Here is a 57,671-nt window from a genome sequence, read left to right as displayed (position 1 = left end):
CTAATAATAAGTTATGTTTTAATTTAACCATAGATATTAACCTCGTCTCCAAGTGTGGAATTTTTCTAACCAGCTTAAAACGGTTTCTGGAGCATGATTACGCTTCCATTCACCTGCCGCATATTTATTACCTTCGGCCCACGTTGGATAACTGTGAATAGTGCCTAAAATTTTGTTTAGCCCTAAGCCATGCTTCATCGCTAATACAAACTCAGCGATTAAATCACCTGCATGTTCAGAAACAATGGTGACGCCAAGTATTTTATCTTTACCTTTTGGCGTTATCACCTTGATAAAACCGTTTGCTGCACTGTCAGTAATGGCTCGGTCTAACTCTTCAAAATCAAAACGAGTAATTTCATAGTCAATGCCTTGTTCAATCGCCTCTTGTTCATTAATGCCGACACGTGCCACTTCTGGATCAATAAAAGTTGCCCATGGAATAACGCGGTAATCGACTTTAAACTTCTTAAACGAACCAAATAAGGCATTAACAGCAGCATACCACCCTTGATGAGCGGCAACGTGAGTGAATTGGTATGGACCGACAATATCACCCGCGGCAAAAATATTCGGGTATAAGGTTTCAAGGTATTCATTGGTTTGAATGGTTCGGTTAGTTTCGATACCTAACTCTTCAAGACCATAGCCTTTCAAGCGAGCAGAGCGGCCAACAGCACACAACAACTGGTCGTATTCAATGGCAATTTCTTCTTCTTGATCACTACTTTGTTCGTGTTTAAGATTTTTAGCAATGATGAATTTTTTACCATCACGTTGTTCACAACGCAAAGCTTGGTGTGACGTTAAAATATTAACACCACTTTTTTGTAAAGACTGACTGGCAAATTCAGAGACTTCCAAGTCTTCTCTGATCATAATACGTTCAGCCATTTCAATTTGTATGACTTGTGAACCTAAACGCGCGAAACTCTGTGCAAGCTCAGACCCAATAGGTCCACCACCTAATACCACTAATTTTTTCGGCGCGCTATCGAGCTTGGCAAATTCTGTCCATAAAGTGTCACTAGTAACATAACCACTATCTTCAATACCTGGTAACGGCGGTACAAATGGACGAGCACCGGTTGCAATAACAATGCTACGTGCCGTTAGTGTTTGCATGGTGCCATCGTTGAGTTTAATTTCTACAGTCCACGGATTTATTAACTTTCCGTAACCTTTTATTACTTCAACACCTAAGTCGGTGTAACGTTCAACACTGTCGTGTGGAGCAATATCGGCAATAACTTGATGAACACGTGCCATGACTTTCTTAAAAGAAAACTGTGGTGTAGCGTTCTCTAAACCATAGTTTTCACCATGTTTAATTTGATCGACTATTTTTGCACTTTTTATGATCGCTTTACTGGGTACACATCCGTAATTTAAACAGTCGCCGCCCATTTCACCGGCTTCAATTAAAGTGACTTTCGCTTTTACCGCTGCAGCAATATAACTCGTCACCAAACCACCAGCACCAGCGCCGATAACCAATAAGTTACGGTCAAAGCTTTTTGGCTTATGCCATTTTTTATAAACTTTAAGTTGCTTTATCTTGTTAACAACAGCCTTACCAATTAAGGGTAAAAGACCTAATAATACAAAAGAAAAAATCAGCTTCGGAGATAATATACCTGACAAGCTTTCTATATCAGCCAACTGTGTGCCGGCGTTAACATAAACTACAGTGCCAGCAAGCATACCTATTTGGCTTACCCAATAAAATGTCCAAGCTTTTATGCCGGTAACACCCATTAATAAGTTAACTAAAAAGAACGGAAAAACAGGCACTAAGCGCAAAGTAAATAGATAAAACGCACCTTCTCTTTGTACACCTTCATCAATAGCTTTTAAGCGTTCAGGAAATTTCTTTTTAATGCTTTCTCGTAATAAATAGCGTGATACTAAAAAGGCTAATAGTGCGCCAATACTTGAAGCGAATGAAACAATGACAAAGCCTTCAATCAAGCCAAATAAAGCACCTGCAGCCAAGGTTAAGATGGCCGCGCCAGGTAACGAAAGGGCAGCAACTAAAACGTAAAGGGCAAAAAACCCACCAATAACCAATATTGACGATTGTTCGCGCCACTCGCCAAATTGATCCATTGAGCCTTTTAGGCCTTCTAGCGTAAGCAATTGGTTTAAATCGTAATGAAAAAACAATGCCACCAGCGAGACGGCGATAACTACTAATAATATCTTTTTCAACATGAAATCTGTCCTTAAAAACTGTGCGTTAACGTAAGCTTGGCATTGATAGGTAGCTCAGGAAAAACTAATGTTGAGCCAAAATATCCTCCTTCAAACACGGGGCGCCAATTTTTTTGATTAGTGACATTATTAATATCGAAACGCACTTTAGTGTTTTCAGCAATGGTATAACTGGTGTTAAGACCCAAGGTGTATTGATCGCGTATGTTTACCGTGGCCAAAAAGTCTAGTGGGTAACTGGAGGTATATAAAGCAGCAAATCCTGCTTGCCAATATTCGTTGAGATAAATGCCGCCATTAACACTTAATGACTGCTCTGGAATACCCTGAACACGTCGAGTAGATGGAGAAAATGCAGTAAAATTTGGCGCGCCTACACTGGTACCTTGAATAATGTCAGGGCGAGAGTTATCAAAGGCATCGGCTATTTGTGATGAGCTTTGAAAACTGGCTGATTTGTCATAACGAGCGTCTAGATAACTATAGCTGATGTTAAACCAGTAAGGTGCGGCGTCATAAAAAACTTGCAATTCAACACCTTTGGTTTTTATACCAGAATTACTGCCATCGCGATTACGTAAACTTCGGCGTTGATTGAATATCGAGCCATCAAGATACCAAGCGCTATTATCAGGGATGTATTTAATGCCGACTTCATTTAAGGTGTTTTCAGTGGCAAAGTTCTGTTCACTGATCAAATTGTCACCGCCTAATGAATTACCACCGGCCATACTATTTGAAGTTGCTTCGTTGTAGCTAGTTGCAGCATAAATAGTTAAGTCAGTGTCAAGTTTATAGTTAATACTGGCTTGTCCTGAATGTAATATTTCATTAATGCTATCTCGCGCTGCTATTTGCCCTGCAGGCGCAATTGGATCTCGTGCTTCTACGTCATAAAAATCTATACGGTAACCAAAGTTTGTTCGTAAACGATCGCTCCATTCGCTGTCTTGTTGAATCGCAAAGCCGGTTTGCCAGCTGGTAGAGTCGGTGGTATCAGATAATGAAAAATCGCCTACATTATCATTGTTGATATCATATTGGCCGCCGGGTGAAACAAATACACCAGGGCTAAGTTCTACAAGTCTAGCCTGTTGTGCAGCGGTAAGTGGGATGCGTCGACTTCCAATTGGCCCTGTTAAATCAATAGGGTCGTCAGCTTCGGTGGTAAATTGGCTATATCCGCGTACTTTATTATATCGAACATCAAAGGCGAAAATGGTTTGTTGTTGGCTATTCCAATCATGACTTATTTCTAGGCGGTTTTGCGCAGTGTCAGCAGCATCTATAATTTCAACAAAACTGTTTTGAGCAATTTCATCACGAGTTAAATGTTGATAGTAAGTGCTGTTTTTTAATCGTGTTTGTCCACTTAATTCGCGCGTGTATATGCTGTGAAGTAAAAATGTTTCGGCTTCGTTTGCATTATCAGGGTCTGTTAATACTGTACTGCGGCTGATTTGCACCTGTCCAGTAGGTGATATGATGGCACCAGCACCGGGTATAAGGCTACCATTAGGCTGTACGCCTTGGCCCGTTATATATAAACTATGATCGATTAGTGCTTGCGTAGGTCGGTTGATACCGGCATTGTCAGTAAATTCAACTTGGTAAAATTCAAAGTTTATATCCCAAGTGCTTTTCTCATCTGGTAGGAGCCTAAATGCGGCATAAAGGCTGTCACTTTCAAAACTTGAGTGATCGTAAAAGCTGCCATTATCAATATGCTCAGCGCTGATTCTAAAGCCACTTTCACCGTTGACAATTGGGGCCGATATATCCAGTTCTGCACTGTATTGGTCCCAACGACCGGCAGTAAACTTTACTTTAGCTGCACTTTCTTGCGTTGAAGCACGCTTAGATTGTAAATTAACAAAACCGCCATTACGTTGGCTACTGCCAAACAATACTGGCGGAGCACCTTTTATTACGTCAAGCTGATCTACAGCGTTAAAAGAAAGCGGCACACCAAAGCCGTTATTACCGGCTTGTCGGCGCATACCGTCTTGAAAAAGTTCGCCTAATTGACCCCGTAAAGTAGGTAAGCTCGGTGCACCAAAGCCTGTTGCAGAATAACTGCTAGGTGTTACAGCTAGAATATCTTGCAAGTCAGTTATATTTAGTTGCTCCATCATAGCGCTAGTAATGGGCGTCATTGAACGTGCAATGTCAGCTAAGCCTAGATCATCGCCAAATGGGCCACTTATTTTGGTGTTTTTAGGAGAAAATCCATGATTTATTATACGTTGTCCAGATACTTCAATAACTTCAAAATCTGTTTTATTTGCTTCTTGAGCACTCGCTATTTGAGCTTGAAACATAAAGTGAATGCTAAGGGCGATTAAACTGTATTTCATGTGTGAATACCTAATTTTTTAGTTATACAAGTTGTTAGAAACTAACTTATCAAAAATGCTATGCGAGACTAGACCTATGTCAAATGAAATAAATTTCAGATTTTTGTATTATTTTGTATTTTAAATCATTTTTAACTACTTTGATTAAACTTTAAGGTTGATAAAACAAAGATAAAATAAATCTAATGAGGGCTTCAATTAAGCTATTGTAATTGAGAACAACGTAGGCTTGGCTCCTTTAACCTATAAAAATTAGCAGTAATTTTAAGTAATGTTTTAGGTGAAAATTTTATAACACCTTTTTGCCCCATTAAAAACTAAGGTTGAAAATGTAGGATCTTTATTAAGTAAAATGGTGATAAAACATTGAAATTATTACTTAGGCTAATTAAATACTTTTATTAGCTAAAGCATTAAGTGTAGTTTATTGGACTAATTTGTTGGTATTTCAAGCGTATTAGAATTTTGTAACATGTATTAATATAGAGAGTTTAACCGAATAAAAGCTTAACTATAGGTTAATAATTATTGTTTTGAGCAGACTTTAGAAACGGTGAACCTGGCAAAATAGGAGATACCTCGTTAACAACTGGTTTAGCGGAAGGTTTGTTTTGGAGTTCGTGCTTTATCTCTTGTTGCTTACGTAACGGATAAGAGGATGCTTGAGCATTCGTATTAATGTTTTTGTTAATAAAGTCTAGAGTAGACTTATTCATTTTTCTCATTATATTCCCTTGATGTTAGAAAGTACTAACAAGCTAAATGATCTTTTAATGCCGTGCTTAGGTGGATGTCTGCATTTGGCCGTAAATTATAGAACGACGTTATAAAATAACGTCGTTCTCAGTCATAAACTAATAGTAACTACTTAGTTACTATTTTTTTCGCACTTGTGGCTATTTTTGCTACAACACGACGATTTAATTGATTAGCCGCACGGGTATTATCTGTTGATAATAACTGAGACTCACCATAGCCTTTTGAAGTCAGTCGACCGGCTTCAATGTTGAACTTATTAATCAGAATGCTTTTCACCGCGTCTGCACGTTTTTGCGAAAGCATTAAGTTATAGTTATCATCACCTGGAGCTGAACTATGGCCTTCAATCTCAACTGAAGTAAGAGTATATTCTTTCATAAAATCAGCTAAGCGTCTGATATCATCAACTAATGCGGGTTGAATAATAGAGCTGTTATTTGCAAAGGCAATATTGAGTTTAATTTCAACGGCATGCTCTGAATATAATGTACAACCTTTAGAGTCTACTTTAACTGTTGCTGGGGTATTCGCACAGCGGTCAATGCTATCAGCAACACCATCGTTGTCACTGTCTGATACTTTAGCTACAGTTTCTGCCGCAACAGTTTGAACTACAGCTTTAGGTTTCATTATTACAGGGGCTTGCTCAACATCACCAAAAGCATATTTAAGACCTAATTTTACACTTTGGTCGATAAAACCGTAGTCAACGTCTTTGTAAATAGCGGCTTCAGTATAAAAAGATAAACGGTCGCTAACTTGAAAGTTATAACCTGCACCAATATTTACTGCGTTGTAGCTTTTTACGTTATTAAAACGTTTTACACCAGCAAATAGATATAAATCGCTATCTTCTAATTTGTATACAGCGTCAATACCAGCGCGGCTACCGTAATCTTTATCGCTACCGTTACCCACGTCATAACGAGTTTTTGCAAGCTCGATGCGCACATCCCAGTAGTCATTAATAATTTTTTGTAAATCGATACCGATAGACTTGCCAGCTTCCATTTGGGCCCAATCAGTTTTTGTTTCTTTGCTGGCGCTCGACTTAATATAGTCGCCAAACACACCAAGTTCCCATGTTTTATCGATAGTTTCAGCAGCTAGTGGTGAACTGATAAGTGCTGCTAATAGAGAAATTTTAAATGCTTTCATTGGTAATTCCTTGTTTAGGTCTAAATAATTTTTATTCATTTCTGACTTGTATAACGAGTGGAGCTGGAGAAAGTCACAAATTAATTTTTTTAATTTAAGCTTTTAATTATGTTTTTAACGATTATGTTAAATAAAGCGACACTGAATACGTTGGTAGTTACGATAAAGATCAAATAAAAATAGATATATCTCAATTAATTACTGACAAATATTCTCAGAACTAGCGTAGAATTCGCCACAATGCCGATACAGCTGAGTTTTTATCACTAAAAAAATAAAATTATTGTGACTTTCTACATAAAAAACCGTTGTTATTAAGAGCAGGAAAGTTATAGCTAGGGGAAAAAGATGAACAACATAGAACAAGGACTGGCAGAGGGGCTTGGGCTTGAGCGTGAAGATGAAGTTGCTTTTGTTACGTCAGATGAAGAATTATTTAAACGCGCTGTTAGTACGGTCAATGTGCAGCAGGGCAGTAAAGATTTAATCACGCTAGGTATGGCCTCTATTTGGGTAGTATTTGCTAGCATATTTATGAATTTATTAAAGCCAACAATTAAAAATATGGCTAAGCAAAGTAGGAACAAATAATGGAAACCGAAAATATTACTGATAAAACATATAACGGGCTTATCACTGTTTGGCATAAAGTGGTTACCTTTATGCCTGATTTAATTGTTGCGTTGTTGTTTCTACTTGCTGGTTGGGTTATTTCAAATCTAATTAAGCGCCTACTTAATAAATCATTAATAAAAATAGGCTTTAATACCTTTCTAGATAAACTGGGTTTAGAAACTTTGCTGAAAAAAATGGACTTGAAAATTCAAGGTAGCCAAGTAGTCGCTAACATTATTTCGGTGTTTATCTTTTTAATATTTTTATTAGCAGCTTTAGATATTGTTGGCCTTGACATGTTGTCAGGCTTGATTGACACACTTGTACTTTTCTTTCCTAAGTTACTTGCTGCTTTAGCGGTATTAATTTGTGGTTTTTTTGTCGCACAAATTGTATATAACGCTGTAAAAATTGCATCAAAAAATACTGGGGTCGATTATGGCCGTTCTGTGGCAGAGGTTTGTCGTGGCATTATTATCATTATTACGGTGTCACTTTCTATCACTCAGCTTGATATTGACGTATGGCTGCTCAATAGTATTATTTCGGTGATTATTGCCAGTGTTGGACTTGCAGCAGCTATTTCTTTAGGTATAGGCACCAAATCGATGGCACAAGAAATTGTGGCGGGCGTTTATCTCAGAGAAATGTATCAAACCGGTGACAACATTGAAGTTCAAGAAGTTAAAGGTGCTCTTGTATCTATCGGTAGTGTTGCCAGTAAAGTAATAGGTGAAAATGAAGCGATAATTACTGTACCTAATACTTTTTTGTTAGCGAATAAAGTCACTAAGCAGTAGGCTACTTTTCATTTGAATTCGTTTAACGAACGCCAGCTCGTTGCTTTAGTGCAAGAGGGGTTACCTTATGATACGCGCTTTTTTCAGCAGCTGATCACCCCATACTTGCCTAAATTAAAAGGCTATTGTGTAAAAGTGCTTGGTAATCAGTCTGACGCTGAAGAGGCTGTGCAAGAAACTATCATTAAAGCCCTGACAAATTTGAAAGGGTTTAAGTGGCTAGTTTCATTTAAGTCTTGGTTGTTTAAAATAGCGCATCATGAGTGTATTAATAAAATTAGGGAGCGTCGTTGGGATATAATTCAATACGATGATGACTACCTTGATACCCTTGAAGCTAAATTACCCGATGAAGATGATATAGCTATTTTGATTTCAACAATGCTTGAGAGCTTATCTTTTGATGATCGTAATATTATGTTGTTACGCTATCGTACAGGATTAGAGTTTCAGGAAATTGCAGACATTTGTGAAATGAAACTTTCAGCGATAAAAATGAGACACAAAAGGGTTATTAAATTTTTGACCCGTCAGATGGACTCTGACAAAAGTAAGGTTAAACCCCATTAACTAAGGTTATTAGATTATAAGCCAAATAAAAAGGGGCTAATTTGCCCCCCTTATGTTGTTATTGTTTTTTTACCCATTGCCCTGCAGCATTTTGAATAAAGTGACCTGGTTGAGTTTTACTTAAAGCTTTTTCACCGGCTAATGCGGTAACTTGGGCCAAAGTGATTTTATTTTTACGCGCTAAGTTAAGATAAATGCTTTTACGCTTTTCGTTAACACTCGCCACTAAACTTTGCGCTTCAGCACTATCTACCACAACACCTAGATAACCATTTTGCATTTCGCCAATTAGGCCATGTTGTTTCGCATCGTCAAGTGAAATAGCCCATGCGGAAAATGCTATAGTGGTAGCAAATAGCGCAAAAGTTAATGTTTGAGCTATGTTTCTGGCTCCGCGTTTGATGATGTTACTTGTAAGTTTATTCATAATTACTCCCTAAAATACGTCGCTATCGTCACTAAAAATGTCATCAAGTTGTCTGTCGACTTTTACTTTGATTTCATGATCAATTTTTAAATTTAAATTAATCGTGATGGGCTCTTTGGCGCTAACTTCTACCCTATGTGTACAGCCACTTATTATAAAAATAGCTAACACTGTGGTTAGTATTTTATTCATACTTACTCCTTAATGTTTTTGTAAACCTTTGATAATACGTTCTTCAAATTGCTCGGTAATTGACATTGATTCAAGCAAGCCTAATAAGTCATAGCTTAAGTTTAAGTTAAGATTTACATCATTGTCGATGTCTGGGTTTCGACCTTTGATTACCGTCTGCAATAACATATAGCCGTCGTCTGCCATTGAAACATCAGAGGACAGTTGATGATAGTGTAAGTTCTGTAGTGCATCAAACGCTAACTGTAGTTGTGTGTTACTGGCTTTAAGCTTCTCTACAGCAGGATTATTTATCACTTGAATTAAGCCATTACTAACATTATGTAATTCGCCTTTTTCAATGGTGTATTTTTCACCATCATAACGAATAGGTAACTTCCCCGATATATTGCCGGTAACCACAATACCTTGCTTTTTGTCTAACGCCAACACTTGCTCTAAGTCTATACGAGTAAGCTGAACGTCAACTGAATGTTCTTGATCTAGTGGCCATTGAATTTTTGGAATGGCAAAACTACCACCTAAAATATCACCTTTGAGTTTTGTTGCTGAAAATTTAAAGTCTTTTTGATAACGCCAACTGGTGTTAATTGACAGTTTAGATATTGGCGTTGGGGTATCTATTAATGCCACTGTAAGGTTCTCTGATGAGTTTTCAGTTGAGCTTTCTGTTGCATAATCCAGCGTACTAAACTCACCATTTAAAAATTGAAAGTTTTGCTGCCAATTTAGCTCTTGTATCCATATACCTTCTATTTCACCACTCAGTGATGTTATAGCGACAGATAAGGCTATGGGTGTGTTATGAATGTTTTTTAAATCAGTTACTTGACCTTTTACATTGTAACTTAAGGCACCTTCAACTAAGTCAACTTTCTTGGGTAATTTAATATTTAACGAGAGTAGTTCAGCTAGCTGTAAATTCTTTGCCGTTAATACGAAATTGGGTTTGTCTATCGCCCCAGATACGGCTAAACCTCCTAACGGTACATTGTCGGCAGTGGCAGCAGCAAGTATTTTAATGTCATTTAAATTACCGGTAACTCCAGTATTTATAGCCAACATTTTTATTTCAATACTATTGGCGGCACGTAAATTTTTAGCTTGAGTATTCAGGCTTAAATTTAAGTTAATGCTTTGCTTTTCTTTGACTTGAACGTTGTTTTTAACTTGCATATGACTTTGTATTTCTACATCGCCTTGTACTTGAGTTGATAATTTTTTGATCGAAAATAGCTTTTTATCGGCTTTATTTTGTTTTGTAGGCATTGCAATGTTGTTGCTGACCAAAGAAGAGTCTTCATCAAAGCTTATGGATGTTTTTGCGTGGTTTTGGCTAATAGAACCTTGCAGTTTTAAGACTAAAGGTGAGTGAGTATAATTATTGATTGCTGAAAGTAACAATGAACTATCAAGCTTAAAGTTCAATTGAGCGATTAACTGGCTTTCGTTTTGCGTATTTTCTTTTGCCATGCTTTCTTTGGGTAGGGTAATACTAACATTTTTCTTTTTTAGGTTATCACGCTCAGTGATATTACTTTGAACGAGCGTAGGTGAATTATTTAGGTTATGAGTAATATCGCGGTTCAGATAATAATTTAGGTCTAACTCGATATTATCTAAGTTCAGCTGATGCACTAGCAGATCGTTTTTTGCCTCTAAGGTCAGGCCTGATAAAGTCATTTGCTGATTGCTCAGGTTATAAGTTAATTTGCCTTTTGGGCTGAATGTTAATTGGTCAACTGGGTTGTCTGTTAGTAGCTTAATAATTTCAGCAGAAACGAGTTGCTTGGTTAAATAATCAAGCAAATGTTGATGGCTAAATTGTAACTGTAAGGTGTTGTCTTTTTGAAACTCAAACTTCGCATTATGCTTGCTCTCTTGGTTATCTGCTGCGTGGTTATTTACCGCTAGGTTAACTTGGCTGTGCATATTAATCGCGCCGGTTAGCGCAAAAGGACCACTGCCTTCAATACCTTCACCAGCGATTGATAAACCTTTCAATTGGCTAGCTATGGTTAATTGGCCTGCTTGATAATTTACTACGCTTTGAAGCTCGCCGCTGGCTGCAACGATTTCTAAAGTGTCTATTACTGCTGGCGACAAAGGGAGTTTATGAGTTAATAAAAAGCGCTTTAACGGATTTAAATGGCTAGAAAGCTCAGCCGTTAACTGTTGTTCTTTTGGATTTTTAATAGAAAAGTTAACGGCCAACAAACGAGTATCCTGAAAATCTTTTAATGAAAGCTCTACTGTATTTTGTACTACTGAAAATCTTCCTGAATAGCTAGCTGTTTTTGTTGCATTGTTAGTACCTTCTTTAAAGCTACTTTCAACTGAGAAAGGTGAATAGTGCAGCTCTGTAACATTAATGTTAAAAGGTAGGTTAGCCTCTGAAAGTTGTGTTAAATAGATATTAAGTTGTTGTGCTAGCGTTGTATCGTTACTTTCTTGTGGACGATTTTTGAATGCAGTGAATAAATTTGCTGTGCCTTTAATTGTCGCGGAGGCAATATCGATACGTTTAATTTTTTGCTCAGCAGTTAAATCAAACTTTATAGTCATATCTTCAAGGATAATTTCTGCTTTCGAGGTTTGCAGACATAAACGACTTACTTCAAGTTTTAAATCTGTAGAGAGTTTAAAGTCTAAACAGTTAATTTTTACTTGATACAGTGCCAGTTGCTCTTCACTGAAATCTTTTAAAAGTGCAACGCGGGCAAGATAGACTAAAACGATAGTGCCCAACATTGCGCTTAGTAGTATGGCAACAGCAAGTGAGCTTTTTTTTGCGAATGTCATTGGCTTGTTTTCATTCCTTCATCCATGGTCAATGTCGTTTTAATCCGTTTGAGATAAGCTACTTTATTGATGTTAAGTCATAGTATCAATCAAAATCATTGATTTAAATACACAGCTAGAAATAGCTCACGACAAAATTATTATTTTCTCCTGCATGAGCATATTTTAATTAATCAGTATAAACGTTATGATATCGGCATTTTACTGTAACGACTATAAAGAGAGATGCATGTCTGCTGTCCCATTAGAACGAATTACCATAGAACCAAACTTACCTGCAACAACCTGTGTTATTTGGTTACATGGCTTAGGCGACTCAGGTGCGGGATTTTCGCCCATAGTACCGGAGCTAGGTTTACCTAAAAACCATGCGGTACGTTTTGTGTTTCCTCATGCGCCAGAGCAGCCTGTGACCATTAACCAAGGTTATGTTATGCGTTCATGGTATGACATTAAAAGTATGGTTCTGCATAATCGTGCAGATATAGACGGTGTGCTTGAGTCTGAAGTGAAAGTGCGCGCATTAATTGCCGAGCAAGTTGCCGGTGGCATTCCTGCAAGCAATATTATTTTAGCCGGTTTTAGCCAAGGCGGTGTGATGAGTATGTTTACCGGTTTGCGTTACCCTGAAAAGCTTGCGGGTATTATGGCGTTGTCATGTTATTTACCTAACGCTGATGCATTGCCTGAGCAACTAAGTGCAGCCAATAGTAATACTGAAATTTTGCAACAACACGGCGATAACGATGATGTAGTGCCATTAAGTGCGGGCAAAATGGCCAATACCTTACTTAAAGCGAAAAACTACCCGGTTAAGTGGCAAACTTATCCAATGGCGCACAGTGTTCACCCAACACAAATTCGTGATATTGCCAGCTGGTTAACGGCACGTTTAAATCTAGCGTAATCATAAAGGACGATATAATGCCCGAAGTTAATGTTAAACTCGTTTTTGAAAAAGAAAACAAAAACAGTATCCGATTCAAAGAAATACCAGAGCCTGGTAAGGCTGAAGTTGTGGGTAGCGTATATTTACAGAAGTGGCTTGCGGGTGACGCTAAGTCGATTGAAATTTCAGTGAAAGTGCCAGATTAGTCGCTCTTAGTAAACCACTACAAGCTTATCTATTCTTAGTTAACTAAATTGTTATCTGAAATAGTTGGTGCCTAACTATCGAATATAATAATGCGCGAATTCACCTATACCGCGCATTTTTCTTTTCTACCACAATTATCCATACCAATGGGTAAGGCTTAATCTATCTTGCTAAATTCCAATAAACGATTATTTGCCGGCATGGCGTGATCGTATTCTAGCGACAAACCTGCACTCTCAGCTAATGCTATTATGGCTTCAATATCGCGAATCGCACTTTGGCTATCACGTTCTTTTAGCCAGATATCAAAGTCGGCATTACTTTCACTGGTGTACTTGCCTTGATAATTAAATGGCCCATAAATACACAGTTTTCCTTGCTGATTTAAATGTTGTGATACGCCACTAAAGAAAGCTTGTACTAATGGCCAACTTACAATGTGTAAAGTATTAGCGGTGTAGATGGCGTCAACTTTTTTAATAGGCCATGGGTGGTTTAGATCAAGTTCAACAGGGTGAAGCAAGTTACCTGCAGGGTACTCTTTTAACCATTGGCTGATGCCTTGATGATTTAACATCATGTCACTGGTTTGCCAACTCAACCACGTCATGTTTGGTGCAAAATAGACCGCATGTTGACCCGTGCCTGAGCCGACTTCTAAAACAGTTTTACTTTGGCTAAAGGTATTGACTAACCGTAATAAAATCGCGGTTTTATTATTTTCGCACGCTTGGGAAAAGGGCTTATTCATGATTTATTACTCAAGTGTTTACACCAATGATGGCTCAAATTTTTATTCATATTGTTACTAATGTGGTTAACGACTTTCATCGTTTGAATTAAAAGGCAATAGTTGCTGGCATTGCGATTGATAAGTGCGCATTTGTTGCTGTTCTTGCAAACAAAAAGCTTTAATAGCCGGTTTGAATCCCGCATGTTTAATCCAATGGTATGAGGTGGTCAGTTTAGGTTCAAAGCCACGTTGTATTTTATGTTCACCTTGCGTTCCTGGGTGAAATAAACTCAACTTATTATCAATACAAAACTCTATGCCTTGGTAGTAACACAACTCGAAATGCAAATTATTGTACGACTTTGTGCAACCCCAGTAGCGACCATACAAATTTTTGTCGTCAAAAAAGAACCAAGCACAGGCGATGTCTTCACCATTGCAGCTAGCGATGATCAGTAAAATATGTTCAGGTAACTTTTGTATTATTGATTGAAAAAATTCAAAAGATAAATGTGGCGTATGTCCGCGTTTTAAATATGTTAGCTGATAAGTTAAATAGAAAAATGCTAATTCTTCTTTGCTAATATCTTTGCCAGTAATACGCCGAACTTCGATGTTTTGTTGTGTTATTGAAAGGCGCTCTTTGCGAGTGTTTTTTCTTTTTCTGGCGGTAAAACGGGAGAGAAAATCTTCAAAATCTCGGTAGTTATAATTAAGCCAATGAAATTGAACAGTGTTGCGTTGGTAAACATCGTCTGTTTCTTGCTGTGCTGGCGAGCAATATAATAAATGCCAACTATTTAACTGTTGATGTTGGCAATGGTGAGTTAACACCTCAAAAACGTCGGTAAGTGCAACATTGTTGGCGAGAAGTTTATTGCTAGTTACTGGCGTTAATGGCGTGGTAGCAACTAGTTTCGGGTAGTACGGAATATTATGTTGCTGATAAGCATCTGCCCAAGCCCAATCAAAAACATACTCTCCCCATGAATGAGATTTAACGTACATAGGCAATATCGCGTTAACTTCATTGTTATCATTGTTACGTAATTGTAAATGATGAGGTTGCCAACCTTGCTCATTAGAAACCGAGCCACTGCTTTCCAAACACTGGAAAAATTGATAATTTGAAAACACTGAAGGATCACGGTTTAGCCGTTGCCAGTCTTGTTCAGTAATATCAGAAATATTATTTACAATCTCAATTTTCAATGACTGTTCTGTTACTTATGTTACGAATATCTGCAGCTTAACAGATGGTTAATTTAATAGGTATACCTGCTCCACTTCAATATGCTGCTTAGTTTAGGGTTGATTTTGAAACTTGAAGTTACTATTAACAACTTATTAGATGATAATATTCATCTATTGCTTAAGCATCAAAGACAAGGATAAAAGCATGTGTGGCAGGCTTAATATTATTGACCATCCGTTATGTGAAATTGTAAGCAAAACGACAGGTATTAACTTTAACAGCGAAAGTAATGACAATTTGTGCCCAAGTGAATATGTATCCACAATTGTTCAGTCGCAGGAACAACTTAGCCAAGTTAACATGCAATGGGGTATTCAACCATCATGGTCTAAACGCTTATTGATCAATGCTCAAAGTGAAACAGTAGCAACTAAACCAACATTTGCCCAAGCCTTTGCAACACATCGCTGTTTAATACCTTGTAGCGGTTGGTATGAATGGAGAAAAGAAGGTAGTAAAAAGCAAAAATATTACTTTAGTCATGTGCAGCAGCAACCATTATATATGGCAGGTGTTAGTTATTATGGCGCTAAAACACAGCCACAAGTGGTGACATTAACCACCAATCCAAACTCCATGTGCGAACAATATCATCATCGTATGCCGGTGTTAATTTTACCTGAAGACATCAATGCTTGGTTGCAGCCTTGCAGCATGAGTTCGCATTTATCGCCATTAATGTCAGCTATTCCTAATGAATATCTCTGTGTCGCAACAAGCTAACAACTAGAGATACAATTCACGTATAATATAAAAAACGTTATTAAGGTATTAGAAAAAATGAGCACAGAAACAACATTAGAGTCATTTTTAAAGCAAGTTAAAGACACCCAAACCCTTTGGGCGTTACAAGACAAAAACAGCGAAGATTGGGTGGTACTTGATTCAGTAAACTTCGAAAATACGGAAGTAATGCCACTTTGGTCAACTGAAAAACTTGCTAATAGCCATTGTGTTCAAGAGTGGGCTGATTATATACCCGCTGCGATTACGGTTGCTGATTGGATGGAGTTTTGGGTTGAAGACTTACTAGAAGACGGTGTTATTATCGGCCTTAACTGGCAGGAAGATGAAGCATGTTTTGAATTAGAATTACCTGAATTTACTCAAGCATTAGCGGAAGTGGAAACCTTATAATAAGTAAAGTTAGCTATAGGGTGATAAACTTTATTTATAGTTAAATTACTTATTAAACTGCTTTAATGTGCGTTTTATTAACAAATTTTGAAATTGCTCAGTAACTTATCGGGTCAAATAAAATAGTTCCCCATAAACAACTAAAGCAAACAGGAATAAACATGGTAAAAGCACTATTAAACAAAGGTTACTGCATATTAAATTCCACGAAAAAGTTGGATTTTCTTGCTCCGCTATTATTACGTTTGTATTTAGTGCCTATTTTTTGGATGGCGGGCACGACTAAAATAGACGGTTTTGACAATATTGTGCAATGGTTTGGTAATGACGATTGGGGCTTAGGTTTGCCGTTTCCATATATTCTCGCTATTTTAGCCGTTGGTGCGGAAGTTATTGGAGCCATTGCATTATTACTGGGCTTAGGCGTACGTTTAATGGCTATTCCTTTGATGATTACCATGTTCATCGCTATGACATCAGTGCACGGACAATATGGTTGGCAAGCGATTGCAGATGCCAATGCGCCATTTGCTAATGAGCGAGTAGAGGCAACTGTTGAGAAAAAAGAAATGATTATTTCTATTTTACAAGAGCATGGTAATTACGAGTGGCTTACGAGTAGTGGCAATATTACTATTTTAAATAACGGTATTGAATTCGCAGCGACATATTTTATTATGTTACTGGCATTGTTTTTTATCGGTGGCGGGCGCTATGTCAGTTTGGACTACTGGTTTAAACGCAATTTTATATCAACGACTTAGCACACGAAAACAGCACACTAATAAAATAGATATAGCATTTACATTGGAGCATATTTAATTAATATTCAGTGTTAAGTCACTATTAGCACTTATTGGTAACCCTGCCAATAAGTGCATCACTATACTGCGATAATGTTCCATATTCTCCGCCCTTAAATCAAGTTTTCTGAAATTTTTCAACAAAGTAAATATTGCTACTAACCTTAAATAAGCTTACTTTTACTTATAACTACATTTTATATAGATTTGTTGATAGAAACTTAATTAAGCGCAGTAAACTTTTATGGAAATAAGTTAATTCAATGTTCAAGTACCTACCTAAGCGTATTCTTGTAACCGCAATTATCAGCGTTTTATCAGGTTGCGCAACATTTCAACTCACCGATCTTTTTCAGGGCTACAACAGCCAAATGAAACCGGTGAAAGCTGCACAGCGACAAGGCGACTTTCTTAAAGCGCAAAACCTACTGGGTGAACGTGAGCAAAGCAATAATACTTATGTATTAAGTTTGCTTGAAAGAGGGCGCTTACAGTTTTTAGCCGCTAATTGGCCCGCAAGCCAAAAAACCTTTGCCCAAGCTTATGTTCAAGTTGAAAATCAACGTAACAAGGCAAAAATTCAAATTAGTAAAGGCTTTGAAAATTTAGGTGCTGTGGTCAGCAATGATAATGCTACGTCTTATGAAGTACCTTATTATGAACAAGGTATGTTGCACAGTTACCAAGCGTTAAACTACTTATTTCAACATGATTTATCTGGCGCGTTAGTTGAGATTCGTCGCGCGAATTTGGTACAAGAGAACGCGCTTAAAGCTTATAAAGATGAACTTTATAAGGCACAAAATGAGTTACATAACTCAGGTATGAGTACCGATAGTTTACAAGGTGGCTATCCGAGTATGGTTAGTGCCATTGGCAAGGTGAAAAATGGCTTTCAAAATGCTTTTACCTTTTATCTTTCTGGCATTTTGTATGAAGCCAGTGGTGAATTAAATGATGCCTATATCGATTATAAACGTGCAATAGAAATCTACCCAGAAAATAACTATTTACAGCAAGATGTTTTGCGCTTAGCAACCAAGTTAGCTATGCAAGACGATTTAGCCAGCTTCCAACAACGTTTTGGAAAGTATCAAGCGCGAGATTCAAAAGGTCAAGGACAAGTAGTTGTGCTTGTTGAGCGTGATATTATTAATAGTAAGCAAGATGTTGGCTTAAACCTGCCGGTAGGTCGAAGTAATTATGGATTAAAGTTTTTCAGTTTTTCTTTACCCGTTTATGAAGGGGCTTTAACACAACACAGCAAAATTAGCTTTAAAAGTACTGAACAAAGCTATCAGTCAAATGAAATTGTACGTATTCAATCGCTAGCGGCGAAAGATTTAAAAGATCAACTACCGTCACTATTAACTCGACAAGTGGTGCGGGTTGTTGCCAAAGAACAAGTACGACAAAAACTTAGCCGAGAAGCGGGTGATGTGGGGAATATTTTAGCCAGTATTTATAATATTGCTTCTGAAAAAGCAGATACTCGAAGTTGGTCTACGTTACCTGATCAAGTTGATATAGTGCGCATGGATTTACCGGCGGGTAAGCAAGTATTGCAAGTGCAGGTCAATGGACAACAAAAACATATTGAAGTAGATGTACAGCCAAATAGAATTACCTTAATCAATTATTCCGCTATTGGTAGCTATACTAGTTATCAAGTGATTAATTTATAAAAAGTTCTAAATGAATAATGAATCAGGAGGAAATATGTTAACTAGCAAAAATACGCTCTGCACTCGTCAAAAAATTACTGGTAGCTTAGCGGTGATATTAGTCAGTGCTATTGTTATCGCAGGATGTGCAAATAAAAAGCCTCCTGTAACCGCTGGCACAGGTACCAGTGCCATGACGCAAGGCGATGACTTTAGTAAACACCTTGAAGTACATAACACTGATTTAGCGAAGCGATTATTTATCAGCGACGTTAAATCACGTAAAAGTAATGACTTACTGGAAATAAATCTAACATTGACCAGCCGTTATGAAAAATCGCAAAAATTACAGTATCATTTCAACTGGTTTGACGAAGCGGGCTTTGTTATTGAAGCAGGTAAAACACCTTGGGTTCCTTTAGAATTGCATGGTAAACAATCAACAACTTTACGAGGGTTAGCGCCGAATATTAATGTCAGCACTTTTAGTGTTTATGTTCGCGAAATCCCTGAGAAAGCATACAAATATTAATCGTTAAGGAAAAGCATTATGAATAAATTAGCACTGGTAACAACACTTGGCTTAACTCTAGTATTCGCAGCGGGTTGTGCTAATAAATCAGTAGTTCGCTATGGTGATGCCACCGCAGTAGAAACTACTGATATTAACTTTGGTTCAACTGATTTACAAAAAGTTGCAGCCCAAATGACCGATTCTTTACTGTTATCGCCCGTTGTTGGCACATTAACGCAAAACACTCGCCCGGTAATGTTTGTAGAACGCCTAAAAAACAAAACCAGTGAGCATATCGATACTGAGTCAATCACCGACTCTATTTCTACCAAGCTTTTGCGCTCTGGCAAGTTTCGCTTTGTTGATATGGGCCGAGTAGAAGCAGCACGTGAACAACTTAAATTTCAACATGACGGGGGCATGGTTGACCCAAATAAAGCCACACAGTTTGGCCGCCAAATCGGCGCGCAATATATGTTATATGGCAACTTATCGAGTATCGTAAAAAGTAACCAAGATAAGTCAGACGTTTACTACAAATTTACACTGCGTTTAATGGACCTTGAAAGTGGTTTAGTCGAATGGGCAGACGAAACCGAAATTCGTAAAACCAAAGCGAAAGAATCGGTGGGTTGGTAAGTTTAAAGCTAGATATATAATGGATATTACCATTAAAAATTAGATAGCTACTTAAATAAAAATTGATTCCTAAGTAGCTAACTAAAGATGTTGTTTATCAAGAATAAGTGGGCGAAATGAAGATAATCACTATATCGTTAATTTGTTGGTTGGCACTAATCCCATTTGCTAATGCGGATTATGAGCGTAATAAAGCTGTGCCAGTTGAAAAAGTGTTATTTGGTCAAGTAACGTCAGTTCGTAACATTACTGAGCAGGAGCTTATCCAAGATAAAAACTCCGGTTGGAAAACTTTTGGTGGCGCATTAATAGGTGGTGCAATTGGCAATCAATTTGGTAGCGGTGGTGGCCGAGGTGTAGCAACAATATTAGGTGCTATTATTGGTGGTTCAATAGCTCATGACAAAACTCCAAAATACCATGAGAAAACCCTGCTTTTAGTTGAGCTAATGATCAAAGTGCATAACGGTGATGAATATATGGTGATACAAGACTTAGATCACCGTATGTTATTTCAGCGAAAAGATGATGTTCGCATGATTTATCTCGCTAATGGCACTGTGCGTATTGATAAACAAATGTAACTTTAAGTGGTTATCAGCTAATAATGTCTTTAAAGCAAAAGCAATAAGCTTTAGTTTCATTCAGCAGGCGTTGGCACATCATTTTTACTGACTTGTTGTCCATCAATGATTTCTTCTGACCATTCTTCTTCTTCCGGTTCAGCTTTTATACCTTGCTGTTTACTGCCCTGTGGTGAAGTAAATGATAATCTAGTTAGCAATGGAAAATGGTCCGAATCAATCGAGGGTAAGCGTTGAATATCGTGCAGAGTAAAGTGCGAGCTGTGAAATAAATGATCTAATGGCCAGCGGGCAATCGGGAAATCTACGTGAAAGGTGTTAAACGAGCCACGACCTACGCGTGGATCTAATAAACCACTAATTTTACGAAATAATCGAGTAGTTGCAGACCAAGCAACGTCATTAAGGTCGCCGGCTACTATCACCGGTTGGTTACTCTTGGCAACACTTTTCGCAACCATCACTAATTCTGCATCTCGTTCAGCCGATTCCGCATTTTCTGTTGGGCTAGGCGGCGCAGGATGAAGAAAATGGGCGCGCACTTTATCGCCTGTTCGTAGCGTTAAACACACGTGTATCGATGGAATATCTTGCTCAACTAAGTAGCATATTTCTTGTTCTTCTAGTGGCAGTCGTGAATAAACGTGCATACCATATAGGTTGTCGAGCGGGCATTTAACGTTGTAAGGCATATCTGTTTCAATGACTTTGAGCTTGTCTTCCCACCATTGGTCAGATTCTAACGTAACGAGCACATCAGGTTGATGTAGATTAACTAAGTCGATTAACGCATCGGCGTTACGATTAGGGGTTAATACGTTCGATGTCAGTATGCTCAGTTGTTTATCCGCACTGTTATCACTAGAAGTTTGAACCTCTTTGCGCCATAAACAGGTAAAAGGTAATATCCACCACAATTGCCAGAACAAACAAACAGCAGTTGCAAAAATTAAGGCTTGAGAGGTTACTGTATTTCGATCTAGCAACAGCAGTTGGGCAATCAGTAAAGCAGCGGCAAATATCATAAACTGCAAACGCGGGAAGTCCATACCTCTGATAATCCAATGCGGATTTCTCCATAAGGGTAGCAAGGTAAATATGAGAATAAGCAGAGTGCAAAGAGCGAGTATTTGTAACATATTGGATTTATTCTTAAATAGTTAGGTTTATATTATACCAATCAGATTAAATAATTTCTCCCTTGGCGATAATATAAAAATTACTCCCCAAAGGTTTCTAATCCCAATTAAATTTCCATCTTGAAGTGGTTTAAATACCATAGATAACAACTAAAATCGCCTCACTATTTTTCGTGTAAGGAGTAACAAACAATTGCCGGTTAATTAGTACCAAGTTCATATTTGATCAATTTTTATTAACGAAAGTGCAATTAATAAAAACTAAAATGCCTTTTAAGTCGTATAATCTAAAACAACTTACCAAATAGTCATTATTTATGTTTTCAATATTTAAGTCAGATCCATTAAAAAAATTAAACAAACGCTATGAAGCTAAACTTGAGCAAGCTATGCATGCCCAAAGAAACGGCGATATTAAAGGTTATGCCATGATCACTGCTGAAGCTGAGGAAATAGCGTCTCAAATTAAAGCGTTAGAAACTTCAAATAATAGTTGAGTTTATTACACTTTTTGTTTGGTTGTTAATTGACCTGAACAGTTGGTTTATATGCCAGAAATAATGGAAAATTAACTATGTTGCCTCTCAATAGTGCTTATTTATTATATTCACATTATTAACTTTAATAAAAATAAGCTATTTAAATTCAATGTATATACAGCACTTATAATATTTTTCTGAATTAAACCTTAGTAATTTCATCGAGCTAGTTTAATTGCAATATATTACTTTATGAATGAATTTATCAGTTCAAATATAATAGAGGTAAACGGCTGATTTATCTTAATAGCTAAGGTAACGATTTTGCAGGCTTTTCTAATGCTTGTATTTTTTGTCTAATGCTCAATGCTTCTTCAGTGAATATTGAGAAAGCGCTTATATCGCCTTTTTTTTGTGCACAAATAGCTTTTGTAAGTTTCTCTTCATAACTTTTGTTTAATTTTTTAGTTGCGTGATTGCTAAATAATGAAAACATATAAATATCCAGTCAGTTACTTATAAATTTATATACGTATACAAATGGCTTTTGGTTTTCTATTCTTAAAATTAAATCATACTCGCCCCTCTGTTGAGGTGGTCATTAAACTCGTTTCTCAAATACCTATGGGTAAGCTTGGACTACCAGGTGAAGTTGTGGGATTGATGGAATTATTGGTGTTTGATATAGGCAGTTATATCACGGGTAAGTGCATCGAAATTGACGATGTTTTAACGCGTTAAGGTATGCTTTCTATAGTTCTAAAGCAAACTGGAGTTTGGATTCAGCCATTTAAACTTTTTAATTAATTGATTTTTATGTAGTAAGCTAATGTGCGGCAGGTGTATCAAAAGCCGCACATCTATTTTATGCTATTAATCTTACTTCGTTGTTTTATTCTGCTGATCTTTTTTCGCTATGTCATATTTAGCAAACCAGCCCATAATATTATCAGTTTTAGCGATTAAACGGCTAGGGCGTGCCGCAATATAATGGGGTGCACTGGGCACTCGAATTAGTGCGGTATCTACACCTAACATTTTAAGTGCAGTATAGAACTGCTCAGCTTCCCATGCAGGTGTTCGATAATCTTCTTCTCCTACCATCATTAAAGTTGGGGTTTTAACTTTATCAACGTAGCGAATAGGGGAAAACTTTAGAAATGCTTCAGGGTTAGACCAAGGGTCTTCACGTATCCAATGACGTCTAACATAAGGGGCAATATCACCGGCCAATGCCATTGTCATCCAGTTAATCACCGGCTTTATCGAAGCTGCTGCAGCAAACCTTTGGGTTTTGGTGACAATCCAGGCGGTTAAAATACCGCCGCCAGAGCCGCCAGTGACAAATAGTCGTTTATCGTTGACATATTTACGCGCCACTATTTCATCCACCACACTCATTAAATCGTGATAGTCATTACCTGGATAAGCGCGGTCAATTTCTAGTGCAAAGTCTTCACCATAACCTGTTGAACCACGAGGATTGGCCCAAACAGTTACATAGCCTTCAGCAGCGTAACGTTGCATCTCGCTAGCAAAGTAAGGGCCGTACATGGTGTATGGTCCGCCATGTATCTCTAATATCATTGGAAAGCTACCATCGGCTTTAAAGTCGGGTGGAAAAGCGACCCAAGCTTCAATTTCTTTGCCATCATGACTAGATTTTACTTTGATCTCTTCAACTTTTGCCATCTCAAGATAAGGCAGTAAATCATCGTTCAGTTTGGTTAAAATTTGTTGCTTTTTGCCTTTATAATCGCTCAAGCCAATTTCGGCTGGACGATCAGAAAATCCTGCCATATAGGCAATTTTAGGTTTACTTTGTTGACTGATAGAGAAACTACCATTGGCATAAGGACGCCCAATGGAACCACCACCTATTCCAGTAAATACTTTTGACACCTTACTTTTTAAGTCAGTACGATACAGGCTAATAACCCCGTGATCTTCAGACGAAAATAACAGAGATTTACTCGTCGACTCCCACTTTATTTGACCGATACTTCCTGAGAAATCAGCGGCTATTTCTCGTGCTTTAGTTCCATCTGCGTTCATGATGTACAAATTACTTTGCTGATAGGACAGCACTTTATCATCATAACCAATATAGGCGATATATTTGCCATTGGGCGAAACCTCAGCGCCAGCATCTGGACCATCTCTATTGGTTAATGCCGTTATCGACAAATCAAGCAATTCGATGGCGTATATCTCGCTTTCAATGATATCCATGTCTCGGTCTTTTGCCGTGTTACCTGTGACTAGAAGCGTATCTTTATCTAACCAAGCTGATGCATTCATATCTGCATCGCCATGGGTTAACTGGCGGGGAGAGCCACCTTCAATTGGTAGCGTAAATACTTGCGTGGTACCTTCAGCTAAATAACCTCTTCCATCAAATCGAAATGTGAGATCGTCATATAACTTCATGGCATCATTCCATTGTGCTCCCTCGGGCTTATCAACAGCTGTGGTAAAGCTCGGACTTTTACCTTTGACAAACATATTAAAAGCAATATGTTTACCATCAGGAGACCAAGTAGCACGTGACGGAGCGCTAATAAATTGGGCTAATGAAATACTTCGGTCTGATTGAGTATAAAACAGCCTTAATTCAGGCTTACCGTCAGTTGCGCTAACAAAAACTAAACTTTTTCCGTCTGGTGACCATCGAGGAGAATGAGAAGGCGCTTCGCTATCAATTAAGGGGAGGTGTGTACCATCAGAAATATCGATCAGCCATATGTGGCCTTGGTCTTTATCGCTCATTCTGTCCATTGAGTGACGTACATAAGCAATGTGCTTACCGTCGGGCGAGATCTGAGGGTCGGTTGCATATTCCATATCAAATACCCGCATTGCACTAAAGCGGTTCGATGGAGTGTTGTTTTCAGTGGCTAAACTGTTGGTTAGAGTAAACAGTGAAGATAAAACTATAAATACTAAATAACTGTAGCGCATTTTTGATCCCCGTTATAAGTTTTTTAGCGAGTGGATTTACATTGTAATGATATATACAGACTTGGTAATAATAGCTTAGAAACAAGCATTTAATCAAACATGACCAGGTATATACTATGGAGAGATGTTAAGTGTTTTGTGTTTGTGACTTATAGCCAAAAAACGGTTACTAAATACAGAGCATTTTAGACCCTTTGACATTAAGCGTATTAATATAGCCCTACCTATCGATGTTAATGTATCTGTTAAAAAAACTATGAGATAATTTCGTGATATTTAATACATTAGTTTTAAAGGAAGCACTAGTGTTAGCTAACTCAATTGTCGTACTTGATTTTGAAACCACGGGCTTATCACCTGATCAGGGTGATCGCGCGATTGAAATTGGTGCGGTTAAACTCGAAAATGGCATTGTTACTGACAGATTTCAAGCTTTGATGAATCCAGGTCGTCGCATCAATAGTTTTATTGAAAACTATACCGGTATTAGCAACAACATGTTGGCTTCAGCTCTTCCTTGTGCAGACGTAATGACCGACTTTGCTGACTTTATAGGCGAGAGTAATTTATTAGCGCACAATGCCTCTTTTGATTCTCGTTTTCTCGCCGCTGAATTTTCACGCTTAGGGCGTCATGTTTTAGGCGAATTTACTTGTTCATTATTAGTATCGCGACGGATTTATCAAGATGCGCCAAACCATAAGTTAGGCACATTAATTAATTATAAAAATATTGCCGCCGATGGCAGTTTTCATCGAGCGTTATTCGATGCAGAAATGACCGCTGAATTGTGGATAATAATGTTAAATGATATGAGCGAACGTTACGGATTAGATAATATCCCCTTTAGTTTAATCAAGCGCTTAGCGAGAACTCCAAAAGCACAAATAAGCAAACTTCTTACAAATTATTCGGCTAAAATAAGCTAATGTTTTTTAATGTTTATATATAAAATAAATGACTAATTTGTATAGCGGCTATTTAGCTATGCTGAAAGCTACAAGGTGTTTTTAATGACGGGCTATTACTTTTATAATGATGAATATTAAAAAATATCAACAAAAGTCTCAGCGAATAGCTCCTACAACAATTGAGTTGGCTAAGTTTCGTTATAGTACCGAAGGGCGAGTGTTGCAGCTTGACCATGTCATTATTGAACAACCTCTGCAAATACGTTTGTTGTGGCAAGCACCAAACAGCGCTGTAAATCAAAGCCAAGTGTTCTCAATTACTATGCGCACACCGGGCGACGATAAAGCGCTAATTATTGGTTTAATGTTGTCAGAAGGGGTTATTGAAGATTACCATCAGCTTGAAAGTATACTGCCAGAAATTGACGAACATGAGGCACAAGCTTCAAATGCTAAGGTTATCGAAAATCAGTGGGAAGTTAAGCTTAAAGCAGGACTTATACCTGACATTAAATCACTTGAGCGCTTTCAAGTAACTTACAGCAGTTGTGGTTTGTGTGGCACTACCTCGTTAAAGTCATTGGAAATGAAGAACCCTCCGAGTTTAAATAAAAACAAACATTGGTTAACTTTTAAAGTTATTTGTGCGATGCCAGAAATAATGCGAGCGGCACAAGCTCAGTTTGTACAAACAGGAGGATCACACGCTGCAGCTTTATTCGATGAAGTAGGGCAGTTAATTGATATTAAAGAAGATATTGGTCGCCATAATGCGCTTGATAAATTGTTTGGCGCCAGTTTAGTCGAGCGAAGTATTAGTCAATCACAATTCAGTGTATTAGTCAGTGGTCGTATTAGTTTTGAAATTGTGCAAAAAACCGTAATGGCTGGCGTTGCTGTTTTGATAGCGGTTGGAGCTCCGTCTGAGTTGGCGATATTAGCCGCTAAAAGATTTGACTTAACCTTAATTGGTTTTACCAAAAAAAGTGGTTTTAATTTATATCATGGTGATTGGCGCTTGTTGACTTTTAAAGATACAGCTAAAAAAGTTAGCCACCAAATGACAGATTAACTTTTTACACCAACTGCAATTTACGTAAGACTTCAATGTCGCTCTCGTAATCAGGAATTGATTTTTCACAAGCCTGACAAAATTTGGTGAGTTAATAATAATATTCCCGTTGCTTGATTACAAGCAACGGGAATATTCCATACAGCGGCTAAGCGCAGTAAAGCTTTTACGTCAGGGTCAAGGGGTTGAGCTTCTAGTGGCTCACATAAAAAATCAACAGATCAATTTTTTGCTCGGTGATCAGTGCGCCTATTTGTTGATCTGAGCCTAATGGTCCACTAATTTAATTTGTGAATTGTTAATGATATTTTATTGGCTAATAAACTGCTTTTTTGCAAAAGCTTATGTTGAGGTGGTTTGTCAGCGAACTTTGGCATCATTTAAGTAAGTTTGGTTTCATATTATCCTGGCAACTAATGCGATAGATTTTAATTCTGTTGTCGTGAGGCTTTTGTATTGCATGTGGCTTCTTAGAACTTAATGTAAATAGCCATTGTTTTTAATGACAATATTACCTATATACAATTTTATATTGGCACAGTTTTTAAAAGGTGTTCAATAGCTTTATTTATTATGTGCTCAATGTAAGCTTAAGTCGCTTGTCAGTAAGCTAATCTCAGGTATGCTGTTTATATAATAAAATTATACAAAAAAATAGGAGATTACTTTGTCTGAAAAAACAAGAGAAGCAGTAAAAGGTTTCGCTTTAGAACTGAGTGATAATAGCGATTTAACACCCTCGCAAAGAATAAAACGCATTGAAAAAACATTGCCTCAACTTAAGCCTGGGCAAGTATTAGTTAAAATGCTGGCCACACCTGTTAATCCCTCTGATTTAATGTATTTGTTGGGTAAGTATGGTTTAGCACCCCAAGATGGTGCTTTTGTTGGGTTTGAAGGTTGTGGCATTGTAGTAGAAGCCAACGCCGGACTTTATGGTAAGTGGTTAAAGGGAAAGCGGGTTGCTTTGTCAGCACAACCGGGCATTGATGGCGTGTGGGCTGAATATGCCATTACAAAAGCAAACTTTTGTTTACCCGTTCGAAAAGAATTAAGTGATGACCAAGCGGCAACCATTATCGTTAACCCTTGTACTTCTGTTTGCCTCGTAGAACGGGCTATAGCACTTGGCAGTAAAGCCATTGTGATTAATGCAGGGGCAAGCCAAGTAGGTAAGGGCGCTATTCGTTATGCAAAACTTAAAGGTATTAAAACCATAGCGACAGTGCGCAGTGAAGCTAATGTGAAAGTTTTGCAAGCTTTAGGTGCAGATTGCGTGTTATTAACCTCAGATGAAAATTTTGATGATTCATTAAAGCAATGGGCGAAAAAACTCAACGCTAGGGTATTGTTAGATGCAGTTGCAGCCAATGACACTCCTAGGGCTTTAAAAGCAATGCCTAATAGCTCTACAGCCTTGGTTTATGGTCGTTTAACTGAAACTCATGACGCGCTTGGCGGCTTGTTTAGTGTTGCAGATGTAATATTTCGTGATATCAGAATAGAAGGCTTTTGGTTGGCAAAATACATTGGTGATGCCTCTCCATTAAAGGTATTAGCCCTAAGTTCGAAAGTACAAAAATTATTTGCTCAAGGAATTTTTAAAACTGATATTTATGCCAGGGTAGGTTTTGATGATTTTGCTCCGGCATTAGATCATTACGCTCAACATAAAAGTGATGGTAAGGTGATATTAGTACCTAATAATTAAAAGTTATATTTTTCAATAAGTTCTTGATGATTATTAGTCATTTTGTATTTTTTCATAGTTTGATTAAATGCATTCATATCATCGCTATTTTTAAATGCGATTCTAGAAGGGCTTATTGGAAATATATAGTGGAATTGGAGATCGCTTTTTTTTTCACTTATATTGAGTTTATTTAAGTAGTATAAAAATATTTTAATATCCATCACTACTATATCAATACGTCCTAGCAGCAGTAAATCTACCTGTTTTTCTTCATTTGCGACTTGAATAAACATCGGGCTACTAGCCACTGCTGAGACAAGTTTTTCACCTCATACTTTGTGAGCCAGTAGGAATTAAGCAATAGAGTAATTCTCTATACCTCTGATATTATTGAGTAATATATTATTCATTTTAAGTGATATAGCTACATTTTGATAGTTAATATAGCTATTACATAGAGTCTTACTATTTGGAAAAGTTGTTCGTTTACTGACAAAACTGCATTGATACCTGGTAACTCGAACATTTTTTCTGAGCGATCATAAGGGATTAAAATAAATTCAGGATTTTTTCCTATATTCGATAATATGTGGTGAATTAGCTCTAATTCGAAACCCGATAGGCTTTCTTTAATGACATAGGGAGGTTTAGAAAGTCTAACCACCACTTAAATGACTGATTTGCTATACAGCATGTTAAAATCAGTGAGGTAAGGATGAACCCAATAATAATTTTTGACATATAAACGCTTAAGGCCGTGTGAATTTAGCTTAGGTTTATACTTCGCTGATAATATCAGCAAAGCTAGCTCGTGATGATAGTATAAGGTTTTCAGGCGACAATTCAATCTCTAAGCCACGCTTACCACCACTGACAAAAACGGTAGTTAATTTACTAGCACTGTTATCCAATACCTTCAATAATGGTTTTTTTTGCCCCAGTGGGCTAACACCTCCAAGTACATAACCTGTTGAGTTTTCCACTTTATTAGCCTCAGCCATTTTGATCTTTTTAGCGTTAAGGGTTTTGGCCAGTTTTTTTAAACTGAGCTGCTTTATTACCGGGATTATAGCAACGGCTAAATAAGCATTATCAACTTCAACAACGAGTGTTTTAAATACAACTTTTGAATCAACATTTAGTTTATCTACTGCTTCAAGGCCAAATGACTTGCAGCCTGCATCATGCTGATATTGATGTAATTTATAAGTAAGTTTTAATTTATTAAGTTGCTTAACTGCAGGTGTCATATCAAATTACTCACATATAATGTTTTGGAATTTAGTCTACCAATATAAACACTATTGTCGATAGCCTATGTATTATTCATCCACTAGGTTGTTGGTGATTTTTTTGGCCAATTGTGTGATCACATATCGCATTTGCTCGACAGCGTGTTCATAGCCGTTTTTATTCAGCGTTACTTCAAGATTAAAGCCATGCTCTTTTGCTTGGCTTTGCAAGCTTTTACCTTGCAGTGAATAAGTGCCTACAAGTATCGCTTGCGATTGATGTGTAGCATGAAATGAGGTTATGTTAATGACGATGACTTTGTCTACGGTATTAGCTATTTCTTGGTTTGTAGCAGGCGTCACCCTATAGTGAAAGCGACTACTTAGACTATTCAAGTCTGCTGATAAAGCTTGCGTAAAACTGCTTTGTAAGGGCTCTGCCCACATATGAAAATGCGAGTAGTGCAATTGATGACTCGAAAGTTGTAAAACTAAACTGGGCTGTTTTAAATAGTCAGGTAACTCTAATAAAGTGATGGCTATTACTGGGCTGTTTTCATCATGAATGGCTACAGTGTTTGAACTCGTTGGACTGTTAAGTAAATAATATTGCGTTTTACTCGACGGATTTGAGCTACAAGCTGCGAACAGCATAATTGATACAATAGTTACCATTAACGCCTGTTTCATTGTTGGGCTCCATTAAGTTTTGTTGGCATTGGCTCAGATGTTTCACCATTATTAAATATCAAACTATTAGGCTTATGCTTGAGCTGATTGAGCAGCGGTTTTAGTTCGTTCATTGTTGCGGTTAACGTATGTAACGTGGTGCGCAGTTCTTCATATCCTTGAGAGCCTGACGACATGTCTTTAGTTAGGGTTGTAATACCTTGTAGGGTTTTACTTAGTTGACTACTGATTTTCTGTTGTTCAACTTGACTCAATAATTTATCTAGACTTTGACTTACTCCCTGTAACTCTTGAGCGGTTTGGGTTATTTCTAGCATGAATTTATTAGCATTTTCACTCATTTTATTCAGCGGAATATTATTTAAGTTATCTATAAACTGCTCTGCTTTTGAGGTGATTTGGGTAAAATCATCACTGTTTGTCGGAATAATGGGGTAATCACCATATTTTGCTATTTCAGTGATGGGTTGGCCTTTATTATGTTGTAAATCAACGTATAAACTGCCGGTTAAAATATTACCCGTTCGCAGAACCGCTTTTAAACCCTGTTCGATCCAAAAAATATTTTGCTCTTTCATTAAGCTTTCACCTTTATCGTTGTCAGGTAAGCCGACACGACCAGGCTGTAAACTGATCAGCACAGGAATTTTAAAATCCTCCTCGATTAACTGTTCATGCTCTTGTGAGTGTATTAAATTAGTTGAACGTACTTTGCCTATTTGTACTCCTTTATATTCGACAGGTGCGCCAACTGACAATCCTCTAATAGAGTCATTAACCAGTACAACGAACTCAATTGAGCGGCGATATCTTTCATCGTCAGCTTCTTCATAACTCGCGTAAATATCAAAATATGAACGTTCGCCAATTATTTCACCAATTGCCATACCTTCAGGAATACCAAAGGTTGCTCCATTGGTTAACATAGTCTCAAAATTGCCGGTTTTAACTGATATGCCATCTGCATTTAAATCTAGCTGCAAGCCACTAACATCCCAAAATTTTGTATTACTGGTGATCAGTTGATGATAGGGGGATTTGATAAAAGCATTATAATAAACAACACGTTCTTCAAAGTTAAAATAAATATCTTCAAATTGGCCCACAGTTAAGCCTTTATAGATGATGGGATCACCTTTTGAGTAAGCAAATTGGTCATTACTATTAAGGGTTATATGTAATCCAGGGGTGCCTGCAGGGGTTAATGGCGGCGAATTTAAAGCATCAAATAAATAACGTTCGTTATTGCTTTTTCCTGGCGATATTTCAATATAAACTCCCGATATTAGAGTGCTTAGACCAGATATTCCGGCATGTGATATTTGCGGTGAAACCACCCAGAACATACTGTCGGTGACTAGAAATTGTTCAGCCGTTTTTTTTATTTTTGCTTTGACAATAACACCGTTACCATTTTTATTTAGCTCAATTTGACTGACTTCGCCAATATCAACATTACGTGACTTAATTTTTGTTTTTCCAGCTTCCATGCCTTCAGCAGTAGAAAAATGGATGATGATCTCTGTACCTGCATTACTCCATTGATAATAAATCATCCAGCAACCAATAAAGACCGCAATTAAAGGTATGAACCAGATTGTTGATACGGTTTTAATTTGCTTTACTGTTGCGTTTGCTGCTTGTGAATCATTCATATTTTTTTCTATCATTCCATATCAATTGAGGTTCAAAACTCATTGCGGCCAGCATAGTGACAATGACTAAGCCAGAAAATGCTAATGTGGCAGCGCCAGGTGTAATGCTCATAGTAGGCCCAAGCTGAATTAAGCTAGCCAAAATAATCACCACAAACACATCGATCATTGACCACCGACCGACGAACTCAGCCATACGATACCATTTTATTCTCTCTAAGCTTAATCTATGACTTTGTTTTTGAACACTATAATTTAGCCATGCTAGCACTAATATTTTAGCTACAGGTATCACAACACTGGCAATAAACACAATGGCAGCAATAGGGTAGGAGCCGCCTTTCCACAGTAAAATTACCCCACCTATGATTGTACTGGGATCGTCTTGACCCAAAAAGTGAGTGGTCATGATTGGGAAGGTATTCGCTGGTATGTACAAAATTACTGCTGTAAGCAGCAGCGCCCAAGTTTTTTGCACACTTAAAGCGTGTGTTACTGGATTTTCTTGCGCTACTTTAGAATAACTTTGTGCTATTTCGATATTATGTGCTTTCTCTACCTGAGTTAATAATTGGTAAAGCTCATGTTTATCAAGATGTAATATTACTATTGTCATCGACAATGAAAATAAAATGAACGCATAAAAAGATAAGCCCAGTTCAATTTCCGCCATTGAAATAATCTTAATTAAGCTAACCAAAGTACCAATGAGAAATATTTCTACCATGCTCCATGGTAATAACTTAAATACCATCGCTAATACCTTGCGAGCATACTTGGGATATAAGCCTTTATTCATCGGGATAAGTAAATAAATTAATGACAATAAAACCACGGTGGGGATGGCAAATATAGTCAGAAATTCAATAAGCGCTAAAAGTTGATAATTATTATCGATTAAAACAAAAAAACTTGTAATGGCATCAAAGTGATTTTCTAAACCATTGGCACTAAAAGATAAAAACTTAAAGGGCAATGAGGCCAATAAAAATATTAATGCGGTTATGGAAAAAGCGACAATTCTTGCATTAGCATTGCGGTGAAACGCACTCAATGTATAGCCACAACGTGGGCATTGTGCTTTTTGATTTTCGTTTAATTTAGGTAATCTGACTGTCAGCGCACATTCAAAGCACTGAACTTCATCTGAATATTTTTCGTTGTTTGGTAAATTGTCAGGCATTGTAAATGCCGCCCTCAATTTCAATTTTTTGTCATAGTTTAAACTAGCATAAATTTTCTATAATTTATTAAAATTATTAATGATTTTGATGATAATTGTAGCTTTATTTCTATTACTGGGTTACCTCTATCGTTAAATAATTTTGGCAAAGGATACAATGATCAATTTAATTGATGAATCGAATAAATATATCAGACAATTTAGTTAATCTTTGAATAATTTACTTTTATAAAAATAAACTATAAAAAAACGCTGTTATCAAATAATGATAACAGCGTTTTATATTTCTAAGATAAGTATTTAGACGTTATTAACGTTTAACAGGAACTTTTTTGTCTACTTTAACTTTAGCTTCAATACGTCTGTTTGCTTGATGTGCTTGCAAAGTATTATCTGTGCTTAGTAACTCTGCTTCGCCCATACCTTTCGCAGTCAAACGAGAGGCATTAACACCAAATTCATCAACTAGTACTTTAACAATTGCATCAGCGCGTTGTTGAGAAAGTTTTTGATTGAATGCGGCAGAACCTGTACTTGATGTGTGTCCTTTGATCTCTAATGAGATATGTGGATATGCTTTCAAGAAGTCAGCAGCGGCTTTAATGTTTTCTAAATATTCTGCTTTAACGATGGCTTTTGAATTATCAAATTTAACGTGTAAATGCATTGCATCATTTTCTTCGGTAAAAATGGTACAACCATTACTGTCAACTTTATTGTCAGCGGGTGTCGCTTTACATTGATCTTTACTATCAATAACACCATCACCGTCAGTATCTATAATCATGGCAACAACTGGGGCTGCTTTTGCTGGTGCAGATTCAACTACAGGTTTAGTGCGTACAATTTTCTTTTGTGTATCGCCAAAAAAGTAAATAAAACCAATTTGGGCACTTAAGTCGGTATAGACATTATCTATTTGATAGTAACCATTACCTTCAAAATAAACTGCACTACGGTCAGTAATATAATGACGGTAGCCGGCACCAATGTTCACAGACAATTTGGTTTCAATAACGTCTATGGCACTCGCTCCAGCCATAACATAAAAGTTTTCTTTGTTCGGAAAATAAAGATAATTTAATGCGATATTTGAACCTGATGGTGTACTTGGTGCCCAACCTACTCTAGTTAAGTTTAGGTTAGTATAGGATAATCTTAACTCTGAAAATTCACTATAACGATGTCCAATTTCAGCACCCATGCCATTAGCATGTTTGATAAAATCAACATCATTAGATGTGAGTCTATCGTCGTCAGTATCTAACCTTGTACCATGAATACCGACATATGTTTTACCGACAAGATCTTCTGCTTTTGGTGCCTCTTGTGCGTTAACACCCAATGCACAGAGTAGACTTGAAATTAATAAAATTGATTTTTTTTGTTGGCTCACAATAAAATTCCTTTTGACGTAAATGTTAATAAATTGTTTCATACATACTATGTTATGGCAAATGAGAAGGGATTGCAGCATTTATATGGGAATTAATGCCGTAAATAGAGTTATTTATAAAATATTAACCATTTTTTATCTGAAATAATTACTGCCAGTCGATAATGCCATAATTAGCCAATAATTGATTAAGCTTACCTGAACGACAGTATTCGATAATACCTTGATCTATTATCTGCAAAAGCTGACATTCATTAAAAAGTGGTAGTGCTTTAGTTTCATTTAACCAACCAAGTGTTGCCATTGAAATTTAGACGTTATGTGTTAATACTTACATTAAATTGTTTCAGGTATATTTGATTCTTGTCATGCCTAGGTATAATACAATTTCTAACCGTAAACTTAGTGTATAAACTTATTAGGTAACTTTATGAATTCAGAAGCAGCATATCCTATTGGCGAGCAGGGCAAAAAATGGACTGATGGCGATAAGGAAATATGGTTTCAACACCAGCAAAAAAAACGCAGCTACTTTGAAGAGGTTGTAACTAAATTAGATGGTTTAAGTGAACGTTATACTATCGAGCAGTACGGGAGTTTACTTTATGATGAAGAAAATTATCCATTATATGCTTTAAAATCATCAAATTGGAAAGAAGATAAACCCACTATTTTAATCACAGGCGGTGTACACGGTTATGAAACTAGTGGTGTTCAAGGTGCAATTCGGTTTCTTCATACCGCTGATAAGCCATTTCAAGATGCCTTTAACTTTGTAGTTTTACCTTGTATTAGTCCGTGGGGTTATGAAACGATTAATCGTTGGAATCCATTAACTATCGACCCTAATCGCTCGTTTTATGAGAATAGCCCCGCACAAGAGTCATCAGCGGTTATGATGTATATGAAAACACTGGGTGTTGAGTTTATAGCGCATATAGATCTTCACGAGACCACAGATACCGATAATAGTGAATTTAGACCTGCACTTGCCGCAAGAGATGCAATTGAGCAAAAAAACTGGAATATACCTGATGGTTTTTATTTAGTTGCTGATAGCGCTAAACCTCAAGCTATGTTTCAAAAAGCTATCATAATGGCAGTAGAAAAAGTCACACACATTGCTCCTGCAGACAATCAAGATAAATTAATAGGTGTACCTTTAGCGCAAGCGGGTGTTATTAACTATGCGGCTCGTGAATTGGGTTTATGTATGGGCTTAACCGACGCGCCATATGTTACAACCACTGAGGTATATCCAGATAGTCCAAGTGCTGATGATGAAAGTTGTATCATTGCTCAGGTGGCCGTTATTACCGGCGCATTAAATTATTTAATGGCGCTTTAACCAAGGTATTTAACCGATAACTTCTTGCATAATAAGCTATACATGCTATTTTTCTTGCATAAATTTAATGAGGATGGTTTTTCATGCCAAAAGCTAGTGATATAAAAAAGAATGCCGCTATAGAATATAACGGAAAAGTAATGATAGTTAGAGATATTGAGCGTTCAGTCCCTCAAGGTCGTGCCGGTGGTAGTTTATACAGAATGCGTATGTATGATGTAGTAACAGGCGGTAAAGTTGATGAAACATTTAAAGCTGACGATATGCTCAATTTTGCAGATTTAACCCGTCGTCCAGCGATGTTTTCTTATATTGATGGCGAAGAATACGTCTTTATGGATAATGAAGACTACACACCATATAACCTGAACGAATCGTCAGTTGCTGAAGAAGTTTTATTCATTAATGAAGAAACTCAAGGCTTACAAGTGATTATTGTTGACGGTGTACCTGTAGCGGTTGATTTACCGTCAAGTGTTGAGTTGGTTATCACAGAAACCGACCCGTCAATTAAAGGTGGTTCAGCGACAGCTCGAACTAAACCTGCCATTTTATCAACGGGCTTAACGGTGCAAGTGCCAGAGCACGTTTCAACCGGTGATAAAATAAAAATTAACACAGAAGATCGTAAATTTATGGGCCGTGCTGATAAATAATCCGATTTGAGATTAACTTTATACAACAACAGCATTCAAATTTTTGCTGTATAAAATTTAAAAAACCAGTTAATTATTTAACTGGTTTTTTATTGTGTTGGTAAATACGCTCTATGCCTACATTAGCGAGATATTATTTTAAAGCAATTCAGCGACTATACGTTTGAGTAAAAAGGTTTCACGCTCAATCGACAAACCTTTTTTGTCACTATTTTTTATTACCAATTCATTGTGTTTAATGGCGTCATGGATATTCATCCATAGGGGCTGCATACCATTTTTCAGCTCGTGGGGTTCAAATTCTGGCGCTAGTAGCTCTTGGTCTATGTCACAGGTATAACAATAAGAAAGCATATGCATAATATCATAATCTGCTTTATACCAATTACGATATTCCTCATAGTAACCAAATGATTGAATGTTAGTGACATTTTGTGCACCGGTTTCTTCGCGCAATTCACGAATAAGACCAGTAATATTATCTTCACCCTCATCAATACCGCCACCAGGCAAACTGTAATCGTGATATCGCTTTGTATAAAGCAATAGAATATTTTCACCGTTTAATACAATGGCGCGTGTCGCTCTGCGCGTAAAGTGATGATTAACATTTGGATGTAGGTCGGTTACTTGGGTTGATTTTAATAAACGCATAAATAACATTTTTGATAAGTGTTCATCATTAATGGGGATAGTTATCGCTTAAATCAATAGTGAGTTGAATACAGTTTAGAGACTGCGAATGAAAGTCTTCTTGAAAGCTTTCTAAATGAGCTTTTTCAACGTCTTAAGGTTACAGGTTACATTTCGATGACTTGTTTTTTGTTTCGTTTTTGTTGTGACTTGAAGGTGTTGGCTTTCGTTGTGAAATTTAATTTGTATTTTTACGAGTAAAATGAAACCTGTTATGTAATAATACAAGGGTTGTAACGTGAATTAGGAGAGCATTATGGCTCACGAAGAAACAGTCAAAGTAATAGAACCTAGCGACAAGGCTACGGGAATGCAAAAAACTATTGAGCAGCAGTTAACTGACGCCAATGATCAAATTGAAGATCTAAGAATGCAAATTGCTTGGTTAGAACGCTCTTACGAATAAAACCGTCATTATTTTATAAAGGCCAGTGTGATACTTTCATACTGGCCTTTTTTCTTTGTATTAGCCGCGGTTATTGAATTTAAGTAAAATCCCATCTGAATTTATAATCCCAATTTTATTACTTTATTGCCCACTTGCTGCTAGGTAAATTAGTTTAAACCTTTGCTGTTCATATGTATTTGAGCACATAGATTTATCGGAATAAAAGCTTTTGATTTAAATCCAATAGCGAGCTGTTGATGAATCGAGTACCTTGCTTTATTTTTCCTGCGCACAATAAAATCACAAAGTTAAGATGCTGATCGTGCATTTCAGCCGTTTAGTGGCATGATCCGAAATTAAATAGCTTATGAATTCGTATGCAAATGGCAAGGTCGCATTTAAATGTGTACTCTCGAAATATTGTATTTGTATTGCTTAACCCTGAGCACTTAATTTTTTGTCAGGTAAGCAGTTAACTCGAAAGGTTCTTAAAATGCGCTGTTGTCTATTTAAATTATCTAAAATTGACTCTCGGAAAATTACCCTTGCTAGTCTATTTATTAGTAGTTGTCTCGTTGCTTGCACACCTAAAAATGAAAAGTCGATTAATGTAGCTGATTTAAAGCTTGTACAGCAAAGCGTAGAGATGAAAAAGCAGGAACATGTAGGAAAACCTGTAGTTTATCAAGTGTTCACCCGTTTATTTGGTAATAAAAATACCACGAATAAACCTTGGGGAACGATAGATGAAAATGGTGTGGGTAAATTTAGTGACTTTACTGATACGGCATTACTCGGTATTAAAGCGTTAGGTGTTAGTCATATTTGGTACACAGGCGTTCCACATCATGCCTTGATTGGTGACTATACAAAATTTGGCATTAATAATGACGACCCAGATGTAGTAAAGGGTCGCGCAGGCTCGCCTTATTCTGTTAAAGATTACTACAGTGTTAATCCAGACTTAGCCGATAATCCCGCTAAACGCTTAGAGGAATTTGAAGCCTTAATTGCCAGGACGCATCAACAAGGCATGAAAGTGATTATCGATATTGTGCCAAATCATATTGCAAGAGACTATCAATCGTTAGGTAAACCTAAAGGTGTGCGTGACTTTGGTGCTGATGATGACAAAACGGTTGAGTTTTCTGCGGAGAATGATTTTTATTATGTTGTTGGACAAGACTTTAAAGTGCCAACATCTGATGATGGTTATGCACCACTCGGTGGTGAAAAACACCCGTTAGCCGATGGGATATTTAACGAGTCACCCGCAAAGTGGACTGGCAATGGTTCTCGTGCAGCGCAACCTAGCATTAACGATTGGTATGAAACCGTAAAAGTGAACTATGGTGTTAAGCCTGACGGCAGTTATACCTTCGCAACTTTACCTGAAACATACCGTTTTAAAAGTTATCAAGCGCATAGTGAATTTTGGCGTAATAAAAAAGTGCCTAATTCTTGGTTGAAATTTCGAGATATAACCCAGTTTTGGTTAGCCAAAGGGGTTGATGGTTTTCGCTACGACATGGCTGAAATGGTGCCAGTTGAGTTTTGGAGTTATTTAAACTCAGCCATAAAAATGACCAATAAAGATGCTTTTATATTGGCAGAAGTTTACAACCCCAAACAATATAGAAACTATATTCAGCTAGGAAAAATGGATTACTTGTATGACAAAGTCGATTTTTATGATCGCCTGAAAGATATTATGCAAGGTCACGGCAATACCGCTGATTTAGCGAATATTCAGCAGCGTTACAGTGACATTGAGCAACACTTATTACATTTTTTAGAAAACCATGATGAGCAACGCATTGCCAGCCCTGACTTTGCTGGTAGTGCTGAAAAAGCAAAGCCTGCCATGGTGGTTTCAGCGTTAATTAGTCGCTCGCCAACCATGATTTATTTTGGCCAGGAAGTTGGTGAAGATGGTAGTGAAGAAACTGGCTTTGGCGACCCAACTCGTACCACTATTTTTGATTATGCGGGCGTACCTGCACATCAACGCTGGATGAATGGCGGTAAGTTCGACGGTGGACAGTTGACTGAAAGTGAGCAAAACTTGCGTGACTTTTATCAACGATTAATGACAATTTCAGCCCAAAATAGCGCTATGTTAGGCAGTTACCGCAGCTTACATGACAATAACCGTAAAGCGTTAAGCACTTATAATCATCAGCAATTTGCTTTTGTTCGTTGGCAAGCACAAGAGAAGTTAGTCGTAGTCAGCAATTTTGATAGTGAAAGTAGCTATGAATATAGTTTGCAATTACCGAGTAACTTAGTCAATGAGTGGCAATTACCGGCGGGCGAATACCCGTTAGTAGACTTACTTTATGGTAGCCCAAATACCCTAACGGTTCACCGTGATAAAACGGCCACTGTTAAAGTTACTATGTCGCCATTAAGCTCTTTTGTTTATCAACTACAAGCGGTTAAGTCATGATGAAAAAATCTTTTTTTGAATATAAAACTGTGATGACATCTAGCGTTTTATATCTTATTGCCTTGATTTTAATATCTATTAGCTGGCAAGGATTAACTCGTGATTATATTACTCATCAATTATCAGCTAACACCTTAGAAGTCACTACTAGCGATGGTATAGTTGAAATTAATGCGCTTAATCAATCTGCGTTCGAAGTACATTATCAACCCGTTGGCTTTAAGCAATTACCATCATTTGCCATTGACAAAAATAGTACGTTAAACAATAACGATGATAGAAACTTAACGGTTGTAGAGTCAGAAAAACAGTTAACGTTGAGCAGTAAAACCTTGGTGGCCATCATCAATAAATCACCTTTTAGTATTCGTTATACCAAACCTAATGGCGATTACATTGCCTCTGAAGAGCTTGGGCTTTTTACTCAGCAAGCTCAGGTTGTAGTGCGAAAAGTAAAAGTAAAAGAAAAAGCAATAACTGATATAAGTCCACTTGTCGTTGGTAACGAGGTAATTGAAACAGCTGACTTAAATGCACAACCACCAATAGAATTCACCCTAGGTTTTCGTTTTAAATTACAACTTCAAGAGAAAATTTTAGGTGGCGGTCAACGCGTGTTGGGCATGGATCGTCGTGGTCAAAAAATGCCACTATACAACCGTGCACATTACGGATACGAGGATCACTCAAACCAAATGTATTATGGTTTGTCGGCCATTATGTCGAGTAACAAATATATTATTGTCTTCGATAATTCAGCGAACGGTGAACTTGATATTGGCCATGACGAAGCCGATATATTGCAGTTTAGTGCCGTTGGTGGTCGCACGTCTTACCTTATTATTAGCGGTGATAGTTATCCCAAATTAATTGAAAACTTAGTTGATGTTACCGGTAAACAACCACTACCCCCACGTTGGAGTTTAGGTAATATTGCCAGCCGTTTTGGCTACCATAGCGAGCAAGAAGCGCGTGCTGTGGTACAAAAATATCATGATGAAGACTTTCCGCTTGACGCTATTGTGTTTGATTTATATTGGTTCGGTCCTGATATAAAAGGCCATATGGGTAATTTAAATTGGGACAAAAAGGCATTTCCAACGCCAGTTGATATGATCAAAGACTTTAAAGCCGAAGGTGTTAATACCATTATGATCACCGAACCCTTTATTTTAACGTCTTCAAGTCAATGGCAAAGTGCGGTTGAAAATAGCGCCTTAATGAAAAATGCCCAGGGGCAACCTGAAAAGTTTGACTTCTATTTCGGCAATACCGGTTTAGTCGATGTTTTTGATGAAAAGAGTCAAGACTGGTTTTGGCAATATTATCAACACCTCGCCGAGCAAGGTGTTGCTGGCTGGTGGGGCGACTTAGGCGAACCTGAAGTGCATCCAGCGAATGGATTACATAACTTTGCCGGTGGTAAAGTTACGGGTGATGAGGTGCATAATGCATATGGTCATAAATGGGCTGAAATGGTTTTTAAAAGGTTACAAAAATTTCAACCAGAAACACGGCCATTTATCTTAATGCGTTCAGGTTTTATTGGTTCACAACGTTACGGTATGGTGCCGTGGACAGGTGATGTCAGTCGCAGTTGGGACGGTTTTAAACCACAAGTCGAATTAGCACTACAAATGAGCGTGCTTGGTTTAAGTTACATCCATTCAGATTTAGGTGGTTTTGCTGGCGATGGCCCGATAGATAAAGAACTCTATATCCGTTGGTTACAATACGGTGTTTTTCAACCTGTATATCGCCCACACGCTCAGGAAAATGCCAAACCAGAGCCGATATTTCATGACACTGAAACTAAAGATATTTTACGTGAATACGTTAAGTTACGTTATCAGTTAATGCCTTATATTTACTCATTAAGTATTGAAAATAGCTTAACGGGTATGCCGATCATGCGGCCGATGTTTTTTGAAGATGAAAGTAAACTCGGTCTCATTGATGAAAAAGACAGTTATTTTTATGGCGATGCCTTACTGGTAGCGCCCGTTACTGAACAAGGTGCTCGTAGTGTAGAGGTGAACTTACCCACAGGTGTTTGGTTTAACTTTTGGAACGATCAACGTTATCAAGGAAGCCAAAAAACCACGATAGCAGCACCGCTAAATCAAACGCCGGTGTTAGTTCGAGGTGGCGCTTTTATTCCTATGGTTGAAGCTGTGCTATCAACCAAAGACTACAACACTAATAATTTAACCTTACATTATTACGCTGACGCATCGGTAAAATCATCTTCTGCCGTGATGTATAACGATGATGGTGAAGATCCGAAATCAATCGCTAACGGTGACTATGAAACACTGACCTTTAATGCGGTTCAACAAGGAAACAACTTGTCACTTAACTTACAACAAGCGGGCGACTTCTCAAGAATGCCTGCATCACGTCAATTGAGCGTAGTGATCCATCATCACAAAAATACTCCAGCGAAAATAAAAGTTAATAATAAGTCGATAAAACTAGTAGCGAATCAACAGCAGTTAACTGATCACACTATTGCTGCTTGGTATGATAGCAATACTAAGCAACTGCAAATTAAGGCTGAGTGGAATAAAACAGTTAATATAGCTATAAATTAAATGAGCTCATGAGCATTAACTTTGTTTAGTGCTCATTGTTTAGTGCTCATTGTTTAATGCTCATAGTTCTTGAAGTACCACGTGCTTTTTAATACAAATATATACTGTTGATTTGTATTAAAATGTTATTGCTTTTTTATGTAATATCGAGCTCTCCTTGAAGGTTACACAATTTTTTAACTACTTAAACCAAAATACAATAAGCGGTGAACACTCACAGGTTGAAGCCCACTAACAATTAACTTACACTGTTGTTTCGTTGTTAAGAGAACTAAAGCTGTGTTTAATCGTCTGTTAATTATAATGTTTGCTCTTTTGTTTGCTGGTCAAACAATTGCGTCTGCTTTTGATTTACACAGCAGCCACCAAGATACTGACTCAACACAAAACTTGTCTCATCGTAACTTAGCTGAATCACATAAATCTCATCAAGAAGGCGCGTTAGCTAATACGCTTAATAATGCTGATGTCGGTGAGCAAGACCCATACGATTGTCATCATTGCTGCCATTGTCATGCGCCATCCGTTGTTTATATTACCTGTAATATTGCAACAAGCTTTATGCACAAAAGTAATGATAATATTTTGACTAGAAAAGTAGCCTTAGTGTCACTTTGGATAACACCCGAACATCGCCCACCTATAGTTTAAAACTTACCTCAAATTTATCTGAACATGCAATACGCTGGTTTGGATATTTATGCTTTGTTAATCGATATATTTTGTTTACTTTAACAACACTCAGCTGAGTTATTTGCTTTATGCAACTCAGTGCTGCGTGATGCGTTTTAGTCAATCAAATCAATAAACCTCGATTTTCAATCTTAAAAAGTCATCTTAAAAAACAAAATTAAGAGTATCACTATGAGTAAGTTTCACCTTAGCAGCCTTAATATGGCTGCGCTATTTTTACGTTATATTTCAAGTTGTTCAAATCTAAATTCTCTAGCAAAATTTGCTGTTTTAGCACGTACATTCACTTTTAGGAGAGGTGCAGGTTTATTAATACCTTTAACCTTAACCATGGTGTTTAGTACTTCAGTAATGGCACAGGTAGCCGATTCGACAGCTGAAGAATCATCTGCAATACCTGCAATATTATTAGAAAACCATGCCAGTCATGCTCACAAAGAAAGTAAAAAAACTGAGCAAAAAGCACATAATACTAAAGTAGCTCCACACCAACATGGTGAAGAAGTTGGTGAAGAAGTTGGTAAAGAAGTTCATGTGAATGAAGGCGATAAAAATGATGTTAGCCAAGGCTTTTCTCAAAGCGCTTTACAAGCTTTATCAAGCGGTAATGAATCTTTAGAAGATAACCATCAAGAAGGTGTAAGTTTCAGTGCTGAAAAAATGGCACTTGCCGGTATTGAAATTTCAGCAATATCAGCAAAAATATTTGCCAGTCATGTTTATGCACCAGGTGAGATTAAAGTCAATGGCTATAAAAGCTATATTGTTTCTCCGCGCACTGAGTCTGTGGTGGTTTCTCGTCATGCCACATTAGGGCAACATGTTGAAAAGGGCGATGCTTTAGTCACTCTGTTTAGTGAATCGGTTGCCGAGGCACAAGCGAAATATCGTGTTGCCTATAATGACTGGCAACGAAATAAAAAGCTCGGTAAGGAAACTGTGAGTGAAAGCCAGTTATTAAGCGCAGAAACCGATTATATTTCTGCCTACAGCCGTTTGAAAGCCTTTGGTTTAACTGAAGGTGCTATTGCACAAATTGTTAAGGGTAACTTGTTAAATGCTTATGTTGAGGAACTTGGTGAGTACACCTTAATTGCGCAACGAGCAGGAGCGGTACTCAGTGATGATTTCTCGCAAGGGCAGAGGGTTTCAGCTGGAGACGCCATTATGGTGTTAGCCGATGAAAGTGAACTTTGGGTTGAAGCGCGCGTATCGCCAAATAAACAATTGAACTTACCCAAAGGCACGCAAGCGATTATTGAAATGGCTGATCAATATTTTGTCGCCACTGTCATTCAAGAGGCACATACCATAGACCCAAAAACGCGTACTCGTATTGTACGTTTGGCGGTTAAGAATGATCACGACCGTCTTCATCCTGGCATGTTCGTTAATGTAAATTTTAGCTTTGAAACTAACGCGGCAGTAATGGCGGTACCCGAATCAGCACTTATGCGCTCAAATGATGGTGATTGGACTGTGTTTGTTGAAGATCATCCCGGAGAGTTTACGGCGGTTGAAGTAACATTAGGTCGTTCATTAGGGCGTTATCGTGAAATTATTGGCCTAGATCCATTAACTCGTATTGTGACAAAAGGTGCATTTTTTGTGGCCTCTGAAATAGCTAAAGGCGGCTTTGACCCGCATAACCATTAATTCATCAATAGCGAAGAAGTAGGAGCAGAATATTATGTTTAATAAAATGATAGATTTTTCTGTCAATAATCGCCTATTGGTGATGTTGATGTTAATGGCAACACTGGTTGGCTCAGTGTTTATAATTCCAAAATTAAATTTAGATGCTTTCCCTGATGTGACTAACGTCCAAGTTGCAATAAATACAGAGGCACCAGGCTTAGCGGCAGAAGAAGTAGAGCAACTTATTACTTACCCTATTGAAGCGGTAATGTATGCCATGCCGGATGTTGAGCAAGTGCGCTCAATTTCAAAAACCGGTTTATCGGGTGTTACGGTGGTTTTTAAGGAAGGCACTGATATTTACTTTGCCCGTCAATTAGTATTTGAACGTTTACAAGCGGCGAAAGAATTAATACCACAAGGTGTGGGTACTCCGGAAATGGGGCCAAATACCTCAGGATTAGGACAAGTATTTCAATACTTACTGATTGCTGATGAAGATGCCGGATATGACGCGATGGCGTTACGAAGCCTTAACGATTGGATTGTTAAGTTATTGCTGATGCCGGTCGATGGCGTGACCGACGTATTATCGTTCGGCGGTAATGTTCGTCAATACCAAGTGAATATTGAACCCAGTAAATTACTCTCTTATGAGCTTAGCCAAAGCGATATTGTTAGCGCGCTAGAAAATAACAATAGCAATGTCGGTGGTTGGTACATGAATCGGGGGCAAGAGCAATTAGTAGTGCGCGGAACTGGTTGGTTTAGTGGGGGGGCAGCGGGCTTGACTGATATTCAACAAGTTCCGGTTAAAACGGTTGATGGTACGGTAATTACGGTTGCGGATGTCGCCACCGTTGAACTTGGCAGTGAAATTCGCCAAGGTGCGGCCACTATGACTAGACGTAGCAAAAATGGTGATATTGAAAGCCTTGGTGAAGTGGTTTCTGGCATCGTACTTAAGCGTATGGGCGCAAATACAAAGTCGACCATTGATGGTATTAATGCGCGCTTACCTTTAATTGAACAAGCACTGCCAAAAGGTGTGCGTTTTGAAGCTTTTTACGATCAGTCTGACTTAATAGTGAAAGCGGTTAATACTGTCGTTGAGTCACTTATTCTTGCGTTTATTTTTATCGCCATTGTACTAGCTTTGTTTTTAATGAACTTGCGTGCAACCTTTCTAGTATTAATATCCATTCCTATTTCAATAGCGATAACGCTAATGATCATGTCGTACTTGGGTTTATCGGCAAATCTAATGTCTCTTGGTGGAATAGCCGTGGCTATTGGCATGTTGGTTGATGGCTCAGTAGTGATGGTTGAAAACATGTTTAGGCATCTTAATCGACCTGATGAAGCACATTTAAGTAGCGCGATTGCTCGCAATGAAAGTGCGGGCTTAATTACTGCTCCAAAAGTAAGTGATAAAGAATCGAATAATAGCGCGCTGAGTGAGCGTAAAGCTGCTGACCCTGACCCGCATGATGTGGTGCACGATGACGGTAGCGGAATACCATTAAGATTAAAGCAAGCAGGTAAAGAGGTTGCTCGGCCAATATTTTTTGCGGCGTCAATTATTTTAGTGGTATTTATGCCGCTATTTAGCTTTGAGGGTGTTGAAGCTAAATTGTTTCAACCTATGGCGATAAGTATTATTTTAGCGGTAATTTCGGCTATTTTTGTCGCTTTGATTGTTGTGCCTGCTATGGCGACATATATGTTTAAAAAAGGTGTTAAAGAGCGTGAAAGTATTATTTTACGCCCACTTGAACGCTGGTATCGCAAAAGTTTAGCTATCGCGATGCATCAGACCAAAGTGGTTATTGGTATCTCATTGATATTGCTGTTTAGTGCCATGGCTATAGTGCCGCAAATAGGCACAGAGTTTGTGCCCGAATTAGAAGAGGGGACGATTAACCTGCGCGCTACATTGGCCCCGTCTTCAAGCTTAGCTACTGCATTGCAAGTAGCTCCCATATTAGAAGAAAAGTTAATGGCTTTTCCTGAGGTTGACTATGCCCTTAGCCGTATGGGAAGAGCTGAAATTGGCGGTGATCCTGAACCTGTAAACAACATCGAGATTTATATTGGTTTGAAACCGGTTAGTGAGTGGACTAGTGCGAGCGACCGTTACGAACTTCAGCGCTTAATGGCAATAGAGTTAGAGCAATTCCCAGGCTTGTTGCTTAATTTCTCACAACCTATTGCTACCCGTGTAGATGAATTATTGTCGGGGGTAAAAGCGCAATTAGCGATTAAACTTTTTGGACCTGATTTAACTATTCTCGCATTAAAAGGGCAAGAGATTGAAAGCGCAATTAAATCGGTAGAGGGTGCTCGCGATGTTGCCATGGAACAAATTGTTGGTGAAGCGCAATTAGTGATTAAGCCAGATAGAGAACAATTGTCTCGTTTTGGCTTTTCTGTTGGCGACGTAATGTCATTGGTACAAAATGGTATCGGCGGTATTACTGCTGGCCAAGTTATTAATGGCAACGAACGTTATGATATTTATGTGCGCTTACAGGAGAAGAGTCGCAATAGCCGTGATGCCATTGCGGAGATTCGTCTGCAATCGCCTACGGGTGCTTGGGTGCGTTTAGGCGACATTGCCGATATTTCGCTTGAATCTGGGCCACCACAAGTGCGTAGAGATGATGTGCAACGCCGAGTGGTTATTCAAGCCAATGTGCAAGACCGAGACATGGGCAGTGTTGTAGCTGATATTCGTGCGGTTATTGCCGCCAATGTTGATTTACCTGCAGGCTATTCAGTCGCTATTGGTGGTCAATTTGAAAATCAGCAGCGCGCGCAGGCTAGACTCGCTATAGTTTTACCTGTGTCATTAGGTTTAATTGCATTATTGCTATATTTTGCTTTTGGCTCAATAGGGCAAGCCATGCTAATTTTGGTGAATGTGCCATTAGCTATTATAGGTGGTGTGTTTTCATTATACCTTTCAGGGCAATATTTATCAGTACCAAGCTCTGTAGGTTTTATTACATTGTTTGGTGTGGCGGTATTAAATGGTGTGGTGATGGTGGAAAGTATCAACCAAAGAATTCAAGGTGGCTCAGTGGTTTCAAAAGCTGTATTTGAAGGCGCAACTTCACGTTTACGACCCGTACTGATGACGGCGATAACTTCTGCGTTAGGTTTAATTCCTATGTTAATGTCTAATGGTGTAGGAGCCGAAATACAAAGGCCTTTAGCGAGCGTTATTGTTGGTGGGCTAGTAACGGCAACTTTGCTAACATTATTTGTATTACCGGTGCTTTTTAGTTGGTTTTCGAAGGCTAAAATAGTGGAATTGAAACGTTAATTTAGCGAATGAAAGCTAGCGTTTTTATAGTGCATGAATAAGGTCAAGGTCGACTTATTCATGCTGTTTTTATTATTAGTACTACCAAGAGGTAAATATGTCTGGTAATCATTCTACATCTCGTAATCACTTAAATAACCACTCACATAACCATTCTCATAGTCACTCTCATGGTCACTCAGGAAACGGGAAATTGACTGTTGCCGTATTGATTAATATTTTACTCACCGTTGTTCAAATTATTGGTGGTGTGCTATCGGGTAGTTTATCTTTGATCGCCGACGCCTTGCATAACTTAAGTGATGCCGGCGCGATTTTAATTGCTATTTTCGCTCGTAAAATTTCGGCTAAGCAAGCGGATGAAAAGATGACATTTGGTTATCAAAGAGCCGAAATCATAGGCACGCTGATCAATAGCATTACGCTTATTATTGTTGGTTTTTATCTTATTTATGAAGCGATCAGTAAATATTTTAATCCAACTGAAATCGATGGCTGGATAGTGATTTATATCGCCACAATTGCTTTGGTTATTGATATCGCCACTGCAATATTAACCTATATGTCAGGTGCAAAAAGTAGCATGAACTTGCGCGCTGCGTTTATTCATAATGTTTCTGATGCTTTGGCGTCTGTCGCAGTGATTATTGCAGGCGTTTTGATTATATTTTATCAGTGGTATGTTGTAGATGTAATTGCGACGATATTAATTTCAATCTATGTGCTTTATCACGGTGGATTACTAGCGCTTGAAAGTATTAAAATATTGATGCAAGCAGTGCCAGAAGCATGTGAAATCAGTGAGCTTAAGGCGGATATTGAATTAATTAAAGGTGTGAGTGCCGCTATAGATATTCATGTTTGGCAACTCGATGAACATAAATTGTTTTTAGAATGTAAGGTAGAGTCTGTAACAAACAACGTTTCCATAGATTTAGCTGAGATTAAAACTATGTTAGCAAGTAAGTATGGCATTAAACATTCAACCATTGAAGTTAACCAATCAGGTAAGGCGATAGAATCTAGTTGTTATTAACGTTAATTTTTGATCGCGCTAATAATTAACTTTAAAATTTGCTAAGGTAGAATTATTGCTTAAATTATTATCAATAAATCAATTGATTGCTTTATTATAACCGCATGTAACATCATGGGTAATGAGGATCTGTAATAATGAATTTCGAACAAATTGTTTCGAGCATTAACAATGTTTTATGGGGTGAAGGACAGGTTCTCATTTATGTATTGTTATTTGCGGGTTTTTGGTTTTCTTATAAACTAAAGTTTGTTCAAATTCTCAACTTTCGTCACATGTTTTCTGTGATAAAAAATAGTAGCAAGAACGATGAAAGTTCTACTGACAGTTCAGGTATTAGTTCGCTACAGGCACTTTTTATTGGCTTGTCTGCGCGGGTAGGTACCGGTAATTTAGCTGGGGTTGCTGTTGCCATTTCACTCGGTGGCAGTGGCGCGATATTTTGGATGTGGGTTATTGCGTTGCTAGGTATGGCTACTGGCTTTGCTGAAAGTGTTTTAGGGCAACTCTATAAAGTTAGCGACGACCACAAAGAATATCGTGGTGGGCCAGCTTATTATATTCAAAAAGGCCTAAACCAACGTTGGTTAGCCATATTATTTTCATTGTGTTTATTCTTAGGTTATGGCTTTAGTTTTAGTGCTATGCAAGCCAATACCATTGCTGATTCTTTAAATCATGCGTTTGATATTCCTAGTCTATATTCTGGACTGGTGATCACCATACTTGCTGGCGCGATTGTACTTGGTGGGTTAAAGCGTATTGCCCGATTTGCCGAGCTGATTGTGCCCTTTATGGGCATTGCTTTTATTTTGGTGGCGGTAAGCATTACCTTAATGAACATTAGCGCTGTGCCAGCGATGTTATACGATATTATTACTTCAGCATTTGGCTTACAAGAAGCTGGCGCTGGTATGTTGGGTGCTGCAATTAAAAATGGTATTCAACGCGGCTTATATTCAAACGAAGCGGGTGCGGGTAGTGTGCCACATGCTGCAGCGAGTGCGAGACCTGTGCCTAATCATCCTGTTACACAGGGCTATGTGCAGATGTTAGGCGTATTTTTAGACACTATGGTGTTGTGTACTTGCACTGCGTTTATTATTTTACTGGCTGATATAAATATTAGTGGTGAAATGGAAGGCATTCGTTTAACGCAAAGTGCCATTACTCATCATTTAGGTGAAAACGGGGTTTACTTTGTTTCTGCGGCGATTAGTTTATTTGCTTTTACGTCGGTAGTAGCAAATTATGCTTATGCAGAAAGTAACTTACACTTTTTTAAGCTCGACAATAAAGTCGGTCGAACTATCTACACGTCTATGTATTTGGCAATGGTATTTTGGGGCTCAAGTGCTAGTTTAAAACAAGTATGGAGTATGGCCGATGTAGCTTTAGGGCTAATGACTTTAGTGAACGTTATCGCAATTGTTCAACTTACGCCGACTATTGTGGCATTAACTAAAGATTATAATGCCAAACGTAGGCTCAAAAACGTCAGCAATTCTGATATGGAATTTAAAGAAACAGATATTGAGTTTCAAGGTAAAGTTGAGCCAGGTATTTGGCATAAATAACTAAATGCTGATTGTTTGATAAGTTGTTAGCTTTAAAGGTATAAACTCAAATTGTATATAAGGGTTTTAATGAGAGCTTATATTTAGTTAAAAAAAACAATAAGTTAATTTATTAACGAATTAACGTATTGATTGTATATTGCTTCCTTCTTGTTTTTCTTTAACAGCATGAATTTCTTGCATCTCACAGACAATATTACGGCCACTGTTTTTGACTTTATACTAAGCAATATCAGCATGTTTGATTAAATCTTCTAATTCATTCATTTGCTCATTAAAATAAGCCACACCCAAGCTTGCCGTTATTGAAAGTGAACGTCCATCATGGACAATAATCATTTCTGCTATTTTTTACGAATAACATTCGCAAGACTAATTACAGCTAAATTATTGGTTTTAATTCGGAATATTATAAATCCCCCCCCAAATTGGGCTAAAACATAACTTTTTCTAACTTTTTTCGAGTGCAATAATTTGTACTGGTTTTACAAAAAACGCTATTATTTATTTGCACGCTCGATTAAACGGCGTTTTTCTATTGCCATAGGGGTTATGTCTTTTTCAAGCTTTTTCTCTAATCCTAGTGCAAAGTAAAATTCAGCCATTAAAAATAAAGGGCCAATAGCTAAACCCATAATATCATCCAAGAAAGCTGGTTTAGCTTTTTCATAGATATGGCCAATAAATTGAATAATCCAACCGACGAAAAACACGGCTATAGCTAACCATAAAGCGTTTTCCATACTCGACACTAAGCTAGCAAGATAAATGTTTACAGCAACATATAGCAGCATACCCAAGGCTAGCTTTAAATGTAATTTTAAATAGTAAAGCATTGCTAGGGTGAAAAAAATTATTGCTGGTGTATAACTTATTGTTTTACTGGCAAGTTCAATAGAGAAAGTATTTAAGCTTAACAATACTGTAATTGCCCAAACAATGAGTGGTACTCCTACAAAGTGGGTTTTTATATTAAGTTTATTAAAGTGCACACTTTTGTAATTTGATAATTGTTCTTCGACTGTTTTCATGTCAGTGCCTTATGCTTAATTAGTCAAATATCATGGCAAGTTATTGTTTATAAGTAAATAGAGCTGACCAGAACTATATAACTAAATGTAGATATTTAAAGCGGCGTTAGCTAAGTATATTTGGGTTATACAGCCCATTTAGAATGATTGTAATTACCGTATTGCAGTTGTGTTGCCTTACTCATACAATAACAGCATTAGTTACTGAAAAAGTTCATATTATGTCCTCAGATAGGTTAGGCTCCAGCCTTAATTATAAACGCCAAGAGCAAGGTTACCGCGATCGTGCATTAAAGCTATATCCATGGGTTTGTGGTCGTTGTGCTCGAGCGTTTGAATATTCCAATATTAGGGAATTAACCGTTCATCATATCGACCATGACCATACAAATAATCCTAATGACGGTAGTAATTGGGAGTTACTTTGTATTTACTGCCACGATAATGAACATGCGAAATATACTGACCATGCAAATTATCACACGGAAGTTAAAGCAGGAGATACCAATCAAGATACCGCAACTTATAATCCATTTGCAGGTTTAAAATCACTGTTAAAAAAATAACAGGTTAACTAATCGTATAACGATATTTATGAAAGGAATTTAAAGTGGCAGGTGCGAGTCTATTAACTTTATTAGATGATATTGCAACAGTGCTAGATGACGTAGCCATTTTATCGAAAGTAGCTGTGAAAAAAACGGCAGGTGTTCTCGGAGATGATTTAGCACTTAATGCTGAACAAGTATCGGGTGTTAAAGCGGATAGAGAGTTACCTGTTGTTTGGGCTGTTGCCAAAGGCTCATTTCTCAATAAATTAATCTTAGTACCTTCTAGTTTACTCATCAGTGCATTTTTACCGCCGCTGATCACCATTTTATTAGTTCTGGGTGGTTTGTTTCTCTGTTTTGAAGGGTTTGAAAAAGTTTTCCATAAATATTTTCACAGTAAAAAAGAGTTAACAGCTGAACATCAAGCCTTGGTTGAAGTGGTTAGCGATGGAAATATCGATGTTGCGGCCTTCGAAAAAGAAAAAATAAAAGGTGCTATTCGCACTGACTTTATCCTTTCTGCCGAAATTGTAGTAATTGTATTAGGCTCAGTTCAAGATGTACCGTTTCAAACGCAAGTGATGGTTGTTTCAGCATTGGCTATAGCGATTACCGTTGGTGTTTATGGGCTTGTAGCCGGCATTGTTAAGTTAGATGACTTAGGACTCTATTTGCTACGAAAATCAGTATCTGGGCGTTTTAATGCGCTGCAAAGATCTATTGGTCGAGGCTTGTTAATTTTTGCTCCATTTTTAATGAAGCTTTTAACTATAGTTGGCACTATCGCTATGTTTCTCGTTGGCGGCGGTATTATTGTTCATAGTTTTTCATGGCTTAACCGTCAATTTCATCAGATTGAACAATGGGTAGGCCAATACCTTGGAACACTTTCAGAAAGTATTTTATCGATTTTGCTTGATGGAATTACCGGAATTATTGCAGGTGGTCTAGTATTGGCTATTGTAAGCTTAATGTCTCGATTAAAAAACCGTCAATCAGTCGTTAAGTAGATATATGTTAATCTAACTTTTATTAATAATTTCAATTATCTGGCGTGAAAATTACAAATTAGTTCATTTTAGCTATTGTTTTTTGTTGTCATCGCCCTGAGTATATAATTGAAGACAACAAAAAAGGTAGCAATATGAAAATAATCATTTCCGGACATCACGTTGAAATTACCGAAGGTATAAACCTAGCAGTTGAAAATAAGTTTGCCAAAATTGCTAAACATTTCCCAAGCCTAATGACTTTAGAAGTTATTATTACCGTAGAGCCACATCAACAGAGGTTAGAAGTATCTACTACTTATGAGGGCGCAACTGTTTCAGTTAACGCTACCGATAAAGAATTATATGCCGCAATAGCAAGTGCTGCGAGTAAGCTTGAAGCTGCTTTAGCGCATCGCAAAGGTGTATTATCAGCTAAGCAAAAAAAGAAGTTTGAAGTAGAGCAGTCAAACGCTTTTGAAAGCCCTTAAATCACGCCAGTAGTTATTAATTAACCACTCAAAGGCCGTTATCAAACGGCCTTTTTTATGTTCTCGATAAAGCTAAGTACATAAATCGATTTAGGACATGGCACTACCCACCTTGGCAGAGGCTAAGTCTTTTGAGTATCTCTACTAATGCATTACTCTAATAATTTGCATGATTTAAGTAGCCGCTTGTTGGTGTGATAGCAGTGATATTCAGCTTAAAGTTTATTAGCTCTAGCCCAAATTATGTATATCCGCTTATCTATGGTCATATTTTGAGGAAGGTCGTGTGAATTAACTAAGGTATAAACTCTTAATAAGCTTTGAGGTTATTTAGCTAACAATTAGATGAAGTATGGCTATTACCTAAATGTTTACGTAAAATAGCGACATTGGCTTTATATGAAAAAAATTTACTATAAAGCGTACTTTTATTTGCTCCAAGGAATTCCATGAAAAAAACATTCGAGTTAACTCACCCTAAAATCAAAGTCGCTAGAATGGTTGAGTCAGCGAAACACGAAGTTAAAAAATATTTAAAACGTGAGCGTAATAAAACGCTACCTGAAGGTGCAGATTATTGGGATTTCGATTGTAAAATTGGTAAATCTGAGCAAACGGCTGATGTTATTCATGTTGCGACGATTAGCCAAGAAATAGACACACTTTTAGCTGAAGAAGTGACTTCATTTTATCTTGAAATTATGGTTAAACCAGCCATTCGTACATTTGAAGAAAAATAGCTTTTAGTCTCAGTTATGCACAGAATCACTTTCGTTATGCTTTATATTTAACTTTTATAAAAGCATAACGATATCTTTCAATTTCCATCTTCATTGCACCTACTCGTCTTACTTTACCTTTCATTCGCTATTTAACGCTCACTAACTATACTTGTGTTGCCGAGTTTTCGGTAAACAATGGAGAGTTTAAAATGAAACATATCGTAAAATATTTTGGATTATGTTGCATACTCTTTGCCTTTTCTTCTCAAGCTGAGCTTGAGATCTATAAAGATTATGATCTTGGAAGTGAAATAATTTCAATGACAACAGTACGTATTGATCCCAATATGGAAGATGTCTATTTAGAAGGACTTCGAGAAAGCTGGGTAAAAGCTGTTCGCTTGCAAAAACAGTTAGGTTACATTAAAGATTGGAAAATATACGGCAGTGAATTACCGCAAAGTGGTAACTTTAATATGGTATTAATGGTGGTTTTTGAGAAAAGTAGTGACCTAGAGCCGAACCAGGAAAAATACAATACCTTTATGAAAAGTTGGGGTAAAGCCAATCAAGAAAACTCTCGAGAAATAACGAAAACTTATCCGAATGTTAGAGCTTTAACGGGCGAATATCGATTAAGAGAAATTATGATTAAGTAGTTACTCGCTAAGATGTTGTATACCTAAAGCATATGCTTTAGGTATAGTTTTAATCAACTCAGCGTTATATCCATATAACCTTTAATTTGTTTATTAAAGCTTGGTGAATTTAACTAATAGCCGATTAATCCATTAATGTGCGCGACAGCACTTCTTCCTAAAGCATTAAGTGCATATCCACCTTCAAGCACTGACACAATGCGTCCTTGTGCATATTTGTCGGCAACATCTTTAAGTTGCTCTGTAACCCAACGATAATCTTCATCTACTAAACACACTTGTGACATATCATCTTCTACATGAGCGTCGAAGCCTGCAGAAATGAATATTATTTGCGGTTTAAACTTGTTTAATGCCGGTAGCCAATGATCAATAATGGCGTGTCGAAAGTCACCACTTTTTGCTGTTGCCGCTAATGGTGTATTAATGATGGGCGGCTGAGAACTTTCCTGCACTTCAAACGGATAAAATGGGTATTGATAAGTAGAGCAAAACAAATAACCTTCTTTATCTTTAATAATATTTTCTGTGCCGTTACCATGATGAACGTCGAAGTCAACAATAGCGACTCGCTTTAATTTATATTTCTCTTTAGCATAGGCGGCGGCAATAGCGACATTGTTAAAAAAACAAAACCCCATGCCTTTATTATATTCTGCATGATGTCCGGGAGGCCTGGTAGCGCAAAATGCGGATGAAATCTCTTTTGCCATCACCAGATCTACCGCGTCTTTTGCGGCTCCTGCGGAAAGTAAGGCGGCGTTAAGGGTATTAGGGTTCATAACGGTATCGTCATCAACGTTATAAGTACCTTCGCTTGGGGCATTGGCAAAAATTGATTCAATATAGTTTTTGTCATGTGCTAAATAAAGTAGCTCTTTATCAATAGCTTTTGCATCAAACTGTTGAATAACATAGTCGAGACCGCTACGAATAAGCTGATCCTGAATAGCGGCCATACGCGCTGGCGCTTCGGGGTGATGATCTCCCATATCATGTGTTAAGCACTGGTGATGACTAATAACGCCAACGGTCATATTTTACCCTCTGTATGTTTCAACTGATAAGTTATCATTTATCGATAACCTAGCTGTTTAAATGTTTTTAATGTGTTTTTAATTATAGTGTATAAGCTAAGCTCACTTCGTCATAACCGTCTGATGGCTTTCTTAAAAAACCTGCCTTTTCAAATACTTTCAACATTGGTGCATTGTCTCGTCTAACACTTGCTATCAATTGTTCAACACCCCGAATTTTAGCAATGGCGATTATTTCAGTGAGCAGTGCTTTTGCCATACCTTTGCCACGTTTACTTTCTTTAATAACAAAAGCAACTTCAGCACTATTATTTGCTTTAAGATAATAATAGCGGCCAACACCTTGTATAGACTCACCCAAATGATCTCGTTCAGTTAAGCACAAGGCTAAATCAATATGCTGATTTACACTCACCAAATCACACGATTTTTCACGGGTCATTTGTGTTGTATGGTGGTTGTATCGCATCATTAATGTTTCTTGGTTATGAGAGTAAAAAAACTCTTGTAGCTTGCGTTCGTCTGCGGGTGATAATGCGCGAAGAAAGTATTCTGAATCAGCAAAGGTAAAGCGCTTTATCTCTACTTCCCCAAGTTCAGGTACTGATGTAGGGGTGTTTTCTTGGTATTCAGGTACCCAATAGTGTTTTCGCACATCTTGAAGTAATTGATCGCGAAATTTAGGGTGTGCAATACGTATTAACTCTAAAGCCCGTTCACGAATGCTTTTTCCTTGTAGTGAAGCAATTCCGTATTCTGTGACTACATAAGAAACATGACCTCGTGATGTGACTACGCCACCACCTTCGGTAATATGTGCCACGATACGCGATATTTTACCGTCTTTGGTTGTTGATGGGAGGGCAATGATGGGCTTACCTCCCTTACTTAAAGAGGCACCGCGAATAAAATCTACTTGTCCACCAATACCGCTATAAAAATGATAACCGATGGAGTCAGACACCACTTGACCAGTTAAATCGACTTCGATAGCACTATTAATAGACACCATTTTGTCATTACGAGCGATGTTTACCGGCGAATTAACATGCTCGCTAGGA

The 57,671-nt window shown here is 37.6% G+C and carries 56 protein-coding genes and 1 pseudogene (2 of these 57 cut by a window edge); 32 read left to right on the top strand and 25 right to left on the bottom strand.

All coding sequences use genetic code 11. The annotated features are described in order from the left end of the window. From H4J38_RS14420 to H4J38_RS14400, 5 genes are all read right to left on the bottom strand, one after another. Window positions 1-31, bottom strand: the beginning of a protein-coding gene (locus H4J38_RS14420; protein WP_182132728.1) for a DUF547 domain-containing protein. Its footprint begins 809 nt before the window's first position; 31 of the gene's 840 nt are visible here — the first part of the coding sequence; its start codon is at window positions 29-31; its stop codon lies off the left edge, out of view. A 5-nt stretch (window positions 32-36) separates the two neighbouring features. Continuing rightward, window positions 37-2,214 carry an FAD-dependent oxidoreductase gene (locus H4J38_RS14415; RefSeq protein ID WP_182132726.1) on the bottom strand — a complete coding sequence of 726 codons (2,178 nt, stop codon included), beginning with the start codon at window positions 2,212-2,214 and terminating at the stop codon, window positions 37-39. A gap of 11 nt (window positions 2,215-2,225) precedes the next feature. Then, window positions 2,226-4,571 (bottom strand): TonB-dependent siderophore receptor, encoded by a 2,346-nt coding sequence (locus H4J38_RS14410; RefSeq protein WP_182132724.1) that lies wholly within the window; start codon window positions 4,569-4,571, stop codon window positions 2,226-2,228. 518 nt (window positions 4,572-5,089) lie between these two features. After that, a complete protein-coding gene (locus H4J38_RS14405; protein ID WP_182132722.1) occupies window positions 5,090-5,287 on the bottom strand; it encodes a hypothetical protein in 198 nt (65 codons plus the stop codon). 148 nt (window positions 5,288-5,435) lie between these two features. Next, window positions 5,436-6,488, bottom strand: a complete 1,053-nt coding sequence (locus tag H4J38_RS14400) for an OmpA family protein (RefSeq protein WP_182132720.1) — start codon at window positions 6,486-6,488, stop codon at window positions 5,436-5,438. A gap of 348 nt (window positions 6,489-6,836) precedes the next feature. On the opposite strand from H4J38_RS14400, the gene H4J38_RS14395 reads away from it, so the two are divergent. Genes H4J38_RS14395 through sigX form a run of 3 tightly spaced genes read left to right on the top strand, consistent with a single transcriptional unit; the run spans window position 6,837 to window position 8,473 of the window. Further along, on the top strand, window positions 6,837-7,079 hold the full coding sequence (locus H4J38_RS14395) for a hypothetical protein (RefSeq protein ID WP_182132718.1): 243 nt from the start codon (window positions 6,837-6,839) through the stop codon (window positions 7,077-7,079). Then, the gene (locus H4J38_RS14390) at window positions 7,079-7,903 is read left to right on the top strand and encodes a mechanosensitive ion channel family protein (protein WP_182132716.1); all 825 of its coding nucleotides are present in this window, start codon (window positions 7,079-7,081) and stop codon (window positions 7,901-7,903) included. Before H4J38_RS14395 ends, H4J38_RS14390 begins: the two co-directional genes overlap by 1 nt. Window positions 7,904-7,915: 12 nt before the next feature. Next, window positions 7,916-8,473: an RNA polymerase sigma factor SigX gene (gene sigX, locus H4J38_RS14385; RefSeq protein WP_182132714.1), complete on the top strand. Its 558-nt coding sequence runs from the start codon at window positions 7,916-7,918 to the stop codon at window positions 8,471-8,473. A 58-nt stretch (window positions 8,474-8,531) separates the two neighbouring features. Here the strand turns inward: sigX and H4J38_RS14380 are convergent, their stop codons facing one another. The 3 genes from H4J38_RS14380 to H4J38_RS14370 are packed head-to-tail and all read right to left on the bottom strand — an operon-like array spanning window position 8,532 to window position 11,894. Beyond that, window positions 8,532-8,900: a YdbL family protein gene (locus H4J38_RS14380; protein ID WP_182132712.1), complete on the bottom strand. Its 369-nt coding sequence runs from the start codon at window positions 8,898-8,900 to the stop codon at window positions 8,532-8,534. 9 nt (window positions 8,901-8,909) lie between these two features. Next, window positions 8,910-9,092: a YnbE family lipoprotein gene (locus H4J38_RS14375; protein WP_081149901.1), complete on the bottom strand. Its 183-nt coding sequence runs from the start codon at window positions 9,090-9,092 to the stop codon at window positions 8,910-8,912. Window positions 9,093-9,101: 9 nt separating this feature from the next. After that, window positions 9,102-11,894, bottom strand: coding sequence for a YdbH domain-containing protein (locus tag H4J38_RS14370; RefSeq protein WP_182132710.1), 2,793 nt, complete (start codon window positions 11,892-11,894; stop codon window positions 9,102-9,104). Window positions 11,895-12,123: 229 nt separating this feature from the next. On the opposite strand from H4J38_RS14370, the gene H4J38_RS14365 reads away from it, so the two are divergent. Both H4J38_RS14365 and H4J38_RS14360 read left to right on the top strand, forming a co-directional pair. Next, window positions 12,124-12,801: an alpha/beta hydrolase gene (locus H4J38_RS14365; protein WP_182132708.1), complete on the top strand. Its 678-nt coding sequence runs from the start codon at window positions 12,124-12,126 to the stop codon at window positions 12,799-12,801. 17 nt (window positions 12,802-12,818) lie between these two features. Beyond that, window positions 12,819-12,989: a hypothetical protein gene (locus tag H4J38_RS14360; RefSeq protein ID WP_182132707.1), complete on the top strand. Its 171-nt coding sequence runs from the start codon at window positions 12,819-12,821 to the stop codon at window positions 12,987-12,989. Window positions 12,990-13,147: 158 nt separating this feature from the next. Here H4J38_RS14360 and H4J38_RS14355 read toward each other — a convergent pair whose 3' ends face one another. Together H4J38_RS14355 and H4J38_RS14350 are read right to left on the bottom strand one after the other, a co-directional pair. Further along, a complete protein-coding gene (locus tag H4J38_RS14355) occupies window positions 13,148-13,741 on the bottom strand; it encodes a DUF938 domain-containing protein (protein WP_182132705.1) in 594 nt (197 codons plus the stop codon). A 66-nt stretch (window positions 13,742-13,807) separates the two neighbouring features. Then, window positions 13,808-14,935: a GNAT family N-acetyltransferase gene (locus tag H4J38_RS14350; protein WP_182132703.1), complete on the bottom strand. Its 1,128-nt coding sequence runs from the start codon at window positions 14,933-14,935 to the stop codon at window positions 13,808-13,810. 187 nt (window positions 14,936-15,122) lie between these two features. Here H4J38_RS14350 and H4J38_RS14345 point away from each other — a divergent pair, with 187 nt between their 5' ends. The 7 genes from H4J38_RS14345 to H4J38_RS14315 all read left to right on the top strand — a co-directional run bounded on the left by H4J38_RS14345 (window position 15,123) and on the right by H4J38_RS14315 (window position 20,319). Then, window positions 15,123-15,701 carry an SOS response-associated peptidase gene (locus H4J38_RS14345; RefSeq protein WP_182132701.1) on the top strand — a complete coding sequence of 193 codons (579 nt, stop codon included), beginning with the start codon at window positions 15,123-15,125 and terminating at the stop codon, window positions 15,699-15,701. A gap of 57 nt (window positions 15,702-15,758) precedes the next feature. Continuing rightward, entirely contained in the window at window positions 15,759-16,115 is a 357-nt protein-coding gene (locus H4J38_RS14340) for a DUF2750 domain-containing protein (protein ID WP_182132699.1), read from the top strand. Between the two features lie 161 nt (window positions 16,116-16,276). Continuing rightward, the gene (locus H4J38_RS14335; protein WP_182132697.1) at window positions 16,277-16,879 is read left to right on the top strand and encodes a DoxX family protein; all 603 of its coding nucleotides are present in this window, start codon (window positions 16,277-16,279) and stop codon (window positions 16,877-16,879) included. A 302-nt stretch (window positions 16,880-17,181) separates the two neighbouring features. Beyond that, on the top strand, window positions 17,182-18,603 hold the full coding sequence (locus tag H4J38_RS14330; protein ID WP_182132695.1) for a COG3014 family protein: 1,422 nt from the start codon (window positions 17,182-17,184) through the stop codon (window positions 18,601-18,603). A 34-nt stretch (window positions 18,604-18,637) separates the two neighbouring features. Beyond that, the gene (locus H4J38_RS14325) at window positions 18,638-19,114 is read left to right on the top strand and encodes a YcfL family protein (RefSeq protein WP_182132693.1); all 477 of its coding nucleotides are present in this window, start codon (window positions 18,638-18,640) and stop codon (window positions 19,112-19,114) included. Between the two features lie 18 nt (window positions 19,115-19,132). Continuing rightward, window positions 19,133-19,735 carry a penicillin-binding protein activator LpoB gene (lpoB, locus tag H4J38_RS14320; RefSeq protein WP_182132691.1) on the top strand — a complete coding sequence of 201 codons (603 nt, stop codon included), beginning with the start codon at window positions 19,133-19,135 and terminating at the stop codon, window positions 19,733-19,735. Window positions 19,736-19,851: 116 nt separating this feature from the next. Further along, complete coding sequence (locus H4J38_RS14315) at window positions 19,852-20,319, top strand: glycine zipper 2TM domain-containing protein (protein WP_182132690.1); 468 nt, start codon at window positions 19,852-19,854, stop codon at window positions 20,317-20,319. Between the two features lie 56 nt (window positions 20,320-20,375). Here H4J38_RS14315 and H4J38_RS14310 read toward each other — a convergent pair whose 3' ends face one another. After that, window positions 20,376-21,458 (bottom strand): endonuclease/exonuclease/phosphatase family protein, encoded by a 1,083-nt coding sequence (locus H4J38_RS14310; RefSeq protein WP_182132688.1) that lies wholly within the window; start codon window positions 21,456-21,458, stop codon window positions 20,376-20,378. Window positions 21,459-21,775: 317 nt separating this feature from the next. Here H4J38_RS14310 and H4J38_RS14305 point away from each other — a divergent pair, with 317 nt between their 5' ends. Continuing rightward, window positions 21,776-21,955: a DUF6435 family protein gene (locus H4J38_RS14305; RefSeq protein ID WP_182132686.1), complete on the top strand. Its 180-nt coding sequence runs from the start codon at window positions 21,776-21,778 to the stop codon at window positions 21,953-21,955. 292 nt (window positions 21,956-22,247) lie between these two features. Here H4J38_RS14305 and H4J38_RS14300 read toward each other — a convergent pair whose 3' ends face one another. Beyond that, complete coding sequence (locus H4J38_RS14300) at window positions 22,248-22,433, bottom strand: DUF6435 family protein (protein WP_182132684.1); 186 nt, start codon at window positions 22,431-22,433, stop codon at window positions 22,248-22,250. Between the two features lie 44 nt (window positions 22,434-22,477). Here H4J38_RS14300 and H4J38_RS14295 point away from each other — a divergent pair, with 44 nt between their 5' ends. Beyond that, window positions 22,478-22,678 carry a hypothetical protein gene (locus tag H4J38_RS14295; protein ID WP_182132682.1) on the top strand — a complete coding sequence of 67 codons (201 nt, stop codon included), beginning with the start codon at window positions 22,478-22,480 and terminating at the stop codon, window positions 22,676-22,678. Between the two features lie 138 nt (window positions 22,679-22,816). Here H4J38_RS14295 and H4J38_RS14290 read toward each other — a convergent pair whose 3' ends face one another. Then, entirely contained in the window at window positions 22,817-24,898 is a 2,082-nt protein-coding gene (locus H4J38_RS14290) for a S9 family peptidase (RefSeq protein ID WP_182132680.1), read from the bottom strand. A 305-nt stretch (window positions 24,899-25,203) separates the two neighbouring features. On the opposite strand from H4J38_RS14290, the gene H4J38_RS14285 reads away from it, so the two are divergent. Next, on the top strand, window positions 25,204-25,827 hold the full coding sequence (locus tag H4J38_RS14285; RefSeq protein ID WP_182132678.1) for a PolC-type DNA polymerase III: 624 nt from the start codon (window positions 25,204-25,206) through the stop codon (window positions 25,825-25,827). Window positions 25,828-25,933: 106 nt separating this feature from the next. Next, entirely contained in the window at window positions 25,934-26,881 is a 948-nt protein-coding gene (locus H4J38_RS14280) for a formate dehydrogenase accessory sulfurtransferase FdhD (RefSeq protein ID WP_182132676.1), read from the top strand. Between the two features lie 4 nt (window positions 26,882-26,885). On the opposite strand, the pseudogene H4J38_RS17470 reads toward H4J38_RS14280, so the two are convergent. Next, window positions 26,886-27,343: pseudogene (locus tag H4J38_RS17470) on the bottom strand (methylglyoxal synthase). 205 nt (window positions 27,344-27,548) lie between these two features. Between H4J38_RS17470 and H4J38_RS14275 the strand changes: the two are divergent. Beyond that, the gene (locus tag H4J38_RS14275) at window positions 27,549-28,592 is read left to right on the top strand and encodes a zinc-binding dehydrogenase (RefSeq protein WP_182132674.1); all 1,044 of its coding nucleotides are present in this window, start codon (window positions 27,549-27,551) and stop codon (window positions 28,590-28,592) included. Here H4J38_RS14275 and H4J38_RS14270 read toward each other — a convergent pair. The 7 genes from H4J38_RS14270 to H4J38_RS14240 form a co-directional block, all read right to left on the bottom strand. Further along, window positions 28,589-28,867 carry a hypothetical protein gene (locus H4J38_RS14270; RefSeq protein ID WP_182132672.1) on the bottom strand — a complete coding sequence of 93 codons (279 nt, stop codon included), beginning with the start codon at window positions 28,865-28,867 and terminating at the stop codon, window positions 28,589-28,591. The two genes, H4J38_RS14275 and H4J38_RS14270, sit on opposite strands and share 4 nt — an antisense overlap. 483 nt (window positions 28,868-29,350) lie before the next feature. Further along, window positions 29,351-29,824: a Cys-tRNA(Pro) deacylase gene (gene ybaK, locus H4J38_RS14265; protein WP_182132671.1), complete on the bottom strand. Its 474-nt coding sequence runs from the start codon at window positions 29,822-29,824 to the stop codon at window positions 29,351-29,353. A 72-nt stretch (window positions 29,825-29,896) separates the two neighbouring features. Continuing rightward, window positions 29,897-30,496: a membrane integrity-associated transporter subunit PqiC gene (locus H4J38_RS14260; protein ID WP_182132669.1), complete on the bottom strand. Its 600-nt coding sequence runs from the start codon at window positions 30,494-30,496 to the stop codon at window positions 29,897-29,899. Next, window positions 30,493-32,151, bottom strand: a complete 1,659-nt coding sequence (gene pqiB, locus H4J38_RS14255; RefSeq protein WP_182132667.1) for an intermembrane transport protein PqiB — start codon at window positions 32,149-32,151, stop codon at window positions 30,493-30,495. Before pqiB ends, H4J38_RS14260 begins: the two co-directional genes overlap by 4 nt. Beyond that, complete coding sequence (locus H4J38_RS14250) at window positions 32,144-33,334, bottom strand: paraquat-inducible protein A (RefSeq protein ID WP_182132665.1); 1,191 nt, start codon at window positions 33,332-33,334, stop codon at window positions 32,144-32,146. Before H4J38_RS14250 ends, pqiB begins: the two co-directional genes overlap by 8 nt. Window positions 33,335-33,644: 310 nt before the next feature. After that, window positions 33,645-34,730 (bottom strand): OmpA family protein, encoded by a 1,086-nt coding sequence (locus H4J38_RS17370; RefSeq protein WP_182132663.1) that lies wholly within the window; start codon window positions 34,728-34,730, stop codon window positions 33,645-33,647. Between the two features lie 148 nt (window positions 34,731-34,878). Further along, window positions 34,879-35,034 carry a hypothetical protein gene (locus H4J38_RS14240; protein WP_182132661.1) on the bottom strand — a complete coding sequence of 52 codons (156 nt, stop codon included), beginning with the start codon at window positions 35,032-35,034 and terminating at the stop codon, window positions 34,879-34,881. A gap of 126 nt (window positions 35,035-35,160) precedes the next feature. On the opposite strand from H4J38_RS14240, the gene H4J38_RS14235 reads away from it, so the two are divergent. Together H4J38_RS14235 and yeiP are read left to right on the top strand one after the other, a co-directional pair. After that, window positions 35,161-36,078 (top strand): M14 family metallocarboxypeptidase, encoded by a 918-nt coding sequence (locus tag H4J38_RS14235; RefSeq protein WP_182132659.1) that lies wholly within the window; start codon window positions 35,161-35,163, stop codon window positions 36,076-36,078. 83 nt (window positions 36,079-36,161) lie between these two features. Beyond that, a complete protein-coding gene (yeiP, locus tag H4J38_RS14230) occupies window positions 36,162-36,734 on the top strand; it encodes an elongation factor P-like protein YeiP (RefSeq protein ID WP_182132657.1) in 573 nt (190 codons plus the stop codon). A gap of 138 nt (window positions 36,735-36,872) precedes the next feature. Here the strand turns inward: yeiP and H4J38_RS14225 are convergent, their stop codons facing one another. Continuing rightward, window positions 36,873-37,388, bottom strand: a complete 516-nt coding sequence (locus H4J38_RS14225) for an NUDIX hydrolase (protein WP_182132655.1) — start codon at window positions 37,386-37,388, stop codon at window positions 36,873-36,875. Window positions 37,389-37,683: 295 nt separating this feature from the next. Here H4J38_RS14225 and H4J38_RS14220 point away from each other — a divergent pair, with 295 nt between their 5' ends. From H4J38_RS14220 to H4J38_RS14185, 8 genes are all read left to right on the top strand, one after another. After that, window positions 37,684-37,833, top strand: coding sequence for a hypothetical protein (locus H4J38_RS14220; protein WP_182132654.1), 150 nt, complete (start codon window positions 37,684-37,686; stop codon window positions 37,831-37,833). A 475-nt stretch (window positions 37,834-38,308) separates the two neighbouring features. Beyond that, window positions 38,309-40,264, top strand: a complete 1,956-nt coding sequence (locus tag H4J38_RS14215; RefSeq protein WP_182132652.1) for an alpha-amylase family glycosyl hydrolase — start codon at window positions 38,309-38,311, stop codon at window positions 40,262-40,264. Next, window positions 40,261-42,858, top strand: coding sequence for a TIM-barrel domain-containing protein (locus H4J38_RS14210; RefSeq protein WP_182132650.1), 2,598 nt, complete (start codon window positions 40,261-40,263; stop codon window positions 42,856-42,858). Before H4J38_RS14215 ends, H4J38_RS14210 begins: the two co-directional genes overlap by 4 nt. A 303-nt stretch (window positions 42,859-43,161) precedes the next feature. After that, window positions 43,162-43,509, top strand: a complete 348-nt coding sequence (locus tag H4J38_RS14205) for a hypothetical protein (protein ID WP_182132648.1) — start codon at window positions 43,162-43,164, stop codon at window positions 43,507-43,509. A gap of 213 nt (window positions 43,510-43,722) precedes the next feature. Then, window positions 43,723-45,207, top strand: a complete 1,485-nt coding sequence (locus H4J38_RS14200) for an efflux RND transporter periplasmic adaptor subunit (protein WP_259365526.1) — start codon at window positions 43,723-43,725, stop codon at window positions 45,205-45,207. Window positions 45,208-45,241: 34 nt separating this feature from the next. Further along, window positions 45,242-48,517 (top strand): efflux RND transporter permease subunit, encoded by a 3,276-nt coding sequence (locus tag H4J38_RS14195; RefSeq protein WP_182132646.1) that lies wholly within the window; start codon window positions 45,242-45,244, stop codon window positions 48,515-48,517. 97 nt (window positions 48,518-48,614) lie between these two features. After that, entirely contained in the window at window positions 48,615-49,553 is a 939-nt protein-coding gene (locus tag H4J38_RS14190; protein WP_182132644.1) for a cation diffusion facilitator family transporter, read from the top strand. Between the two features lie 137 nt (window positions 49,554-49,690). Further along, window positions 49,691-51,130, top strand: coding sequence for a sodium:alanine symporter family protein (locus H4J38_RS14185; protein WP_182132642.1), 1,440 nt, complete (start codon window positions 49,691-49,693; stop codon window positions 51,128-51,130). Window positions 51,131-51,630: 500 nt separating this feature from the next. Here H4J38_RS14185 and H4J38_RS14180 read toward each other — a convergent pair whose 3' ends face one another. Continuing rightward, window positions 51,631-52,161 carry a DUF962 domain-containing protein gene (locus H4J38_RS14180; protein WP_182132640.1) on the bottom strand — a complete coding sequence of 177 codons (531 nt, stop codon included), beginning with the start codon at window positions 52,159-52,161 and terminating at the stop codon, window positions 51,631-51,633. Window positions 52,162-52,382: 221 nt separating this feature from the next. Between H4J38_RS14180 and H4J38_RS14175 the strand changes: the two genes are divergently transcribed. From H4J38_RS14175 to H4J38_RS14155, 5 genes are all read left to right on the top strand, one after another. Continuing rightward, entirely contained in the window at window positions 52,383-52,727 is a 345-nt protein-coding gene (locus H4J38_RS14175; protein WP_182132638.1) for a YajD family HNH nuclease, read from the top strand. A 44-nt stretch (window positions 52,728-52,771) separates the two neighbouring features. Continuing rightward, window positions 52,772-53,722 carry a DUF808 domain-containing protein gene (locus tag H4J38_RS14170; protein ID WP_182132636.1) on the top strand — a complete coding sequence of 317 codons (951 nt, stop codon included), beginning with the start codon at window positions 52,772-52,774 and terminating at the stop codon, window positions 53,720-53,722. 134 nt (window positions 53,723-53,856) lie between these two features. Then, the gene (hpf, locus tag H4J38_RS14165; protein ID WP_182132634.1) at window positions 53,857-54,192 is read left to right on the top strand and encodes a ribosome hibernation-promoting factor, HPF/YfiA family; all 336 of its coding nucleotides are present in this window, start codon (window positions 53,857-53,859) and stop codon (window positions 54,190-54,192) included. Between the two features lie 449 nt (window positions 54,193-54,641). After that, entirely contained in the window at window positions 54,642-54,932 is a 291-nt protein-coding gene (locus tag H4J38_RS14160) for a DUF6172 family protein (protein ID WP_182132632.1), read from the top strand. Between the two features lie 191 nt (window positions 54,933-55,123). Continuing rightward, the gene (locus H4J38_RS14155; RefSeq protein WP_182132630.1) at window positions 55,124-55,573 is read left to right on the top strand and encodes a hypothetical protein; all 450 of its coding nucleotides are present in this window, start codon (window positions 55,124-55,126) and stop codon (window positions 55,571-55,573) included. Window positions 55,574-55,686: 113 nt separating this feature from the next. Here H4J38_RS14155 and H4J38_RS14150 read toward each other — a convergent pair whose 3' ends face one another. Continuing rightward, complete coding sequence (locus H4J38_RS14150; RefSeq protein WP_182132628.1) at window positions 55,687-56,610, bottom strand: histone deacetylase family protein; 924 nt, start codon at window positions 56,608-56,610, stop codon at window positions 55,687-55,689. 82 nt (window positions 56,611-56,692) lie between these two features. Further along, window positions 56,693-57,671, bottom strand: partial view of a GNAT family N-acetyltransferase gene (locus tag H4J38_RS14145; protein ID WP_182132626.1) — the 3' portion only. Its footprint extends 857 nt past the window's final position; the window shows 979 of its 1,836 coding nt (coding positions 858-1,836); its start codon lies beyond the right edge, outside the window; the stop codon is at window positions 56,693-56,695.

Source organism: Colwellia sp. BRX10-3 (genome assembly GCF_014077505.1).
GTDB lineage: Bacteria > Pseudomonadota > Gammaproteobacteria > Enterobacterales > Alteromonadaceae > Cognaticolwellia.
The sequence above is the reverse complement of the archived record's forward strand: the minus strand, read 5'-3'. Positions and strand labels throughout refer to the sequence as shown.

Excerpts from the sequence above, each read along its gene's own strand:
- H4J38_RS14415 (WP_182132726.1), bottom strand. The coding sequence starts at position 2,214 with ATGTTGAAAAAGATATTATTAGTAGTTATCGCCGTCTCGCTGGTGGCA.
- H4J38_RS14410 (WP_182132724.1), bottom strand. The coding sequence starts at position 4,571 with ATGAAATACAGTTTAATCGCCCTTAGCATTCACTTTATGTTTCAAGCT.
- H4J38_RS14405 (WP_182132722.1), bottom strand. The coding sequence starts at position 5,287 with ATGAATAAGTCTACTCTAGACTTTATTAACAAAAACATTAATACGAAT.
- H4J38_RS14400 (WP_182132720.1), bottom strand. The coding sequence starts at position 6,488 with ATGAAAGCATTTAAAATTTCTCTATTAGCAGCACTTATCAGTTCACCA.
- H4J38_RS14395 (WP_182132718.1), top strand. The coding sequence starts at position 6,837 with ATGAACAACATAGAACAAGGACTGGCAGAGGGGCTTGGGCTTGAGCGT.
- H4J38_RS14390 (WP_182132716.1), top strand. The coding sequence starts at position 7,079 with ATGGAAACCGAAAATATTACTGATAAAACATATAACGGGCTTATCACT.
- H4J38_RS14380 (WP_182132712.1), bottom strand. The coding sequence starts at position 8,900 with ATGAATAAACTTACAAGTAACATCATCAAACGCGGAGCCAGAAACATA.
- H4J38_RS14375 (WP_081149901.1), bottom strand. The coding sequence starts at position 9,092 with ATGAATAAAATACTAACCACAGTGTTAGCTATTTTTATAATAAGTGGC.
- H4J38_RS14370 (WP_182132710.1), bottom strand. The coding sequence starts at position 11,894 with ATGACATTCGCAAAAAAAAGCTCACTTGCTGTTGCCATACTACTAAGC.
- H4J38_RS14365 (WP_182132708.1), top strand. The coding sequence starts at position 12,124 with ATGTCTGCTGTCCCATTAGAACGAATTACCATAGAACCAAACTTACCT.
- H4J38_RS14360 (WP_182132707.1), top strand. The coding sequence starts at position 12,819 with ATGCCCGAAGTTAATGTTAAACTCGTTTTTGAAAAAGAAAACAAAAAC.
- H4J38_RS14355 (WP_182132705.1), bottom strand. The coding sequence starts at position 13,741 with ATGAATAAGCCCTTTTCCCAAGCGTGCGAAAATAATAAAACCGCGATT.
- H4J38_RS14345 (WP_182132701.1), top strand. The coding sequence starts at position 15,123 with ATGTGTGGCAGGCTTAATATTATTGACCATCCGTTATGTGAAATTGTA.
- H4J38_RS14340 (WP_182132699.1), top strand. The coding sequence starts at position 15,759 with ATGAGCACAGAAACAACATTAGAGTCATTTTTAAAGCAAGTTAAAGAC.
- H4J38_RS14335 (WP_182132697.1), top strand. The coding sequence starts at position 16,277 with ATGGTAAAAGCACTATTAAACAAAGGTTACTGCATATTAAATTCCACG.
- H4J38_RS14330 (WP_182132695.1), top strand. The coding sequence starts at position 17,182 with ATGTTCAAGTACCTACCTAAGCGTATTCTTGTAACCGCAATTATCAGC.
- H4J38_RS14325 (WP_182132693.1), top strand. The coding sequence starts at position 18,638 with ATGTTAACTAGCAAAAATACGCTCTGCACTCGTCAAAAAATTACTGGT.
- lpoB (WP_182132691.1), top strand. The coding sequence starts at position 19,133 with ATGAATAAATTAGCACTGGTAACAACACTTGGCTTAACTCTAGTATTC.
- H4J38_RS14315 (WP_182132690.1), top strand. The coding sequence starts at position 19,852 with ATGAAGATAATCACTATATCGTTAATTTGTTGGTTGGCACTAATCCCA.
- H4J38_RS14310 (WP_182132688.1), bottom strand. The coding sequence starts at position 21,458 with ATGTTACAAATACTCGCTCTTTGCACTCTGCTTATTCTCATATTTACC.
- H4J38_RS14305 (WP_182132686.1), top strand. The coding sequence starts at position 21,776 with ATGTTTTCAATATTTAAGTCAGATCCATTAAAAAAATTAAACAAACGC.
- H4J38_RS14300 (WP_182132684.1), bottom strand. The coding sequence starts at position 22,433 with ATGTTTTCATTATTTAGCAATCACGCAACTAAAAAATTAAACAAAAGT.
- H4J38_RS14295 (WP_182132682.1), top strand. The coding sequence starts at position 22,478 with ATGGCTTTTGGTTTTCTATTCTTAAAATTAAATCATACTCGCCCCTCT.
- H4J38_RS14290 (WP_182132680.1), bottom strand. The coding sequence starts at position 24,898 with ATGCGCTACAGTTATTTAGTATTTATAGTTTTATCTTCACTGTTTACT.
- H4J38_RS14280 (WP_182132676.1), top strand. The coding sequence starts at position 25,934 with ATGATGAATATTAAAAAATATCAACAAAAGTCTCAGCGAATAGCTCCT.
- H4J38_RS14270 (WP_182132672.1), bottom strand. The coding sequence starts at position 28,867 with ATGTTTATTCAAGTCGCAAATGAAGAAAAACAGGTAGATTTACTGCTG.
- ybaK (WP_182132671.1), bottom strand. The coding sequence starts at position 29,824 with ATGACACCTGCAGTTAAGCAACTTAATAAATTAAAACTTACTTATAAA.
- H4J38_RS14260 (WP_182132669.1), bottom strand. The coding sequence starts at position 30,496 with ATGAAACAGGCGTTAATGGTAACTATTGTATCAATTATGCTGTTCGCA.
- pqiB (WP_182132667.1), bottom strand. The coding sequence starts at position 32,151 with ATGAATGATTCACAAGCAGCAAACGCAACAGTAAAGCAAATTAAAACC.
- H4J38_RS14250 (WP_182132665.1), bottom strand. The coding sequence starts at position 33,334 with ATGCCTGACAATTTACCAAACAACGAAAAATATTCAGATGAAGTTCAG.
- H4J38_RS14240 (WP_182132661.1), bottom strand. The coding sequence starts at position 35,034 with ATGGCAACACTTGGTTGGTTAAATGAAACTAAAGCACTACCACTTTTT.
- H4J38_RS14235 (WP_182132659.1), top strand. The coding sequence starts at position 35,161 with ATGAATTCAGAAGCAGCATATCCTATTGGCGAGCAGGGCAAAAAATGG.
- yeiP (WP_182132657.1), top strand. The coding sequence starts at position 36,162 with ATGCCAAAAGCTAGTGATATAAAAAAGAATGCCGCTATAGAATATAAC.
- H4J38_RS14225 (WP_182132655.1), bottom strand. The coding sequence starts at position 37,388 with ATGCGTTTATTAAAATCAACCCAAGTAACCGACCTACATCCAAATGTT.
- H4J38_RS14220 (WP_182132654.1), top strand. The coding sequence starts at position 37,684 with ATGGCTCACGAAGAAACAGTCAAAGTAATAGAACCTAGCGACAAGGCT.
- H4J38_RS14215 (WP_182132652.1), top strand. The coding sequence starts at position 38,309 with ATGCGCTGTTGTCTATTTAAATTATCTAAAATTGACTCTCGGAAAATT.
- H4J38_RS14210 (WP_182132650.1), top strand. The coding sequence starts at position 40,261 with ATGATGAAAAAATCTTTTTTTGAATATAAAACTGTGATGACATCTAGC.
- H4J38_RS14205 (WP_182132648.1), top strand. The coding sequence starts at position 43,162 with ATGTTTGCTCTTTTGTTTGCTGGTCAAACAATTGCGTCTGCTTTTGAT.
- H4J38_RS14200 (WP_259365526.1), top strand. The coding sequence starts at position 43,723 with ATGAGTAAGTTTCACCTTAGCAGCCTTAATATGGCTGCGCTATTTTTA.
- H4J38_RS14195 (WP_182132646.1), top strand. The coding sequence starts at position 45,242 with ATGTTTAATAAAATGATAGATTTTTCTGTCAATAATCGCCTATTGGTG.
- H4J38_RS14190 (WP_182132644.1), top strand. The coding sequence starts at position 48,615 with ATGTCTGGTAATCATTCTACATCTCGTAATCACTTAAATAACCACTCA.
- H4J38_RS14185 (WP_182132642.1), top strand. The coding sequence starts at position 49,691 with ATGAATTTCGAACAAATTGTTTCGAGCATTAACAATGTTTTATGGGGT.
- H4J38_RS14180 (WP_182132640.1), bottom strand. The coding sequence starts at position 52,161 with ATGAAAACAGTCGAAGAACAATTATCAAATTACAAAAGTGTGCACTTT.
- H4J38_RS14175 (WP_182132638.1), top strand. The coding sequence starts at position 52,383 with ATGTCCTCAGATAGGTTAGGCTCCAGCCTTAATTATAAACGCCAAGAG.
- hpf (WP_182132634.1), top strand. The coding sequence starts at position 53,857 with ATGAAAATAATCATTTCCGGACATCACGTTGAAATTACCGAAGGTATA.
- H4J38_RS14160 (WP_182132632.1), top strand. The coding sequence starts at position 54,642 with ATGAAAAAAACATTCGAGTTAACTCACCCTAAAATCAAAGTCGCTAGA.
- H4J38_RS14155 (WP_182132630.1), top strand. The coding sequence starts at position 55,124 with ATGAAACATATCGTAAAATATTTTGGATTATGTTGCATACTCTTTGCC.
- H4J38_RS14150 (WP_182132628.1), bottom strand. The coding sequence starts at position 56,610 with ATGACCGTTGGCGTTATTAGTCATCACCAGTGCTTAACACATGATATG.